Source organism: Lonsdalea quercina subsp. quercina, from assembly GCF_000688655.1.
In the GTDB taxonomy this organism is placed as follows: Bacteria; Pseudomonadota; Gammaproteobacteria; order Enterobacterales; family Enterobacteriaceae; genus Lonsdalea; species Lonsdalea quercina.
Genome location: NZ_JIBO01000007.1, coordinates 57,672 through 115,342 on the forward strand (window position 1 = coordinate 57,672; position 57,671 = coordinate 115,342).

General features: G+C 56.6%; 45 protein-coding genes (2 of these 45 cut by a window edge). 22 read left to right on the forward strand and 23 right to left on the reverse strand.

Features of this window, described 5'->3' with window-relative positions:
- Window positions 1–110: the 3' end of an ABC transporter substrate-binding protein gene (locus tag RZ35_RS07840; RefSeq protein WP_026742803.1), read on the forward strand. Its footprint begins 1,009 nt before the window's first position; the window shows 110 of its 1,119 coding nt (coding positions 1,010–1,119); its start codon lies beyond the left edge, outside the window; it ends in the stop codon at window positions 108–110.
- Complete coding sequence (locus RZ35_RS07845) at window positions 103–2,232, forward strand: TonB-dependent siderophore receptor (RefSeq protein WP_026742804.1); 2,130 nt, start codon at window positions 103–105, stop codon at window positions 2,230–2,232. The genes RZ35_RS07840 and RZ35_RS07845 overlap by 8 nt, the downstream gene beginning before the upstream one ends.
- 228 nt (window positions 2,233–2,460) lie before the next feature.
- Here RZ35_RS07845 and RZ35_RS07850 read toward each other — a convergent pair whose 3' ends face one another.
- Window positions 2,461–2,889 (reverse strand): hypothetical protein, encoded by a 429-nt coding sequence (locus RZ35_RS07850; protein WP_026742805.1) that lies wholly within the window; start codon window positions 2,887–2,889, stop codon window positions 2,461–2,463.
- A gap of 599 nt (window positions 2,890–3,488) precedes the next feature.
- On the opposite strand from RZ35_RS07850, the gene speG reads away from it, so the two are divergent.
- Window positions 3,489–4,058, forward strand: coding sequence for a spermidine N1-acetyltransferase (speG, locus tag RZ35_RS07855; RefSeq protein WP_026742806.1), 570 nt, complete (start codon window positions 3,489–3,491; stop codon window positions 4,056–4,058).
- 840 nt (window positions 4,059–4,898) lie between these two features.
- Here speG and ybbP read toward each other — a convergent pair.
- Both ybbP and ybbA read right to left on the reverse strand, forming a co-directional pair.
- A complete protein-coding gene (ybbP, locus tag RZ35_RS07860) occupies window positions 4,899–7,331 on the reverse strand; it encodes a putative ABC transporter permease subunit YbbP (protein WP_026742807.1) in 2,433 nt (810 codons plus the stop codon).
- Window positions 7,328–8,014 (reverse strand): putative ABC transporter ATP-binding protein YbbA, encoded by a 687-nt coding sequence (gene ybbA, locus RZ35_RS07865; RefSeq protein WP_026742991.1) that lies wholly within the window; start codon window positions 8,012–8,014, stop codon window positions 7,328–7,330. The genes ybbP and ybbA overlap by 4 nt, the downstream gene beginning before the upstream one ends.
- Between ybbA and tesA the strand changes: the two genes are divergently transcribed.
- The 3 genes from tesA (at window position 7,982) to RZ35_RS07880 (ending at window position 10,349) form a co-directional block, all read left to right on the forward strand.
- Entirely contained in the window at window positions 7,982–8,620 is a 639-nt protein-coding gene (tesA, locus tag RZ35_RS07870) for a multifunctional acyl-CoA thioesterase I/protease I/lysophospholipase L1 (protein ID WP_139171458.1), read from the forward strand. The genes ybbA and tesA overlap by 33 nt on opposite strands.
- Before the next feature lie 29 nt (window positions 8,621–8,649).
- Window positions 8,650–9,426, forward strand: coding sequence for an SDR family oxidoreductase (locus tag RZ35_RS07875; protein ID WP_026742809.1), 777 nt, complete (start codon window positions 8,650–8,652; stop codon window positions 9,424–9,426).
- Window positions 9,427–9,446: 20 nt separating this feature from the next.
- A complete protein-coding gene (locus tag RZ35_RS07880; RefSeq protein WP_327062228.1) occupies window positions 9,447–10,349 on the forward strand; it encodes a co-chaperone YbbN in 903 nt (300 codons plus the stop codon).
- A 49-nt stretch (window positions 10,350–10,398) separates the two neighbouring features.
- Here the strand turns inward: RZ35_RS07880 and RZ35_RS07885 are convergent, their stop codons facing one another.
- Window positions 10,399–11,589 (reverse strand): nicotinamide mononucleotide deamidase-related protein YfaY, encoded by a 1,191-nt coding sequence (locus tag RZ35_RS07885; RefSeq protein WP_026742811.1) that lies wholly within the window; start codon window positions 11,587–11,589, stop codon window positions 10,399–10,401.
- 235 nt (window positions 11,590–11,824) lie between these two features.
- Window positions 11,825–12,364, reverse strand: a complete 540-nt coding sequence (locus RZ35_RS07890; RefSeq protein ID WP_026742812.1) for a YfaZ family outer membrane protein — start codon at window positions 12,362–12,364, stop codon at window positions 11,825–11,827.
- 276 nt (window positions 12,365–12,640) lie between these two features.
- On the opposite strand from RZ35_RS07890, the gene katA reads away from it, so the two are divergent.
- Complete coding sequence (katA, locus tag RZ35_RS07895) at window positions 12,641–14,080, forward strand: catalase KatA (RefSeq protein ID WP_026742813.1); 1,440 nt, start codon at window positions 12,641–12,643, stop codon at window positions 14,078–14,080.
- Between the two features lie 54 nt (window positions 14,081–14,134).
- Here the strand turns inward: katA and menE are convergent, their stop codons facing one another.
- The 6 genes from menE to menF form a co-directional block, all read right to left on the reverse strand.
- Complete coding sequence (gene menE, locus RZ35_RS07900) at window positions 14,135–15,514, reverse strand: o-succinylbenzoate--CoA ligase (RefSeq protein ID WP_026742814.1); 1,380 nt, start codon at window positions 15,512–15,514, stop codon at window positions 14,135–14,137.
- Complete coding sequence (gene menC, locus RZ35_RS07905; protein WP_026742815.1) at window positions 15,502–16,470, reverse strand: o-succinylbenzoate synthase; 969 nt, start codon at window positions 16,468–16,470, stop codon at window positions 15,502–15,504. Before menC ends, menE begins: the two co-directional genes overlap by 13 nt.
- Window positions 16,470–17,327: a 1,4-dihydroxy-2-naphthoyl-CoA synthase gene (menB, locus tag RZ35_RS07910; RefSeq protein WP_026738883.1), complete on the reverse strand. Its 858-nt coding sequence runs from the start codon at window positions 17,325–17,327 to the stop codon at window positions 16,470–16,472. Before menB ends, menC begins: the two co-directional genes overlap by 1 nt.
- A 5-nt stretch (window positions 17,328–17,332) precedes the next feature.
- A complete protein-coding gene (gene menH, locus RZ35_RS07915; protein ID WP_026742816.1) occupies window positions 17,333–18,103 on the reverse strand; it encodes a 2-succinyl-6-hydroxy-2,4-cyclohexadiene-1-carboxylate synthase in 771 nt (256 codons plus the stop codon).
- Window positions 18,103–19,785: a 2-succinyl-5-enolpyruvyl-6-hydroxy-3-cyclohexene-1-carboxylic-acid synthase gene (gene menD, locus RZ35_RS07920; RefSeq protein ID WP_026742817.1), complete on the reverse strand. Its 1,683-nt coding sequence runs from the start codon at window positions 19,783–19,785 to the stop codon at window positions 18,103–18,105. Before menD ends, menH begins: the two co-directional genes overlap by 1 nt.
- 107 nt (window positions 19,786–19,892) lie before the next feature.
- The gene (gene menF / locus RZ35_RS07925) at window positions 19,893–21,218 is read right to left on the reverse strand and encodes an isochorismate synthase MenF (RefSeq protein WP_026742818.1); all 1,326 of its coding nucleotides are present in this window, start codon (window positions 21,216–21,218) and stop codon (window positions 19,893–19,895) included.
- 280 nt (window positions 21,219–21,498) lie between these two features.
- Here menF and RZ35_RS07930 point away from each other — a divergent pair, with 280 nt between their 5' ends.
- From RZ35_RS07930 to rcsB, 3 genes are all read left to right on the forward strand, one after another.
- Window positions 21,499–22,680 carry an MFS transporter gene (locus RZ35_RS07930; protein WP_036152967.1) on the forward strand — a complete coding sequence of 394 codons (1,182 nt, stop codon included), beginning with the start codon at window positions 21,499–21,501 and terminating at the stop codon, window positions 22,678–22,680.
- Between the two features lie 5 nt (window positions 22,681–22,685).
- Window positions 22,686–25,355: a phosphotransferase RcsD gene (gene rcsD, locus RZ35_RS07935; protein WP_026742820.1), complete on the forward strand. Its 2,670-nt coding sequence runs from the start codon at window positions 22,686–22,688 to the stop codon at window positions 25,353–25,355.
- A 6-nt stretch (window positions 25,356–25,361) separates the two neighbouring features.
- Window positions 25,362–26,012 (forward strand): response regulator transcription factor RcsB, encoded by a 651-nt coding sequence (gene rcsB, locus RZ35_RS07940; protein WP_026738877.1) that lies wholly within the window; start codon window positions 25,362–25,364, stop codon window positions 26,010–26,012.
- A gap of 120 nt (window positions 26,013–26,132) precedes the next feature.
- On the opposite strand, the gene rcsC is transcribed toward rcsB, so the two are convergent.
- Window positions 26,133–28,994: a two-component system sensor histidine kinase RcsC gene (gene rcsC, locus RZ35_RS07945; protein WP_026742821.1), complete on the reverse strand. Its 2,862-nt coding sequence runs from the start codon at window positions 28,992–28,994 to the stop codon at window positions 26,133–26,135.
- 131 nt (window positions 28,995–29,125) lie between these two features.
- Window positions 29,126–31,771: a DNA topoisomerase (ATP-hydrolyzing) subunit A gene (gene gyrA / locus RZ35_RS07950; RefSeq protein ID WP_026742822.1), complete on the reverse strand. Its 2,646-nt coding sequence runs from the start codon at window positions 31,769–31,771 to the stop codon at window positions 29,126–29,128.
- A 244-nt stretch (window positions 31,772–32,015) separates the two neighbouring features.
- Between gyrA and ubiG the strand changes: the two genes are divergently transcribed.
- From ubiG to ybaK, 8 genes are all read left to right on the forward strand, one after another.
- A complete protein-coding gene (gene ubiG / locus RZ35_RS07955) occupies window positions 32,016–32,741 on the forward strand; it encodes a bifunctional 2-polyprenyl-6-hydroxyphenol methylase/3-demethylubiquinol 3-O-methyltransferase UbiG (protein ID WP_026742823.1) in 726 nt (241 codons plus the stop codon).
- A 1,790-nt stretch (window positions 32,742–34,531) separates the two neighbouring features.
- Entirely contained in the window at window positions 34,532–36,820 is a 2,289-nt protein-coding gene (nrdA, locus tag RZ35_RS07960; RefSeq protein ID WP_026742824.1) for a class 1a ribonucleoside-diphosphate reductase subunit alpha, read from the forward strand.
- A gap of 186 nt (window positions 36,821–37,006) precedes the next feature.
- Window positions 37,007–38,137 (forward strand): class Ia ribonucleoside-diphosphate reductase subunit beta, encoded by a 1,131-nt coding sequence (nrdB, locus tag RZ35_RS07965; protein WP_026742825.1) that lies wholly within the window; start codon window positions 37,007–37,009, stop codon window positions 38,135–38,137.
- A 2-nt stretch (window positions 38,138–38,139) separates the two neighbouring features.
- Window positions 38,140–38,403 (forward strand): class I ribonucleotide reductase maintenance protein YfaE, encoded by a 264-nt coding sequence (gene yfaE / locus RZ35_RS07970; RefSeq protein ID WP_026742826.1) that lies wholly within the window; start codon window positions 38,140–38,142, stop codon window positions 38,401–38,403.
- A 252-nt stretch (window positions 38,404–38,655) separates the two neighbouring features.
- Window positions 38,656–39,570, forward strand: coding sequence for an SPFH domain-containing protein (locus tag RZ35_RS07975; protein WP_026742827.1), 915 nt, complete (start codon window positions 38,656–38,658; stop codon window positions 39,568–39,570).
- Window positions 39,570–40,025, forward strand: coding sequence for an NfeD family protein (locus tag RZ35_RS07980; RefSeq protein ID WP_026742828.1), 456 nt, complete (start codon window positions 39,570–39,572; stop codon window positions 40,023–40,025). The genes RZ35_RS07975 and RZ35_RS07980 overlap by 1 nt, the downstream gene beginning before the upstream one ends.
- Before the next feature lie 317 nt (window positions 40,026–40,342).
- Window positions 40,343–41,146: a TraB/GumN family protein gene (locus RZ35_RS07985; RefSeq protein ID WP_026742829.1), complete on the forward strand. Its 804-nt coding sequence runs from the start codon at window positions 40,343–40,345 to the stop codon at window positions 41,144–41,146.
- A 21-nt stretch (window positions 41,147–41,167) separates the two neighbouring features.
- Window positions 41,168–41,647, forward strand: coding sequence for a Cys-tRNA(Pro)/Cys-tRNA(Cys) deacylase YbaK (ybaK, locus tag RZ35_RS07990; protein ID WP_026742830.1), 480 nt, complete (start codon window positions 41,168–41,170; stop codon window positions 41,645–41,647).
- Window positions 41,648–41,722: 75 nt separating this feature from the next.
- Here the strand turns inward: ybaK and ushA are convergent, their stop codons facing one another.
- Entirely contained in the window at window positions 41,723–43,375 is a 1,653-nt protein-coding gene (gene ushA / locus RZ35_RS07995; protein ID WP_026742831.1) for a bifunctional UDP-sugar hydrolase/5'-nucleotidase UshA, read from the reverse strand.
- Between the two features lie 647 nt (window positions 43,376–44,022).
- Here ushA and ybaL point away from each other — a divergent pair.
- The gene (gene ybaL / locus RZ35_RS08000) at window positions 44,023–45,705 is read left to right on the forward strand and encodes a YbaL family putative K(+) efflux transporter (RefSeq protein WP_026742832.1); all 1,683 of its coding nucleotides are present in this window, start codon (window positions 44,023–44,025) and stop codon (window positions 45,703–45,705) included.
- 99 nt (window positions 45,706–45,804) lie between these two features.
- Here the strand turns inward: ybaL and hemH are convergent, their stop codons facing one another.
- From hemH to RZ35_RS08045, 8 genes are all read right to left on the reverse strand, one after another.
- Window positions 45,805–46,776 carry a ferrochelatase gene (gene hemH, locus RZ35_RS08005; RefSeq protein WP_026742833.1) on the reverse strand — a complete coding sequence of 324 codons (972 nt, stop codon included), beginning with the start codon at window positions 46,774–46,776 and terminating at the stop codon, window positions 45,805–45,807.
- Window positions 46,777–47,029: 253 nt separating this feature from the next.
- Entirely contained in the window at window positions 47,030–47,674 is a 645-nt protein-coding gene (gene adk / locus RZ35_RS08015; RefSeq protein ID WP_026742835.1) for an adenylate kinase, read from the reverse strand.
- 172 nt (window positions 47,675–47,846) lie between these two features.
- Window positions 47,847–49,730 (reverse strand): molecular chaperone HtpG, encoded by a 1,884-nt coding sequence (gene htpG, locus RZ35_RS08020; protein WP_026742836.1) that lies wholly within the window; start codon window positions 49,728–49,730, stop codon window positions 47,847–47,849.
- Between the two features lie 163 nt (window positions 49,731–49,893).
- On the reverse strand, window positions 49,894–50,499 hold the full coding sequence (recR, locus tag RZ35_RS08025) for a recombination mediator RecR (RefSeq protein ID WP_026742837.1): 606 nt from the start codon (window positions 50,497–50,499) through the stop codon (window positions 49,894–49,896).
- Window positions 50,499–50,828 (reverse strand): YbaB/EbfC family nucleoid-associated protein, encoded by a 330-nt coding sequence (locus RZ35_RS08030; protein WP_026742838.1) that lies wholly within the window; start codon window positions 50,826–50,828, stop codon window positions 50,499–50,501. Before RZ35_RS08030 ends, recR begins: the two co-directional genes overlap by 1 nt.
- A 37-nt stretch (window positions 50,829–50,865) precedes the next feature.
- The gene (gene dnaX / locus RZ35_RS08035; RefSeq protein WP_026742839.1) at window positions 50,866–52,857 is read right to left on the reverse strand and encodes a DNA polymerase III subunit gamma/tau; all 1,992 of its coding nucleotides are present in this window, start codon (window positions 52,855–52,857) and stop codon (window positions 50,866–50,868) included.
- 74 nt (window positions 52,858–52,931) lie between these two features.
- Window positions 52,932–53,477, reverse strand: a complete 546-nt coding sequence (gene apt / locus RZ35_RS08040) for an adenine phosphoribosyltransferase (RefSeq protein WP_026742840.1) — start codon at window positions 53,475–53,477, stop codon at window positions 52,932–52,934.
- A gap of 175 nt (window positions 53,478–53,652) precedes the next feature.
- Entirely contained in the window at window positions 53,653–54,021 is a 369-nt protein-coding gene (locus RZ35_RS08045; protein WP_026742841.1) for a DUF454 family protein, read from the reverse strand.
- Between the two features lie 155 nt (window positions 54,022–54,176).
- On the opposite strand from RZ35_RS08045, the gene miaE reads away from it, so the two are divergent.
- The 3 genes from miaE to rsmS all read left to right on the forward strand — a co-directional run bounded on the left by miaE (window position 54,177) and on the right by rsmS (window position 55,754).
- On the forward strand, window positions 54,177–54,956 hold the full coding sequence (gene miaE / locus RZ35_RS08050) for a tRNA isopentenyl-2-thiomethyl-A-37 hydroxylase MiaE (RefSeq protein ID WP_026742842.1): 780 nt from the start codon (window positions 54,177–54,179) through the stop codon (window positions 54,954–54,956).
- 28 nt (window positions 54,957–54,984) lie between these two features.
- Window positions 54,985–55,518, forward strand: a complete 534-nt coding sequence (priC, locus tag RZ35_RS08055; RefSeq protein WP_026742843.1) for a primosomal replication protein PriC — start codon at window positions 54,985–54,987, stop codon at window positions 55,516–55,518.
- Between the two features lie 71 nt (window positions 55,519–55,589).
- On the forward strand, window positions 55,590–55,754 hold the full coding sequence (gene rsmS / locus RZ35_RS17315; RefSeq protein WP_071999776.1) for a pleiotropic regulatory protein RsmS: 165 nt from the start codon (window positions 55,590–55,592) through the stop codon (window positions 55,752–55,754).
- A gap of 61 nt (window positions 55,755–55,815) precedes the next feature.
- On the opposite strand, the gene mscK is transcribed toward rsmS, so the two are convergent.
- Window positions 55,816–57,671, reverse strand: partial view of a mechanosensitive channel MscK gene (mscK, locus tag RZ35_RS08060; protein WP_036152997.1) — the 3' portion only. Its footprint extends 1,423 nt past the window's final position; 1,856 of the gene's 3,279 nt are visible here — the last part of the coding sequence; the start codon falls outside the window, past its right edge — the gene reads right to left on this strand; the stop codon is at window positions 55,816–55,818.

A 57,671-nucleotide genomic window follows, 5' to 3' on the forward strand; every position in this document is an offset into this window, starting at 1 on the left:
CGTCGCTATTTAGCGATATCGACCCACAACAAACCTTAAAACAACTCTATCAGCAGTTTTTACCGATCGATTTTTCAGGGACCTATTGGAGTCAGTTATCACATGAATAATCATTTATGGCGCAAAGGCTGGCCTTTATTGGCCGTCATGCCTTTCACCTCATACGCGGCAACTCAACAAGCACAGCAGGATGAAACGCTGGTCGTTAATCGCGACACGACGCCCGCCGCCTCCAGCGCCAAGGAGACCGGCTATCAGCCTCATAAGACGGTAACGGGTACGCGTACTGAAAGCCGCCTGCTGGACGTGCCTCAGGCCGTTAACGTCGTCCCTCAGCAAGTGCTGCAGGACTGGTCGGCGACCAATATCGACGAAGCGCTCTACAATGTCAGCGGCATCACCCAGTCCAACACGCTGGGCGGGACGCAAGATGCGTTGATTAAGCGCGGCTTCGGGGACAACCGCGACGGCTCGATTTTCCACGATGGCGTGCGTTCTATTCAGGCGCGTAACTTTACGCCGACCAGCGAACGTGTCGAAGTGCTGAAAGGGCCGGCCTCCATGCTGTTCGGCATGGGCGAACCCGGCGGCGTGATTAACGTCATCACCAAAAAACCCGAGCTGGTGCAGAAAACGCATATCGAAGGCTGGAACAGCAGCTTTAACGGCGGCGGCGGTCAGTTGGACGTCACCGGACCGATCAGCGATTCCGGACTCGCCTATCGCATGATCGTCGATCACGACGAAACCGACTACTGGCGCAACTTCGGCCGCAACCGCCAAACGACCATCGCGCCATCGCTGATGTGGTATGGCGAGGACACAACATTGCGCGTCGCCTACGAGCACCAGGAGTATCTGACGCCGTTTGATCGGGGCACGGTGATTGACAGCCGTACGGGCAAACCGGTTGATGTGCCACGCGACCGTCGCTTCGATGAAACTTACAACGCCACCCGCGGCGATCAGGACACCCTGACCTTCCAGGCGGACCACAACCTGTCCGACCGCTGGAAAACCAGTCTGACTTATGCCTATAGCCGCAACCGCTACAATGACAATCAGGCTCGCGCCACCAAATATAACGCAACGACCGGCGATCTGACCCGTCAGGCCGACTCGACCGGCTACGCGCACAGTCAGTCGCAGGCCGTACAGCTAACGCTGAATGGCGATATCGACTGGGGACAGACCAACCATCAGCTGCTGTTCGGCGTCGATCATGAAGCCGACCGGACTTACCGCGGAGATATGATCCGCGGCACCGCCGTCACCAACTTCAACGTCTATAATCCGGTTTACGGCCTGCTTCCCGCTTCGACTTCCGTCAGCGCCGCGGACAGCGACCAGCGTGAAAACGTCGACAGCACCGGCGTGTTTATGCAGGACGCCATCCGTCTTGACGCCAACTGGATGCTGCTCGGCGGACTGCGCTACGACCACTTCGACGTGATGTCCGGCAAGGGGCGTCCCTTCGTCACAAATACCGACGGCTCTTACGGTCGTCTCGTGCCGCGTGCCGGCGTGGTTTACAACCTGACGTCCTACTCGTCGCTGTACGCCAGCTATAGCGAATCTTTCAAGCCCAACACGTCAATTGCGACTCAGATTGGCGCGCTGCCGCCTGAACTAGGCAAATCGTATGAAATCGGCGCCAAACTGGATTTGCCGAATCGCATCACCGCCAACATCGCACTATTTGATATACACAAACGCAACGTGATGGTCAGCGAGGACGTGGGCGGCGAAACCGTCACACGCACCGCCGGCAAAGTCCGTTCGCAAGGGGTTGAGCTGGATATGGCCGGCAAGCTGACGGACTCACTCAGCCTGATTGGCTCTTATGCCTTTACCGACGCGCGCGTCACTTCGGACCCGGACAATAATGGCAATCGCATGCCCAACGCGGCGCGTCACACCGCATCGCTGTTCCTGACGCAAGACTTCGGCAACCTTGGACTGCATGCGGGCGACAACCTGCGCGTCGGCGCAGGAGCGCGCTACGTCGGCCGCAGGGCTGGCGATGCCGCTAACAGCTTCACGCTGGACGACTACACCGTCGCCGATGCCTTTGTCTCCTACAGTCTGCCCATCAACGGCTATGCGGTGAAATGGCAGGTCAACGTGAAAAACCTGTTTGATAAGACGTACTACCCTTCCAGCGGCAGCAATCTACGTGTAGCCGTGGGCGAACGCCGGGAAGTGATGCTGCGCGCCAGCGTAGACTTCTAATTTTTGCTCTGACATCACTGCTCCGGAAACGGGGCAGTGCTTTTCCCCTTCAATGTATGCCTGCCGCGTTTCAGCATCATCTGCCCGTAAACGGTTTAGGCCGGCATGGGTATTGGGAGAAGGTTCGGGTGTTGGGAGAAGGTTGGGATAGTAATGGAAGGAAAAGGTCACGCTGCGTTTTGAGGGGAAATTGCCCGGCGCAAAGCGCCGAGCAAGCAGGTAACGTTATTATTTAACGCTGGCGATGGTGCCTTTATAACCTGTAACAACCACGTGCAGCTGTTTGAACACGCCGTAGTCTTTAGTGGTCACTTCATAACGCGGAGCCACGATCAGGTCTGCGCCAGACGCTTTAACGGCGTTGTAAGCTGCAGCAGATTTCACGGAAGCAGAGACGTCGATGAAAGACAGCGCGCCGCCAGTACCGTAGCTTACGCCATCGATGTATTTGTCGCCTTCACCCCATTTGATCACACCGAACAGGACGTTTGCAGACGCTTCGCCATTGATTTTTTCGCCAACGGTGATGTCCGCTTTAACGGAAGATTCAACACGCGCTTCCAGACCGGCGGTCGGCTGGCTGGTATTATAAGAGGAACAGCCCGCCAACAGAGATACCGCAAACGCCGCTGCGGCTAATTTGAATTTTTTATTCATGGTGTGTAATCCCTTTACTTAAAATGAAAAAAACTTCGCAGTTCGAAGCCAGTGAATATTATTTACTTTTAGTTTTAATTACCAGAACACCTATCTAACGCATAAATAAAACATCCATAAACCTTACTTTTTAGCCATAATAACATTTATCACAGAGGCCCAGACGCCGCCCTATCTGAGTTCACTCTTCTTTCCAGAAAATATTACCCAGGCATTAATGCTTAAATAAGCAACAATACCGCCGACATTTCAATACCAAATAAAAAACAGATTAATAAAAAGAACAAGGGATATATCTATCTCTTATTTTTCGTATAGGTAAAGGTTATTTGAACAAAAAACAAACCACGACAACAACGATGAAACCAAAAAGAATAAATATTCTTTGCGCGAGCAAATAATATAAAACAGGGTTTCATCTTTTATTAAAATAAAAATACCTTGTTTTCAGTATAAAATATTATTTTAAATAGTGCATTACACTGATTAGACTTCAATACGACGCGAAAATCGTTCGCCAAATAGTAAATATCAGGCACTATAAAGAACGACAAGAAAGCAAAATATCACGATAAGATACTGATAATAGAGGATTTACTATGTCTGGCTCGAACCACATCGTTCGTCTGAGACCACTGGAACGAGATGATTTGCCCTTCGTTCATCAATTGGATAACAACGCCAGCGTGATGCGCTACTGGTTCGAAGAACCCTATGAAGCCTTCGTAGAGTTGAGCGATCTGTATGACAAACACATTCATGACCAAAGTGAGCGCCGCTTCATCATCGAACACGAGCGGGTCAAAGTCGGACTGGTAGAACTGGTAGACATCAACCACATCCATCGCCGGGCCGAGTTTCAGATCATCATCGACCCCGCGCATCAGGGCTGCGGCTATGCGAGCGCCGCCGCACAGCTGGCGATGGACTACGGCTTCGCCATTCTCAACCTCAACAAACTGTATCTGATTGTGGACAAGGAGAACCAGAAGGCGATCCACATCTACAGCAAGCTAGGGTTCGATGTGGAAGGTGAGTTGATTCACGAATTCTTTATCAACGGAGAGTACCGCAACGCCATTCGGATGTGCATTTTTCAGCATAAGTATCTGTCCAGGCACAAAAAGCCCAGCGGCGCCCCGTCTCCCGAGGCTGACATTACCCGATAACCGATGCGCATTGCCGCCCCAGGCGATGCGCATGTTGCCGAACCCGCGCCCTCTGTCTTCCAGGCGCTCCCTTTCCCACCAGTGGGGGTTCACTGATGAGTGCTGAACAAGACGTCTCCAAAACCACTATTCACATCGCGCTCAATCCTGTTGTCCGACGATAAATTGGCTTTCATTGATGCCTTTCGTACGAAAATCAGCGTCACCCAAAAAATTAAGTTCCTCGCACAACGTCCATTGCCGAAAATATCACGACACTTCAGGGATCATGCCACATGATAGTTATGCCTTCTCCACCAAAGTCATGTCTGAAATAAAGAGCTTGATGTCGCATCGGTATTTCGTGGTGGCAGGGTTTATTCCTGATATTTTAATTAGAGGTTATTTTGAATCATCAAAAATTAAATATGACTTAAAAACCACATTAATCCCAGCCTAAGGGAAATTGACAAAATAATATAAGGACACTGTAGTCGATATTCTGGACTAAACACTCTTCTTTACCGCCATGAATGTCTTGACCTCATCAACATATTATCGAGAATGCTATTTTTGAAGGACGGGCATCGTTATTTGGGACGGCCAGCACACGTTGAGGCAAATAAGATCGTCCTCATGACGCCATGAGGGGGTTAGCGGCGGGAAGCGGGCTAACGGGAAGCTGGGTCCATTCCCATTATCACAGCCACCTATTTGCCCGCCCGAGTTAGGGGGAGATTGAGCGTCATGCGAGCAAAACCGCGCCCCCTTTTTAGAACGGGACGCGCGCGCTTTGCTTTTTCTGGCTTTTTATACGCTTAATCTGCGGTGGATCTCGTACCGTATGACGCTTCGGCAACGTTAAGCATCGTAACGCCGGAACAGCGCCCTGCCACGCAGCAAACGCAACCCTAACCACCCGCCGCAGAGGGAAAGCAGCAGGGCACTCAGCGGCGGCAGGCCAATCCACAACGGCCAGTTAGGCTCCCACGGGAAGTCGAACACTTTGCGTTGCAGCATCCACAGCGCCGCCTCCGCGCCCAGAGCTGCCGCCAGCCCCGCGGCCAGCCCCATTACGGCGAACTCGCACCAAAGCGTGGTCCGCAGCAGCTTCTTGCTGGCTCCCAGCGTCCGATAAACCATTAATTCCTGACGACGCTGCCCCATCCCGACCTGGATCTGTGCCAGCAGCAGCAATACGCCGCAGAAGATGACCAGAACCACCATCACTTCCAGCGCGCGACTGACCTGTTGCAGCACCTGTCCGACCTGTTTGAGAATTGTGCCGATATCCAGCACGCTCAGCGTGGGAAACTGCCGGTTAAGCTGGGTAATCACGTTGTCCTGCCCGGTGTGTCGGAAGCTGGTCAGCCACGACTGCGGCTGATGCTCGAGCGCGCCGGGCGGGAAGATAAAGAAGAAGTTCGGCCGCAAACTTTCCCAGTCCACCTGACGGAAGCTGGTGACTTTGGCGCTGAACGGCTGCGTGTCGCCGGTGAATGTCAGCGTGTCGCCCAGCGAAACCCCGAGACGCTCCGCCACGCCCTGCTCTATCGACACCTCGCCCTGCTTCGGCGGCCACGGCCCGGACACCAGCACATTGTGTGACGGCAGTTCCGCCAGCCAGGTCAGATTCAGCTCGCGGTTTACCGTGCCGCCCCCCGGCGCATCCTCGGGGATCAGCTCCGTGGCGACGCGCCCATTGATCTCCGTCAGTCGCGCGCGGACGATCGGATAAAAGCGATCCGGCTGCACCTGGTGCTGGATCAGGAAATCTTTCACCGCAGGGACCTGATCGCCGGTGATATTCAGTACAAAGTAATTCGGGCTATCCGGCGGCAACTGCTGCTGCCAGCGGTCCAGCAGGTCGCCGCGTAAGAGCAGCAACAGCGCCAGCAGCATAAACGACAGCGCAAACGCCGCCAGCTGGCCGATGGTTGACCACGGCTGACGCAGGAGCCGGTTGATCGCCAGACGCAGGGATAACCGTTTCAGCGTGAGGCGTCGCAGCACCAGCAGGCTGCCCCAGCCTATCGTTCCCAGCAGCAGCGCCAAGACGACCATTCCTCCCAGCAACGACCACAACAGCGAGCCGCCGCCGGACAGCACGAACAACAACCCGATTACGACCACCGCGACGGCTGGCAGGTAGTAGCGCAGCGGCCAGACGTTGGCCGTCACGTCCCGCCGTAGCACGCGCAACGGCTGGGTCGCCAGCAGAAGGCGATACGGCCGCAGACCGACCAATAGCGAAATCAGCACCAGCGTGCCGAGCGCCCAAGCCCAGGGCCAGAACCCAGCGGGCGGCAGCGTGGCGGGCAGTACCGGCGCCAGCGCGCGCATCAATACCGCCTCGAAGCCCAAACCCAGTAAGCTCCCCGCCACAGCCGCCAGCGCCAACACCGATAGCCATTGACCGACAATCAGTCGACGCAGGGCGCCACGACCGGCGCCCAAGGTTTTCAGTACGGCGACCAGGTCATAGCGCGTGCGGCAGTAATGACTCATCGCAACAGTCACCGCCGCAATGGCCAGCAGCAGCGTCAGCAGCGCGGAGAGCAGGAGGAACTGCTGCGAACGTTGAAGCGATTTGCTCAACGCGCCCGGAGAATCTTCCATGCCGTACCAGCGCTGATCCGCCTTCAATTGGGGTTTGATCCAGTCGCCATACTGCGCGATGTCTTGAGATTCTCCCGCGAACATGTAGCGCCAGGTGATGCGGCCGCCGGGCTGAATCGCGCCGGTACGGGCGACATCGGCCATATTCATCAACACGCGCGGCGCGGTTTCAAAGGGATTGAAGCCGTTATCCGGTTCCTGAATCAGCTCACCCGCGATGCGCAGCGTGGTATCGCCGATATCGAGTTGATCTCCGACTCGCGCGCCCAACAATGCCAGCAGGCGCGGGGCGACCAGGATCGTGCCGGGTGCGGCACGGAGCTGCGCAGGCCGGGTCTGTAAATTCCCATACAACGGATAGCGATCGTCAGCGGCTTTAACCTGCGCCAGCTGCGCATTTTCCCCGGCGTAGGTCATCGTCATAAACGACACCTGTCGACTGACGGTCAACCTGTCTTGTTCCGCCCGTTGCAACCATGCTTCATCCACCGGCCTTGAGGCGCGCAGCACCCGGTCGCCAGCTAAAAAGTCGCGGCTTTGTTGACTCAGACCCTGTTCCATACGATCGCTGATGGTGCCGAGCGCCAGCACGCAGGCCACGGCCAGCGTCAGCGCCAGCCAGACGATCAGCAGCGAAGGGGAGAGCCATTCGCGCCAAAACCAGCGCCAAATCATGACTCCTCCCACAGTTTACCGTCACGCAGACGTAAACGCCGCTCGCAGCGCGCCGCCAGCTGTTCGTCATGGGTGACCAGAATCAACGTCGTGGCATAGTCGCGATTCATCGCAAACAGCAGGTCCACGATGCGTTCGCCGGTCTGCCGATCGAGATTGCCGGTCGGCTCATCGGCAAACAAAACTTTTGGACGACCGCTGAACGCACGCGCCAGCGCCACGCGCTGCTGTTCGCCGCCGGACAGTTGAGCCGGCAGATGCTGTAACCGCGCGCCAAGCCCGAGCTGTTGTAGCAGTTGTTCGGCCTGTTGGCGGCTCTCGCGGTCGCTTTCACCCCGCAGCAGCGCAGGTAACTGGACGTTTTCCAACGCATTTAACGTTGGCACCAGCATAAAAGACTGAAACACAAAGCCGACGTCGCGCGCCCGCAACGCCGCGCGCCCCTCCTCATCCAACCCGTTAAGCGGCTCCCCCAACAGCGCGACGNCGCCGCTGCTGCCGTCGTCCAGTCCGGCCAGAATGCCCAGCAACGTCGACTTGCCCGACCCGGACTCGCCGATTAACGCCAAAGTCTGGGCCGGTTTGACAACCAGCTCAACTCCGGTAAGGATGGACAGTTCATGTTCCCCTTGACCAACGTGTTTACTAAGATGATGAACTTCAAGAATGTTTTCCGCTGGCATTTTCTGGTCCTTTTACTGCTGGGAATAGTAAGTTTACGTGCTATCGCGGCGGATACGCTGCTGGTGCTGGGCGACAGTCTGAGCGCGGGCTATCGTATGTCGGCGACGCAGGCCTGGCCTGCCTTGCTGAATAGCCGCTGGCAGTCAGCCCCCGGCGGCGTTAACGTCGTCAATGGCAGCATCAGCGGCGACACCGCCGCCCAGGGGCTGGCCCGCGTTCCGGCTTTACTGCGACAGCACAGGCCGCGCTGGGTGCTGATCGAACTGGGCGGCAACGATGGGCTGCGCGGTTTTCCACCGTCCAGTCTGGAACAGGATCTGACAAAAATCATCTCTCAGGTCAAAGATGCCGGCGCACAGCCGCTGCTAATGCAGATCCGGCTGCCGACCAACTACGGCCGGCGCTATACTGAAACCTTCGCGGCCGTGTATCCGAAGCTGGCCTCGCAGTTCGCTATTCCGCTACTGCCGTTTTTCATGGAGCAGGTCTATCTCAAACCCGAGTGGATGCAGGATGACGGCATCCATCCGAACCGCGACGCCCAGCCGTTTATCGCCGACTGGATGGCGCAAAAACTCGGCCCTCTAGTTAACCACGACTCTTGATATTCAGGGCTTTATAGTTAGGTAAAGTTATGCAAAAAGCGATTTTAATCACCGGCTGTTCCAGCGGTATCGGCCTGATCGCCGCGCAGGATCTTAAACAGCGCGGCTNCCGGGTTTTGGCGGCCTGCCGACGTGCGGAAGATGTGGAAAGAATGAACGCTTTGGGGCTGGAAGGCATCGAGCTGGATCTGGACGACCGCGACAGTGTGGAGCGCGCCGCCGACCGCGTCATTTCGCTCACCGGCAACCGGTTGTACGGGCTTTTCAACAACGCCGGCTACGGCGTGTACGGCCCGCTGAATACGATCTCTCGCCAGCAGTTGGAGCAACAGTTTTCCAGTAATCTGTTCGGCACCCACCAACTGACGCAGCGACTGCTGCCCGCCATGCTTGCGCACGGCGAAGGGCGTATCATCCAGACCAGCTCCGTCATGGGACTGGTCGTCACGCCGGGACGCGGCGCCTATGCAGCCAGCAAGTATGCCCTTGAAGCGTGGTCAGACGCGCTGCGTATGGAGCTGCACGGCAGCGGGATACACGTTTCGTTGATAGAACCTGGACCGATCAGCACGCAGTTTTCCGCCAACGTTAACCAAACGCAGCACGATCGTCCCGTCACGAATCCCGGCATCGCCAAGCGATTCACGCTGACGCCAGAGGCGATATTGCCGAAATTGCGCCACGCTCTGGAGAGTCCGCGCCCCAAATTACGCTATCCGGTCACGCTGATGACTCATGCGCTGTCGATACTTCGCCGTCTGCTCCCCGGACGCGCACTCGACGGCTTATTACGCACTCGCTCCTGACAGGGGTTGAAGCAGAGGGAATGTGCCCCCATAACTCGCTGAAACGGATAAGAGAGAATCCCATGCTAGAACAACACGCCAACGCGATTGATATTAACGAAACGAATTTGCAGCAAGTGCTGGAACAGTCGATGACCGTCCCGGTGCTGATTTATTTCTGGTCCGAGCGCAGCCCGCACTGTCAGGAACTCGGCCCGGTACTGGACCGACTGGCCGCCGAATATACGGGTCAGTTCTTGCTGGCGAAAGTGGACTGCGACGCCGAACAACGCGTCGCCGCGCAATTCGGCCTGCGCGCGATCCCCACCGTCTATCTGTTCAAAGACGGTCAGCCGTTAGACGGCTTCCAGGGACCTCAGCCGGAAGACGCGATCCGCGAACTGTTGCAGCGCGTTCTGCCTAAAGCAGAAGATCTGAAAACGGCGGAAGCCGAGCGTTTGATTCAGGACGGCAAGCTGCAGGATGCCCTGCCGCTGTTGAAAGAAGCCTGGCAATTGGATAGCAAACGAAGCGACATTGCCCTGTTGCTGGCCGAAGTGCAGATCGAGCTTAATCGCGCGGAAGACGCCGAAGCCGTGCTGAGCGCCATTCCGATTCAGGATCAGGATAGCCGCTATCACGGGCTGGTGGCGCAGATCGAATTGCTGAAACAAGCCGCCGATACCCCGGAAATCAAGCAGCTGCAACAGGAGCTGGTCGCGGATCCGGACAATGCGGATCTGGCGGTGAAGCTGAGCCTAAAGCTGCATCAGGTCGGCCGTAACGAAGAGGCGCTGGAATTGCTGATCGGCATGCTGAAGAAGGATCTGGCGGCCGCCAACGGCAGCGCGCGCAAAACGATGCTGGACATCATGTCCGCGCTGGGCACCGGCGACGCGCTGGCCGCGCGCTATCGTCGCCAGCTCTACGCCCTGCTTTACTGATCGCCGCGCTTTTCGACGGGCCGCCGCGGCCCGTCGTCGTTCTGTCCCGCTAACAGGTTTCGACCGTTTCAATCCAGCCGTTTCCGCCGTAAGGCGAGATCCCGCTCAACCAACGCCGCAGCATATTCAACGCCGCCATAGCGACAATTTCCTGCTGCGTCGACAACGCGTAGCGCGCCGCATTGAACTGGAGGGTCTGAGCCAGCGTTTGCGAAGGCGTATGCAACGCCAGAGACAACCTGCCCTCGCTCAATCCGCCAACCACCAGAGCCACCTGCGCCGAGCATCGCTGCGCCAGTTCGCGCGCCTGTTGCGCCACCGCCGTCAAGGCACTGGAGGAAGCGGTCAACAGATCGCCGCCGGCCAACGGCGCATTGGCGCCACGCAGCTGCCAGTGAACCAGCCCGGCGGTGAACGCTTCGGCGATTGCCAATCGCAAATGGCGTTTAGACAGCGCCTGCGCCAGCTGTGCAGGCAGACCCGCGGTCCCTTCGAACACCGTACTGTCGGCGACGGTCCCCTTCACCTGTCGCCATAACGCATGCATAGCGTCGTGCTGCGATGCGGGGCCGGTCAGTTTGATCTCGACGATGGGCACGGCGCAGCGGTATCCCAGCACCACGCCCGGCGGCAGGACGAGCGGCGCCAGCGCGCTCGCCAGATCGCTTTCTCCACGACCGAAGGTCGTCAGACGCAGACAGAGCGGCGCTTCGCCAAGCGTAAAACGCTGACGTAAACGCGGCATAATCTGCTGCTCGACCATCACCTTGAATTCAGACGGCACGCCGGGGGTGAAAAACAGCATGCAACGGTTCAGCTTCAGCGCGAAGCCACAGGCAGTGCCGACCGGGTTGTCGAGGATCTCCGCGCCGTCCGGGATCAGCGCCTGCTTCCGGTTCAGCGCCGACATGGGACGCCCGCGATCGGCGAAATAGGCCGTCATCTTCGCCAGCCACTCCGTATGCTCCACCAGCGGTACGCCCGCCGCCGTCGCCGCGGCGAGTGAACTTAAATCGTCGCTGGTCGGCCCCAGTCCGCCGTTAACGATCAGGATGTCCGCGACGTGACTGCGTTCGGTCAGTGCCGTTACCAGCGCGTCGAGTTCGTCGCCAACCGTCATGCGGCTGGCCATCGGCGCGCCCTGCTGAAACAGATAATCCGCCAGCCAGGCCGCATTGGTGTCAACGATCTGGCCGTGCAGCACCTCATCACCGGTGCAAAGCATCTCAACCCTAAGCATGTTTACTTTCTCCATTCGTGAATCGTCGGGCCATCGTCTGATTGCTCTTGGCACGCCTTGTCAGCCGCTCGGTCGATAAGGCGGCTTCACCCGTGGGCAACGAGCGATACAGCGCCCATCGGCACGAAGTCATCACAATTTATGATACTGAGATAATAAAGGAATGACGCTGCGGGTAAACGTGGGATTGAAGATCCAGAGGCGAAGGCGCGGAAACCGCGCCCTGTGGCAGGCGTTAGAAGCTGAGTCCTGCGCCCAGATAGAAACCGTCGGCGATTCTGCGGTCGTCGTTGGATGAACCCATCGTGATGTAGCGGTAGCCTACGTCCACGGAGAGCGGACGCAGCGGCTGCCAACGCACGCCGCCTTTCGCTTCAACGTAACGATCCAGATGGCTGGTGAACGCATCTGGTGAATAGTAGCCTTCCCCGAACAACGAGAAAGATGACGTCAGCGGGAACTGTACGCCACCGCCCACGGCCAGACCATAGCCGTCGTCACCATGATCGGGCTGCAAATAAACGCCTTTGACGCCCGCATTGACGGCGGCGCGACCGAGGCTAAAGCCGTAATCGACCCCCAAACTGTAGGCGTCGTTATTGTTGTCATTATCGTGACCCCACCCCGCGTTGGCGGATAGGCCGGGGAATGGCAAGCCGATGCTGGCGGCGGCGCCGACATAATCATTTCCCGCTTCCGCCGAAATGCCGATAGCTTGAGCGCCCGCCGAGGCCAGCAAAAGGCTGCCCAGGCACGCAGTCATCAATTTTTTCATCGTAATCGTCCTTAAATCGGAGTGTAAATTTATCAATTCGTGCCCATTGTCGGGCGCGCAGTCAATTTGGACATCATCAAATCGAACTGATTCTACGTCATGTTCGCGGCGGTGGAAGCCAGAATAGGGCTAAATATGCGGGTTTCATCTGACGAAATGCGACGAATTCGCATTTTTCAGTGCTGGCGATACCAATGATAAGCGCCGCCGATTTGCCTATTTACCGGCTCTGACTGATAGTTCTCACCAGTCGAGTCAAACCGTAAGGAAGTAAACATGAGCAATGAAAAACAAAAGCTGACCACCGCCTCCGGCGCGCCGGTCGTCAGCAATAACAACGTAATGACCGCAGGCCCTCGTGGCCCAATGCTGCTGCAGGACGTTTGGTTCCTGGAAAAGCTGGCTCATTTTGACCGTGAAGTGATCCCTGAGCGACGTATGCACGCTAAAGGCTCCGGCGCTTACGGTACATTCACCGTTACCCACGATATTACCCGCTACACCCGCGCTAAAATCTTTTCTGAAGTCGGTAAGCAGACCGATATGTTCCTGCGCTTCTCCACCGTAGCCGGTGAACGCGGCGGTGCCGACGCCGAGCGCGATATTCGTGGTTTCGCCATGAAATTCTACACCGAAGAAGGGAACTGGGATCTGGTCGGCAACAACACGCCGGTGTTCTACCTGCGCGACCCGCTGAAATTCCCGGACCTGAACCACGTAGTGAAACGCGATCCGCGCACCAACCTGCGGAACCCGGTCTACAAATGGGACTTATTCTCCCAATTGCCGGAAGCACTGCACCAGTTAACCATCGACTTCAGCGACCGCGGCCTGCCGAAATCCTATCGCCACATCCACGGTTTCGGTAGCCACACCTACAGCTTTATCAACGCCGACAACGAACGTTTCTGGGTGAAGTTCCACTTCCGTTGCCAGCAGGGCATCGAAAACCTGATGGACGACGAAGCGGAACAGCTGATCGGTAAAGACCGTGAAAGCTCTCAGCGCGATCTGTTCGACGCCATCGAGCGCGGCGACTTCCCGCGCTGGAACCTGCAGGTGCAGATTATGCCGGAAGCGGAAGCCTCTCAAGTGCCGTACAACCCGTTCGACCTGACCAAAGTCTGGCCGCACGGCGACTATCCGCTGATCGACGTCGGTTATTTTGAACTTAACCGCAACCCGGAAAACTACTTTGCCGAAGTAGAACAGTCCGCCTTCAGCCCGGCGAACGTCGTCCCCGGCGTCAGCTTCTCACCGGATAGAATGCTGCAGGGCCGTCTGTTCTCTTATGGCGATGCCGAGCGTTACCGTCTGGGCGTTAACCACCATCAGATCCCGGTCAACAAACCGCGCTGCCCGTTCCATAGCTATCACCGTGACGGCGCGATGCGCGTGGACGGCAACAGCGGCAACGGCGCGACGTATGAACCGAACAGCTTCAACGTATTCCAGGAACAGCCTGATTTCAGCGAGCCGCCACTGTCGCTGGAAGGCGCCGCCGACCACTGGAACCACCGCGAAGACGACGATTACTTCAGCCAGCCGCGCGCGCTGTTCCAGCTGCTGAGCGAAGAAGAGCACCAGCGGATGTTCCAGCGAATCGCCGGCGAGCTGTCTCAGGTGCCTGAGTTTATTCAGGACCGTCAGATCGCGCTGTTCAACCTGGTCGATCCTGCCTACGGCGAAGGTGTCGCCAAAGCGCTGGGCCGTTAACTTCCCGCCTGCGGACGGCGAGTCTCTTGTACGGACTCACCGCCCGCAGAGGAGTCAGCCGCGCTGCTGCCGCACCCAGGCAGCGACCTGCTGACGGGAAATTTTTATCCCGCCGTTTTTCAGCGTCCCGGGCAGATGATAGAACGCCACGGGACGCTGATATCCCGCCAGCTGCGGAGCGAGCCAATCACGCAGCGTCGTCAGATCGCACTCCCCCGCCGTTTCCACCACCACAACCGGGCGCTGCCCGAACTCCACGTCATCCACCGGCACGACACAGGCAAACTCGACCGCCGGATGCTGCAGTAAAACCGCTTCCACATCCTCCGGCTGCACGCCTTCGCCACCGCTGAAAAACTGATTATCCAACCGCCCCATAATGCGCCACTCGCTGCCGTCCCAGCAGCCGCGATCGCGGGTATGAAACCAGCCCTGATCGTCGGTCAACGGGAGCAGCGCGCCGTCGCGCCAGTAACCGGCCGCCAGGCTATTGCCGCGCAGCCAGATTTCCTCTCCCACGGCTTTGATATGCCGTCCGGCGAGCGGCATACCGACGCCGGGGCGTCCGTCGGCGCGCTTGGCGCACACGGTAGAGGCTAACTCGGTCAGCCCATAGCCGCACCAGCAACGAATGCCGATGGCTTCGGCCTGTTGCGTCAACGTCAGCGGGATCATCGCGCCGCCCAACAGCACCGCGGTCAGCGAGGTCGGCACGTCGCCCTGCGATAGCAGCCGCCACAGCTGCGTTGGCACCAGCGAGGCATGTGTACAGCCCCGTAGCGCGACATCCAGCGTACGCCCTGGCCGCACCACCAAACAGGCTCCCGCCGCCAGCCAGCGCCAAACGATGCCCTGCCCGGAGACGTGAAACAGCGGTAAGGAGAGCAACCAGCTGTCGCCCAGTACATAGGGCATGAGTCCGCGTACGCCCTCCGCGCTCGCCAGATGCGCGGCGAAAGTATGCACCGCCGCTTTTGGCAGGCCGCTAGAGCCGGAAGTCAGCGTCATCGTCGCCAGTCGCTCCCGATCCCACGGGGTGCGCGGTACGGTATCTGCGACATCGTCGTCCCCGGCGGTGAGCGTGACGATTTCGTCGGGCCAACGGGCATCGCTGAAGCACAGCCCAAAGCGAATATCCAGCGATGGCAGCAGCACATCCGTCTGTGTCTCGGGCAGTTGCGGATTAAGCGGCAGCAAACGCGCGCCGCACTGTAGCAATGCAAGATAGCTCAGCAGCATCTCGCCGCTATTGCGTCCGCGCAGCGCCACGCCGCTCCCCTCCGTGACGCCCTGACGAATAAACGCGCTGGCGCGCGTGTCGACGTCGTCGGCCAGTTTGCGCCAGCTCCAGCCTTCATCGTCGAGGATTAACGCGGTTGCGTCAGGCTGCTGTCGCGCCCAGTGTCGCCACGGCCAGTCGGTCACGACCGCCATAGTTCGTCCAACTGTTCAGCGTTAAGCTGCGGCAACGGGCTGTCCGGCCAGGGCCGCAACACCTGTGCCTGCATCAGATCCAGCGTATCCAAGCCGGGGATCGCGTCTGGCGTTAGCCAATGCGCCAGTCGCGCCAGCTGCGTCAGGCCAAGACTAGATTCGATGCTGGAGCTGATGACGGCCGTCAAACCCGCCCGATGCGTCTCTGCGACTAGTTGTCGACAGCGATTCAGGCTGCCCACCAGCGTAGGTTTGATGATGATGGCGCTCACTCCCGGCTCGGCTTCCACGCGGAAGTCCGGCTCACGCACGCTCTCATCCCACGCGATAGCGATGCCGGTATCGCGCGCGAACGCCCGCGACTCCTCGCGGGTTTTGCACGGTTCTTCCAAAAAGGCGATGCGGGATCGCACGGCCGGATCGACGTAGCGCGCAAAACCGTCGGCTTTGGCCCGCGTCCAGCTGCGGTTCGCGTCCAGACGCAGGGAGAGCTGCGGCAGCGCATCCAGCAGTAGGTTGACGATCATGCCGTCCCGCACGGCTTCGTACAGCCCGACCTTCACTTTCGCCACCGGGTTCGGCAACCCCTGCAACATCGCGAACAACTCATCCGGATCGCCGCTGCACAGCGGCGCTTTACGATAGTCGGCGTCCTGTGGCAGCGCCCCGGAAAGCTCCGCGTCGGCGAAGCTCAGGCCGAAGTCGACCGACGGCACGCCGGTTTCTTCCAGCGCGTCTCCGTTCACCCAGCGCCGCAGCGACTTGCGGACGGCGGTCTCGGCATCACTCAGCGTTTCAACGCTGAACTGCGGCAGCGGGGCAACCTCGCCCCAACCCACCCGTTCGCCGTCGCACAGCTGTACGATCAGACCATCGCGGGTTTTGAGCCGCTGATTGCGCAGCACCACCCCGGCATCCATTGGAACGCTGTAACGGTAGAGCGTCGCCCGTCGCATTACGGATTCCGCCGGAATTTGCTGAAGTCAGGCTGACGTTTTTCATTGAAGGCATTGCGTCCTTCCTGCCCTTCGTCGGTCATGTAGAACAGCATGGTGGCGTTGCCCGCCAGCTCCTGCAACCCCGCCTGCCCGTCGCAGTCGGCATTAAGCGCCGCTTTCAGGCAACGCAGCGCCATCGGGCTGTTCTGCAACATTTCGCGGCACCAGCGCACCGTCTCTTTTTCCAGATCCGCCAGCGGGACGACGGTATTCACCAGCCCCATGTCCAGCGCCTGCTGCGCATCGTATTGGCGGCACAGGAACCAGATTTCGCGCGCCTTTTTCTGACCGACGATGCGCGCCATATAGGAGGCGCCCCAGCCGCCGTCGAAGGAGCCGACGCGCGGACCGGTCTGACCGAAGATGGCGTTTTCCGCCGCCACGGTCAGGTCGCACATCATATGCAGCACGTGACCGCCGCCGATGGAGTAACCCGCCACCATCGCGACCACCGGTTTCGGACAGGTCCGGATCTGGCGCTGGAAGTCGAGTACATTCAGGTGATGAACGCCGCTGTCGTCCTGATAGCCGCCGTAGTCGCCACGGACCTTTTGGTCGCCGCCGGAGCAGAAAGCCTTGTCGCCTGCGCCCGTCAGGATGATCACGCCGATGCCGTCGTCATGGCGCGCATTGTCCAGCGCCTGAAGCATCTCCTTGACCGTGAGCGGGCGGAAGGCGTTACGTACCTGGGGACGGTTGATGGTGATTTTGGCAATGCCGTCAGCCGATTTGTGGTAGAGGATATCGACAAAATCACCGCTGCAGTCGTGCCATTCTGTAGGGGCGTACAGCAGTTCTTCACTCGGATACAGCATAGGGTTTATTCCTTTACGGGGTGGGAAATTAATGAACGGATCCGCGCCGCATAGTCGGCCGGATTCGCCTGATGGGCATTATGGCCGCAGTCGGCCACGCTCAGCAGCGGCAGAGCTGCCTGCCGCGCCAACGTCTGAAATTTCGTGTCGCGCTCGCCGCACAGATAGCCGAACGGCACCGACAGCCGTCGCAGCGACGCGGTCAGGTTCGGCTGACGCGCCAGCGAAGTCGCGGTCAGCATTCTGGCCACCGCCGCGCCGTCGTTATGGCTGCGCCGCTGTATCAACGCCTGCCGCTGCGCGGTGGTCAGGTCTGCGAAGACCGGCTGCCGATACCAGTCCGTCAAGACCTGAGCCAGCGGTTCATGCGCAAAGCGATGCGCCCAGCGGGCATCGTGCCGCCGTCGCGCCCCCCGCTCGTCCGCCGTCGCCAGCCCCGGATGGCCGCCTTCCACTAGCAAACCGCGCAGCCCCGGCGTCTCGCCGTGACAAGCATGGAACATGGCGAGACGACCGCCGAGCGAATAGCCCAGCAGCCAGTAGTCGCTCACGCCCTTCTCCGCCAGCAGCGCGGTGAGCTGACGGCTGACATCCTCAAAACCCTCGGCGGGCTGATGACGGGCGTCGCCGTGGCCCGGCAGATCCACCAGCAACACAGGGCGATCGCTCAGAAAAGGAAGGAGGGGCCGCCAGTCTTCGCCGCTGCCCAACAGACCGTGGAGTAACACCAGCCACGGCTGTCCCGACTTGCCCTGATGAATACAGCGCGCATGCATCACCATGTCACCCCCTCGGCCAGAAGCTGTTGCAGACACTCAGCGCCCGCTTTCGGCGACACCGCCACTTCCAGCAGCGTCGCCGCCGGCTGTTTAAACCCGTCGGATGCGGCATCGACCACTTCGCGCCAATTCGTCGCTCGGGCGTAGCGCAGGCCGAACAGCCCGGCGGCATGACTGAATTCCACCTGCTGCGGCATACAGTAGAACGTTTCCCGCGCCTGCTCGGACGTCGGCAATAAAGAGAATATCTGGCCGCCGTTGTTATTGACGACGATCAACACCAGAGGCGCGGGAGGGTGGCGCAGGAGCGCCAGCGCGTTGACGTCATAGAGCGCGGACAGATCGCCGATGACCGCCAGCATGGGACGGCCGTTAGCGCGTTGCACGCCCGCCAGCGTGGACACCAGACCGTCGATGCCGCTAGCGCCACGATTGGCGTAAACCGGGNAGCCCGCAGGCAGCTGGGCCAACGCATCCACCAGACGGATAGTCAGACTGTTGCCCAGAAAAAGCTGTCCCCCTTCCGGCAACAGCGCAGGCAGGCGATGCGCCAGCTGCGCTTCGCCAAACCCTTCCTCCAGTCGTGCGGCGACCTGCGCGCCGATACGTTCAACACACCCAGGCAAGGTGTCCGCCCACGGTTGGGGCGGCTCGGCCTCCGGAGGATGCGCAGCCAGCCAGTCGGCGATAGGCGCGGTCAGCCGACGCCCGCGATGATAGGCCGGGTCCAGACGGCCGGGCAGAGCGTCCACTAGCCAGTACTCCTGCGGCTGAATGGCCGCCTGCCACTGCAAGAGCCGCTTACCGGTCAAGCCGGCGCCGAACTGGATGACAATCTCGGCCTGCAGCAGACAATCAGCCTCGGGATGCGCCAGCCACAGATCCGCATGGGGCAACGGCTGACCAGTTTGGGAGAGTACATCGCCAAGCAATGGCCAGCCCAGTTGTTCAGCCCAGCGGGCGATGGCCTCCCCGCTCTCGGGCGGTACGCGACCGGCGATGACCACGCCACGTTTTCGACGCCAGGCCGACCAGTCGGGCTGCGCGGCGCAGTGCGACGCAGATTCATCCGCTCGTAGCCAAGGCGACGATTCATGCCACCACGCGCCCAGCGCCTGTAACCAGACTTGATAGGCCTCGGGGTCGTCCGCGCCGTATAACGGCTCGGCGAAAGGACAATTGATATGCAACGCGCCGTGCGTCAACCGCCCTACGACATCGTCAACGGCGGACACCAGCCAGCTCGCCGGGATATCCGGGGTCGGTCGGGGAAGCGCCAGCGTATGCGTGGGATGAGAGGCGAACATGCCGGGTTGGCGGATAGACTGATTCGCGCCGCAATCGATCAGCTCCGGCGGCCGGTCGGCCGTCAGCACCACCAGCTTTTCACCGGTCAGACCGGCTTCGATGATTGCCGGATACAGGTTCGCCGCCGCCGTTCCCGACGTCACGATCACCGCAACCGCCTGTCCGCTGGCCTTTGCCAGCCCCAACGCCAGATGCCCCAGCCCGCGTTCATCGAAGTGGGTATGGCAGGNGAACGCCGGGTGCTCTGCCGCCGCGAGCGTGAGCGGCGTCGAGCGAGAACCGGGCGCGATGCAGACATGGCCTACGCCATGCCGGGTTAGCGTTTCCAGCAGAACTGCCGCCCAGCGGCGATTAAATACATTCGTGGACATGGTCGACTCAACAACTCTGGTTGCGGGCTGTAGCAATAATTATATTTTGTTTTATTTCGCCAACTTTGATGTAAACCCTTAGCAGGCACAACAAACATAAAACAAAACTATGACTTGTCGCCGTCCAGCAGCGATTTGAGGCCCGCCGCCTTGGTTTCCAGCTCCTGCCACTCTTGCTGTGGATCCGAGCCGGCGACAATTCCCGCGCCGGCATATAGCGTCAGGCAATCCCCTTCGACATCCGCTGAACGCAGAGAAACGCAAAACTCCGACACTTGACGCGACAGGTAACCGGCGGACCCGGCGTACCAGCCGCGATCGAACGGTTCATAGCAGGCCAGATAGTCTCGGGCGGCGGCGCGAGGCAGCCCCGCCACCGCCGCCGTAGGCTGTAACAGCTGCAAACAAGCACGGTCTTTAGCCTCGAACAGTTCCGCGCGGATCGCCCGACGCAGATGCTGCACCTTGCGCAAACGGATAATTTCCAGCGGCAAAACTTCCAACGCCGTCGCGGCCTGAGACAGACGCTGGCGGATATCGTCCACCACCAGCTGGTTCTCATTTTGATTCTTGACGTCCCGCATGAGCCACTGCGCCAGCTCGTCGGCACGCCGATCGTCGAGATCGTTGACGACGGTACCGGCCAAGGCTTCGGTCTCCAGACGGTTTCCCTCCCGGCGGTAGAGTCGCTCGGGGCTGGAACCCAGAAAGGCGCGCTCCGGCGTGAAAGCCAGCATGAAATGGTAGCAGTCATGATTGGCCGCACGGCTGGCCGCCATCAGGGGGACCGCCGCCAGCGGACGATCGAGCGTCAAACGGGTCGTCCTCGCCAACACCACCTTTTTTAAAGCGCCGGCTTCAATCTCCGTCAACGTCTGCGCGATAAGGTCGGTCCATTGCTTTTTTTCGGGATGGTGCGCCGTGAGCCTGACGGTCGCCGCTAACGGCGGCAACGGATGCGCCGTTGCCAGCTGACGCAGTGCCTTCAACGCGTTTTCAGCATCCTGACGCAGCGAGACGGCGCTGAAAAGATTGACTCGCAGCACGACTCGTTCGCTCTCACGCAACAGCGTGATCCGCGGTAAAAACAGGNAGCCGTCGAGAGGCTCCGCCTGTGCCAGCGTAGGATAACCGAAGGCGTTCAGCCCCCACAGCCGCACGTCATCGTCGAGATCCTCGCGGTGCAGAAAGGCTTCAGCTTCAGAAGCGGAAGCAAAGGTACATACAGCGCCGCATGCGGCGGCCTCTTCCGGATCTCGCCGATGCTGCCAGTAAAACTGCGGATACAACGTCTGAGCGGCCAGCCAAGCCGTCAACGCTGTATCTCCCCCTCTTTCCGCCGACAGCGTGAAAGTGCGAAAGCCCGCGTCATCTGGCAGCGATGCACCGAGCGCCTGTTCCATACGTTGCAACAGGCCTGAAAGTTGCTTCACGTCGCCCCCGGTATCCTAAATGAAAGTGTGGGATTATACGGGCGCGCCTCTGGAAAAAAAACGCCAGGGGACTTTTGGGTTAAGATTGTTCCCTGAATGGCCGTATTCTCCGTCCGTGTATCCCCTGGAGGCGGGCGGCCATTGGCTCCCTTTAGGCGAATGAGCGCCGCCTAAAAAAATGTTGTTCCGGCGAGGAAAAGCAGATCCCCTTTCGATAAAAGCCCCGAGTTATGGTAAAAGTACCCCATATTTCTGATTCCAGACGTGGTCTCTGTCTCTCATGCGTTCAACCGTCGGCACCAACCCCATTTCCCTCGACTCTCCCCTGACGGATAAAGCCGTACAGGCCGCCACACGCGTCGGTTTTTTGATCTCCGGCACGGCCATATCCTGTTGGGCGCCGCTGGTGCCTTACACCAAACATCGGTTGCATATCAACGACGCCACGCTCGGCGTGCTGCTGCTGTGCATTGGCATCGGCTCGCTAATCTCCATGCCGATGGCCGGATTTTTGACGGCTCGTTTTAGCTGCCGACGGGTCATTTTTGCCTCCGGCTCCCTGCTGTGCATGCTGCTGCCGTTGTTGACGATGCCTGAAACGTTTCCGTTGATGGCGTTGATTCTGGGTTTGCTGGGCGCGATGCTGGGATTGATGGATGTCGCCATTAATGTCCAGGCCGTCGAAGTGGAGCGCGCCAGTCAACGGGCCTTGATGTCCAGCTTTCACGGCTTTTACAGCATTGGTGGGATCATCGGCGCAGGCTGCGTCAGCCTGCTGCTATGGCTGGGACTGTCACCCCTGCTGGCGACGTTGGCGATGGCATTGTTGATCTGGCTCCTGCTGTTTTGGTCGCAGCGTCATATGGTGCGCGCCACGTCGCGCGCCAACGGGGGGCCTTTGCTGGCGATACCGCGAGGATGGGTGCTGTTCATCGGTATTTTGTGCTTCATCATGTTTTTGGCTGAGGGCGCAGTCCTGGACTGGGGAGCGCTGTACCTGACTGTATTTCGCGGCGTCGATGCGCGTCAGGCCGGCATCGGCTTCGCCGCCTTTTCCATTACGATGACGCTGGGGCGGCTCTACGGCGATCGGGTGGTCAACCGTCTTGGCCGCTTTGCCGTCATCGCTGGCGGAAGCCTGTGCGCCGCCGCGGGACTGCTGCTCACGATTACCATCGATAATCCTATCACCGCCATCGTCGGCTTTGCGTTAGTCGGTCTCGGCGCGGCCAACGTGGTGCCTATCCTGTTCACCACCGCCGGTAATCAAACGATTATGCCGCCGCATCTGGCTCTGGCGTCCATCACGACGATGGGCTATGCCGGTTCTCTGCTTGGTCCGACGCTGTTAGGATTTGTTGCTCAGATCAGCAGCCTGTCGCTGGCGCTGGGCGTTATCGTTATGCTGTTGCTGGCGGTCTGCGCCAGCTCTCGCGCCATCATCCGTTCGTCTGGAGATTGATTGACATGCCCGCCATCATCATGCGTTATTTTTCTCTGTTTGTTTTACTGTTACTGCTGGTGTTCGGGGCGTTCAGCTACAACTATATCAATGGCTGGATGACGGAGAAGAAGTATGCTCTGACCGACATCGCTGAAAGCATGCAGAAGCGAATCGACACTTATCGTTTCTTCACAGACCAGATTTATAAAAATCTGCTCGTGGACGCCCCGCTCCCGTCCGAAGGCGCGGTAAACGTCATTACGCTGGTGCCCAACGTGTTTTACGTCGAGCAGCGCGGTCAGAAAACCGATACGCTGATTTTCGGCCAGCACGAGAAGAGTACGCTCTACTCCATGCACAAAATTTCGCAGTATCTGGACATTCTATGGGGCGCGAAGACCGACGTGTTTTCGATGTACTATCTCAACGGCAACGATAACAGCCTGACGATGGTCTCCACCCAACCGCTGAAGGACGTCTCTTCCCAGTTTCGCGGCAGCTATATCTCTGCGCTGATTGAAGCCCGCAAGGCGGAAATGCTGCAACAGGCGAACGCGCTGGACGAACGTGAAAGCTTCTCGCCCTTGCGCAAGCTGCGTTTTTATAACAACTACTATTTCACCCTGCGCACGACTTTCAACCAGCCGGGGCATCTCGCGACGGTGATTGCCTTCGACCTGTCAATCAATGATTTAATCCCGCGCAACATGGAGCGGGAAAATCTCATGCTGCGTCAGCAAACGCTGCCGATGAGTATGGAAACCGGCACCGAAAACGAAACGCCGACCGACATCCGCCTGGAAGGTACCATGGTGGAAGTGTCCGCTCAATTGACCAACGCGCCGCTGAAAATGGTGTACAGCATCCCGCTGGACCGTCTGATCACCGACATGCTGCGCACCAATATCTGGATGATATTGCTCAATCTGACGCTGCTGCTCATCGCGCTAATGGGCTTTTACGCTTTTCGACGCCACTTTTCCCGTCCCCGTGAAGACCTGTCGTATCGTTTGAAGAAACAGCAGAACATGTACACCGAAATTATCGGCCACCTGCCGGTGGGCGTGCTGGTCTATGACTTCAGCGCCAATAAAGTGGTGGTGGCGAACGCACTGGCGGAACGACTGTATCCGCACCTCAGCCTGAAAAAAATTGCGACGCTGGCGGAAGAACATCAGGGCGTGATTCAGGCCACCGTCGATAATGAGATGTATGAAGTTAGGCTGTTCTACAGCCTGTTCGCGCCGGACTACTGCCTGTTCTTACTACGCGAACAAGAGCAGGAAATCGTCATCAACAAGAAACTCCAGCTGGCGCAGCAGGAGTTTGAAAAGAACATCGCCGTGCGTAAGCAGTTGTTCCACAACCTGAGCCAGGAGTTCAAACAACCGCTCAATGCCGTACATCAGCTGGCGCTGTCGCTGCGCAACGAGCAGACGCAGGACGAACGGCAGGAGTCGCTGCACCTGCTGATTAGCGAGGCCGCTTGCGCCCTGAGACTGATGGAAAATATCGCTCTACAGGCTCAGTTGGAAACAGACGAATGGGAAGTGGCGCACGCGCCTTTTTCNCCGCTTGCGCTCGTCGACGATTTACTGCTGACGTTATTGCCGCGCATACAGCAAAAAGGAATCAGCCTGTTTAATCATTATCAGCTGGATATTCGACAAACCTATCTCGGCGACGGTGAATTATTAAAGAAAACGCTTTCATTATTAATGGATTATACCGTTACGAATACGGACTACGGCAAAATTACGCTGACGCTGCAACAGCCTGAAAAGTCTTCGGGACAATTAGTCATACAAATTAACGATACGGGTACGGATGTTTCCGTCGAAGAACTCGATAATGTACGGCATCCGTTCGCCGCTCCGGCGCTTTCTGATCGATTCAGCCAAAATTCCGGATTAACCTTATTTTTATGTCAGCAGCTTTGCCACAAACTGGGTGGTCAATTGCAAATCAATCGACTGCCGGATTTAGGTACGCAATATACGCTGACGCTGAAAATGGACCCCGTCGAGCTTCCGGAGGAGGAAGAGGAAAAGCTGCTGGATGGTATTACAGTGTTACTGGATATCACCACGGATGAAGTACGGCAGATGGTTAGCCGCATGGTCAGCCAGTGGGGGGCGGAATTCGTCATTTATGACGAACGTCTGATTAATCAGGAAGCGGACCTCACGATTACGGATAACGCAGGAAAAGTCGCAGACGACACGCTGTTGGTGACCGGAGAAGACACTCAATGCGTTTCTCTGGGCAAACGGCGGCTGCGGACCAGCTACAACATCAGCCAACTGATGCTGGATGCTCTGCTAAAGCTGATCGAACAGCAGTTGGAAACGTCCACCGACGACAGCCGTCCGGCAACGGATGACGACATCGGTTTTTACGCTCGCCAATTGCGCAGCAGCGATTACTTTTCACTGTTCGTAGAGACAGTACCGGAGGATATGAACAGGCTGTATACTGAAATCCAAGGTGGCGATTTTGTGTCACTGGCTCAGACAGCCCACCGGCTCAAAGGCGTGTTTGCCATGCTGAATCTGCATCCGGGCAAACAATTGTGTGAAGTCCTGGAACAACTAATAACCTCGCAGGATAGTGTGCAGATAAAGAATAACCTTCAACAGATTGAACGTTTTGTCAGTGCATTACTACAGCAAGGTGGCCAACAATATGAGTAAACAACAATGAACAACATTAATGTAATTATTGCAGACGACCATCCGATTGTTCTTTTCGGCATCAGAAAATCGCTAGAGCAAATCGAGTGGGTGAACGTCGTTGGGGAATTTGAAGACTCAACAGCATTAATCAATAATTTACCAAAGCTCAACGCCAACGTTCTTATTACTGATTTATCCATGCCAGGGGATAAATACGGCGACGGAATAACGCTGATCAAATATATCAAGCGTCACTTTCCGCAGCTGTCAATTATTGTTCTGACCATGAACAACAACCCAGCGATTCTTAGCGCCGTGCTGGAGCTGGACATCGAAGGGATCGTACTCAAACAAGGCGCGCCGACAGATCTGCCCAAGGCTCTGGCCGCGCTGCAGAAAGGCAAGAAATTCACGCCGGAAAGCGTGAGCAAGGTGTTGGAAAAAATCAGCGCCAGCGGCTACGGCGACAAACGCCTGTCGCCGAAGGAAAGCGAAGTGCTGCGTTTGTTCGCGGAAGGTTTCCTGGTGACAGAGATTGCCAGAAAGCTTAACCGCAGCATCAAGACCATCAGCAGCCAGAAAAAATCGGCCATGACCAAACTTGGCGTCGATAACGATATCGCGTTGCTGAACTACCTCTCCTCCGTCGGCGTGGCGTCGACAGAAAAAGAGTAAAGCCTTCTCCCGCCGATGACCTCGGCGGGCACTCAACGCTCAGGCTCTCCTCAGAGCCTTTTTTCGTTTCCCTTCCCTTTTCTCATCGCGAGCCAGACTTGCACGCGGCGAGGACGTCTGTCAGCTCTCCTTGGACTGTTCGGCGTTACTCTGGCGCACCAGATTGGCGTAATACGCCAGAGACTGTTGCAGCGTATCCAGCGTGACCGGTTTCGACAGGCAATTATCCATACCGGCTTCTAAACAGCGCTGCCGTTCTTCCGCCAACGCGNTGGCGGTCACGCCGATCACCGGCAGCGTCAATCCCATCTGCCGCATCCGTCGAGTGAAACCATACCCATCCAGATTCGGCATGTTGACGTCGGTCAGCACGATATCGACCTTATGTTTACTCAGCAGGTCGAGAGCATCCAACCCATCGTTGGCCGTAACCACCTCATACCCCAGCGATCCCAACTGGTCCGCCAGCAGACGTCGGTTAATCGGGTGATCATCCACGACCAAAATGTGGATATCGTCATTGTCGCAGCTATAGCTTGCCGACGCCGGAGCGGCGGACGTCGGCACCGGCAGCGCGTCTTTGCCACGATAAATGCGTTGCAGCAGCAGCGGCAGATCCTGCGGCGCTGAGGTACTGTGCTCCCAGCATCCCGGCGACACTTCCTGCGCCGAGCCCGTATGCGAACCGCTGATCAAAATGTGCGCCCGCGCCCCCAGGTTCTGTCTCAACGGATAGTCGCTGATGACAATCTCATCGGCCGCCACGGCCTGCCCGCTATAGTCCTGCACATTCAGGCCATGTTCCTGCAGGAACGCACGCAGGTAATTTCCCATATAGGCGTTGCGAATGCGCAGCCAGGCGTTTTTCCCCTGTAATAGCGGATTAATCACCGTCAGCGGATACTGGGCCTGATACAGTGGAATGCGAATGCCGAACTGGCTGCCCAGCCCCGGCGCCGACTCGATCGTAATGTCTCCGTCCATCAGATTGACCAGCTTTTCACAAATCGCCAGCCCCAGACCGGTGCCCTGAAAATGCCGCTGCACGCCGGTTCCCGCCTGGAAGAAGGGATCGAATAGTTTCATCACTTCGCGCGTATTGATCCCCACACCGGTATCCCGCACCAGAAACTCGATATACCCGTCGCGACAGCGCACCTGAAAGACGATGCAGCCGGTGTCGGTAAACTTGATCGCATTGCTCAGCAAGTTGGACAGCACCTGCTGCAAGCGTACGGGATCGCCCGAAAGGCTTAAAGGCACTTTGGGTTCGATAAAGCAATAGAGCGTCAAGTGCTTCTTGACCACCAGCGGCAGGTAGTTGCTCACTACGTGGCTGATTACTTCACGCGGGATAAACTGACAGTTTTCAATTTTCAGCTGCTCGGACTCGATTTTGGAGAAGTCGAGGATATCGCTGATGATTTTCAACAGCAGCTCAGACGAATTGTGCATGGCCGTCACCAGCCGGTTAGCGTCTTTCGGCAGCGTCTTCGTCTGCAGCAAATCCAGGTTGCCGATAATGCCGTACAAAGGCGTGCGCAGTTCATGGCTGACCGTCGCCAGGAACATGGATTTGGACTGGCTGGCCTGTTCAGCCGCGTTCGCCATTTCCTGTAGAGACTCTTCCATTCTGACGCGCGCGCTGACGTCCAGCAGAACGCAGATCGCTACGTTCTCGTTGCGATAGCGTGAATGCACAAAGCTGATTTGCAGGTGATGGTTACGACTGGTCAGAACATCCACGGATTTGGACTGCTGTTCGCAGATAATCTTGGTCACGCGAATACGGTCTTCGTAGGTCAGCAGGCTGAGATAGTTGTGGGCCAGCTCGTTACTCAGAATATTGGCGCCGTCGCTGATACGCAGGATACAGATCCCGACTGGCGCGGAGGCCACGATCTTGCGGTTGAACTGTTCGTTCTCCTCCAACTGAAACGCGTTTCGTTCCGCGGGCAAAAACATGCGCCGCTCCAGCACGCGGGTAATCACAAACAGCGTGATGGCGGACAGCAGATTCAGCAACGCCATGTTCATGATGAGAGAGTTGAGCGCCGCCAGAATGACTTCCAGCGGCAACGCGTACACGACGCTCAGCGTGGTCGGCTGTAACGCCTTTTTTAAAATCAGGGCGTTGTAGTTATTGATGTACCCGAAATAGGCGCTGACGTCCGGGTATGGTCCATTGATGTTATTGCGCGCCGCATCGCTGAACTGCATCAGCGTGCGATTGTTTTGGTCGAGCAGTTTAACGCTGAACGGCAGATCGCTGCTCAGCATAAAATCATCGAGACGTATGGGCTGTTCAATACCCATTACCGCCACCAGCTGGTTCTCCACATAGATCGGCATCAGCGCATAGAAATAGCCGGATTCGGACGTCAGGCCAGAGCTAACCCAGAACAGGCTGTCGTCGCGACGGGTCGACAGTGTGCTGTTACGCTGCCCCTGCAGGCGCTCCTGCACGTTTCTCACCAGACTCTCGCTATCCAGCGACTGGTTACGAATGCCGAAATCCACCAGACACTGCTGGCGTCGATCGACAAAGAAAATACGGTTCAGGTCGTAGACGGAAGAAAAATCGCGGTGCCACTGCTCAAAGAAACGGATGAGGGGCGTCAGCTGGGCGGGATTCTTCTCATACTCCGCAGTGCAATTGACTGACGACGACATACCGTAAATCGAATAGGCTTTCTCCTGCACCTCGGTAAGATGCTCCCGGCCGGAATTGGTTACGCTCAGCCGGTTGGTCGCCATGTATTTCAACTCGCGCGCCACATCGGTAGCGCGACGCATATATCCCAAAGACTGGTCGGCATTCAGGGTTAACAGGTGCCTCAGTTGCGACTCGCGTTCGTTCAGCGCCTTACTCAGATAAAACAGGGAGATCAATGCCCCCAGGAGCCATAGCGCCAAAGCCAGCGCCCGGAACAGATACCGGGAGAATTTCAGTGTGGTCTGAAATGAAGCTACAAATTTCAAGGGAATACCGTCAGGTTATGGGATAGAGAACTGCCGCCGAACCGGCGGCTACCACAGTACCGATCCCGCATAAAAAAAGCCAGCGCATCACACGCTGGCTTAGTTATCGCATCCGGAGGAACGCCTGCGGATTACTCGTCGTCTACGGCTTCATCGTCGTCGTTGTCGGATTCGTGCTCATCGCCTTCCTCTTCCAAACTCTCACCGTCGGCGATACCGCCAACAACGCCGTCCAGCTCTTCGTCTTCCACCGGTTCAGCGACGCGCTGCAAGCCGACGACGTTTTCGTCTTCGGCGGTGCGGATCAGCGTGACGCCCTGGGTGTTACGACCCACGATGCTCACCTCGGATACACGGGTACGCACCAGCGTTCCGGCGTCGGTAATCATCATGATCTGATCGGCCGTATCGACCTGTACCGCGCCAACGACCCGTCCGTTACGCTCGCTCNCCTTGATAGAGATAACCCCTTTGGTGGCGCGAGATTTCACCGGATATTCGCCCACCGCAGTACGCTTACCGAAGCCGTTCTGCGTGACGGTCAGGATGTCGCCGTCGCCGCGAGGAACAATCAACGAAACCACACGGTCGTCATCCTGCAGGTTGATGCCGCGCACGCCGGTCGCGGTACGACCCATGGCACGTACCGCCTGCTCGGAGAAGCGCACGACTTTCCCTGAGGCGGAGAACAGCATGACTTCGTTGCTGCCATCCGTCAGGTCGACGCCAATCAATTCATCGCCTTCATTCAGGTTAACGGCGATGATGCCGGCGCTACGCGGACGACTGAACTCGGTCAACGCGGTCTTCTTGACCGTACCGCTGGCCGTCGCCATGAAGATGTTCAGCCCTTCTTCGTATTCACGCACCGGCAGAATAGCGGTGATGCGTTCATTCGGCTCCAGCGGCAGCAGGTTGACGATAGGACGTCCACGGGCGCCTCGGCTGGCTTCCGGCAGCTGATAGACTTTCATCCAGTACAGACGGCCACGGCTGGAGAAGCACAAGATCGTGTCGTGGGTGTTCGCCACCAGCAGACGATCGATGAAGTCCTCTTCCTTAATTCGGGCGGCGGACTTGCCACGGCCGCCACGACGCTGGGCCTCGTAGTCAGTCAGTGGTTGATACTTCACGTACCCCTGATGAGACAGCGTCACGACGACATCTTCCTGGTTGATCAGGTCTTCGATGTTGATATCGGCGCTGTTCGCGGTGATTTCGGTGCGACGCGGATCGTTGTACTGTTCCTTGATCGCTTCAAGCTCTTCGCGAATGACTTCCATCAGGCGATCCGGACTGTTCAGAATGAACAGCAGTTCGGCGATTTGCTCCAGCAACGCCTTGTATTCGTCCAGCAGCTTTTCATGTTCCAGGCCGGTCAGTTTCTGCAAACGCAGATCCAGAATGGCCTGAGCCTGCTGTTCGGTCAGATAATAGTGACCGTCGCGGATACCGAATTCCGGCTCCAGCCACTCCGGACGCGCGGCATCGTCGCCGGCACGTTCCAGCATGGCCGCTACGGAACCCAGCTCCCAGGCATGTGAAACCAGAGCCGCCTTCGCTTCCGCAGGCGTCGGCGCCTGACGAATCATCTCGATGATGGGATCGATATTCGCCAGCGCGATGGCCAGACCTTCCAAAATGTGAGCGCGTTCGCGTGCTTTACGCAGCTCATAAATGGTGCGGCGCGTCACCACTTCGCGGCGGTGGCGCACAAATGCGGAGAGGATCTCTTTCAGCGTCATCAAACGAGGCTGGCCCTGATGCAGCGCCACCATGTTGATACCGAACGACACCTGCATCTGCGTTTGGGAATAAAGGTGGTTCAGGACCACTTCCCCGACCGCATCGCGTTTGATCTCGATGACGATGCGCATCCCGTCCTTATCGGACTCATCGCGCAGTGCGCTGATGCCTTCGATACGCTTGTCTTTCACCAACTCGGCCATTTTTTCTATCAGGCGGGCTTTGTTCACCTGATAAGGAATTTCGTGCACGATGATGGTTTCACGGCCGGTTTTCGCGTCCGCTTCGACCTCGGCGCGAGCGCGGATATACACCTTGCCGCGGCCTGTACGATACGCTTCTTCGATGCCGCGCTTGCCGTTGATGATGGCGGCGGTAGGGAAATCGGGTCCCTTGATGTGCTCCATCAGCCCTTCAAGACTGATGTTTTCGTCGTTGATGTAGGCCAGGCAGCCGTCAATCACTTCAGACAGGTTGTGAGGAGGAATGTTGGTCGCCATCCCCACCGCGATACCTGAAGATCCGTTGACCAGCAGGTTCGGAATGCGCGTAGGCATGACGTCTGGAATCTGTTCCGTGCCATCGTAGTTCGGCACGAAATCAACCGTTTCTTTGTCCAGGTCGGACAGCAATTCATGGGCGATTTTCGACATGCGAACTTCGGTGTAACGCATGGCGGCAGCGGAATCTCCGTCGATTGAGCCAAAGTTACCCTGTCCATCCACCAGCATGTAACGCAGCGAGAATGGCTGAGCCATACGCACGATGGTGTCGTAAACCGCACTGTCACCGTGGGGGTGGTATTTACCGATGACGTCCCCGACCACACGGGCCGATTTTTTATAAGGTTTGTTCCAGTCATTCCCGAGTACGTTCATCGCGAACAGTACGCGACGGTGTACCGGCTTCAGGCCATCGCGAACATCTGGCAACGCACGTCCGACAATAACAGACATGGCATAGTCCAGATACGAGCTTTTCAGCTCCTCTTCGATGTTAACCGGTGTAATTTCTCTGGCAAGGTCGCTCATGGAGCCGCTATCCCTCTATTAATGCATCTACCCGAGTTCAAAAGGTGAAAAAGTATATCACAAAGCGGCGTTTCGGGGGAAACTCCGCACCCCGCGCCGGGTTTTTACCGCCCGGCCAGGAGACCGATTTTTATGGCCTGCGCCGACGTACGTCTGTCCCCAATCGTCGGCTTCACTACAACAACCGCGGCAGGCCGGATATACTCACTAACAGCGAAAAATGACGATAAGGTTAGACATGCACATGAAGGCTGATTCCCATACCCAAANCGTCGACCACGACGAGATCGCCAAATTCGAAGCCGTCGCCTCCCGCTGGTGGGACCTGGAAGGCGAATTCAAGCCCCTACACCGGATTAATCCGCTGCGTCTGGGCTATATTTCCCGCCACGCCGAAGGCCTGTACGGCAAGAAGATCCTGGATGTCGGCTGCGGGGGCGGTATTTTGTCCGAAAGTATGGCGCGCGAAGGCGCCAAGGTCACGGGACTGGATATGGGGGGCGAACCTCTGCAGGTTGCGCGCCTTCATGCTCTGGAAAGCGGGGTCGACGTGCGTTACGTGCAAGAAACCGTAGAAGCTCATGCCGAGGTTCACGCTGGCGAATACGACGTGGTGACCTGCATGGAAATGCTCGAACATGTGCCCGACCCGCGTTCCATAATCGAAGCCTGCGCCCGTTTGGTCAGGCCCGGAGGTCAGGTGTTTTTCTCCACGATCAACCGTAACGCTAAGGCATGGCTGATGATGATCGTCGGCGCCGAATATGTCGCGAAAATGGTGCCGAGAGGAACGCATGATATCAAAAAGTTTATACGCCCCGCCGAACTGCTGGGATGGATTGATTCGACGCCACTGCGGGAAAAACACATCACCGGGTTGCACTATAATCCGCTGTTCGACACATTCAGCCTGGGCGGGAGTGTAGACGTTAACTATATGCTGCATACACAGCGTGAAAGCGCCGAATAAGCTGACGAGCCATGCCAGACGTTTGAGTTCTCCTTGTTCCCTCCGCATCTCATACGCTCTCATCATCGATTCGGGAGGACGGCATGACAGGAACCACGTCGTCCTTCCCGTTCCTGCCTAATGACTGCTGCTTTACAACTTGCCGCTGACACCGCCGTTCCTCCTCTTTGACTGATGGTGACGTCATCATTCGGTCGAGGACAAGGCAAAATTCGCGCTAACTTGATGTCTGTCCACGGCAGATGAATAAGATGCCGTCTTCAATATTCAGCGTTTTTAATAGATAAACGCAGTAGAAGTATTTTCGATATCCTTGTTATTTCCTCCAGATTATTCCTAAAAGGCTTTTTTTATTTAATGCTGCCCCAAGCTTCTCTTAGATCACAGGGGCGCCCCCCCTAAATATCATCACTCCATGACAAATGGATTTCCTTTAAGTCACCATTCGTAATAATCGATGCACATAAAAATTTCCGCAATAACGCGGATGTGACGAAGGATTTTATCGTAGTGGATTATTTATCATGATGAGCGGGGCTGGTGAGGTAATTATTCCCCACCAAAAAACGACGTCCTCCTTTTAGAATCGACCATTTCTATTGTCGTTACTTCCTTTGCTGGTAGAGCCTGACGATTTTCCGCTGGTGCTGCCATGCGATGGGCTGCCGCTACGGCTGGTCGCAGAGCTAGACGCCAACATAACCCAATGAGGCTGGTGGCCGGCCGCTGAGACATGGCTTTCGTTATTCACAGGAGCAGAATCGATAACGTCGGTGCCGGAATAGGCGTTCAAGGATGCCATTGATATTACCAAACCAGTAATGGAGCTCAGTAAAATAGAGGCTTTTCTATATTGCATATCGAATTTTCCTTATTCATAAATTTAATAAAACCATTTAAACATTAACCCAATACGAAAATATTAAAAATAAGTATAATGTAATAAATGTAACTCAATATGATTAAAACAAATAATTTGAATTTATTTTTAGCGCGATAGTTATAAATAATCATTATTACTTTATTTTCTTTTCCTGGCGAAAAAAAACGCTATGTGAAATATATTTACTCCTTTATTTATCAATCATAACCAAACCAGAAAATTAACATAAAAATAAGATGACTCTTCTAACACTCCAAAATAGATAATTATTTCTAATACATTTCATTAATAACGACAGGATGAACGAATACCCATCCTGGACAGTGATCAGATAAAGCCGTCCTACGCGCATCGATTCATTTCCCAGCGATGTCATTCTCGTTCGCGCCAGCGACGGCGGCCCCCTTCCTCCCAAGCCTTGCCGCGTAGGACTCGACTCGCGTTTCCGGCCCACGCCAAAACGACGAAAGTTTTAGAAATACGTTTGCCTGTAATTCAAAAAAAAGACCGTAGAGCGCGCAACCTCAGGGAAGAAAAGCTTTTTGCGCAACCGCGTCTTCTGGTGGCCAAATAACCAAACGCAGGACCAGATCAAAAAGTTGTTTTTTCCGTTCGAATAAGAATCCAGCATTCGATCAATTTTTTTTATTTTTTGTGGAAGAGGTTGACATAAAACAAAGCCGCATCGCGTCTGGGATCGGCTGGTTTTGCTCCATTCCATCTCAATGTCTAGGTCAAAATCTGCACGATGCACTCACTTGCATTAACATGTATTTCTCACTATCTTGTTATCAAAACCAACTCAGCACCCTATATGTAGTGTTTATCTTATGAATCAGACACTATTTTTCGCATGCAAAAATGCAGGCGAATGGGCTGCCAAGAACTCAAACAGGTATTCTCCCACATGAACCAGAGTCTGCTCGTAACCAAACGCGATGGCAGTAAAGAACGTATCAATCTGGACAAGATTCACCGGGTTATCACTTGGGCCGCCGAAGGGTTGCACAACGTGTCGGTTTCACAGGTTGAGCTGCGCTCCCATATCCAGTTTTACGACGGCATAAAAACCGCCGACATTCATGAGACCATCATCAAGGCCGCTGCAGACCTGATTTCCAAAGAAAGCCCGGATTATCAATATTTGGCCGCCCGCCTGGCTATCTTCCATCTGCGCAAAAAAGCGTATGGCCAGTTCGAGCCGCCCAAGCTGTACGATCACGTTGTAAAAATGGTCGACATGGGTAAATACGACCGCCATCTGCTGGAAGACTACACGCCGGAAGAGTTCGCCCAGATGAACGAGTTCATCGATCACTGGCGCGATATGAACTTCTCTTATGCCGCAGTGAAACAGCTGGAAGGCAAATATCTGGTACAGAACCGTGTGACCGGCGAGATCTATGAGAGCGCCCAGTTTCTGTACATGCTGGTAGCGGCCTGCCTGTTCTCCGGCTACCCGCGTGAGACGCGACTGAATTACGTCAGACGTTTCTACGATGCGGTGTCCTCCTTCAAGATCTCTCTGCCGACCCCGATTATGTCCGGCGTCCGCACCCCGACCCGCCAGTTCAGCTCCTGCGTGTTGATTGAATGCGGCGACAGTCTGGACTCCATCAATGCCACCTCCAGCGCTATCGTGAAATACGTCTCTCAGCGCGCAGGCATCGGCATCAACGCCGGGCGCATCCGTGCGCTGGGCAGCCCGATCCGCGGCGGCGAAGCATTCCACACCGGCTGCGTTCCGTTCTACAAACACTTCCAGACCGCGGTGAAGTCCTGCTCTCAGGGCGGCGTTCGCGGTGGCGCCGCGACATTGTTCTACCCGCTATGGCATTTGGAAGTCGAAAGCCTGCTAGTGCTGAAAAACAACCGCGGCGTTGAAGGCAACCGCGTACGCCATCTGGACTACGGCGTGCAGCTCAATAAGCTGATGTATCAGCGCCTGCTCAAGGGTGAAGACATTNCTCTGTTTAGCCCGTCCGACGTTCCCGGTCTGTACGACGCCTTCTTCGTCAACCAGGAAGAGTTCGAACGTCTGTACGTTAAGTACGAGCAGGACGACAGCATTCGGAAACAGCGTATCAAAGCAGTCGAACTGTTCTCGCTGATGATGCAAGAGCGCGCATCCACCGGCCGTATCTACATTCAGAACGTCGATCACTGCAACACCCATAGTCCGTTCGATCCGCAGATCGCGCCGGTACGTCAATCCAACCTGTGCCTGGAAATCGCGCTACCGACCAAACCGCTGAACGACGTTAATGACGAAAACGGCGAAATCGCGCTGTGTACGCTGTCCGCGTTCAACCTCGGCGCCATCGACAGCTTGGACGACCTGGAAGAGCTGGCGACGCTGGCCGTACGCGCCCTGGATGCGCTGCTGGACTATCAGGATTACCCTATCCCCGCCGCCGAACGTGGCGCAATGGGCCGCCGTACGCTGGGCATCGGCGTAATTAACTTCGCCTACTATCTGGCGAAAAACGGCGTCCGTTACTCCGACGGCAGCGCCAACAATCTGACGCACCGCACCTTTGAAGCTATTCAGTACTACCTGCTGAAGGCCTCCAACGTGCTGGCGCGCGAGCAGGGAGCCTGCCCGTGGTTCAACGAAACCACCTACGCGCAGGGCGTGTTGCCGATCGACACCTACAAACGCGATCTGGACACTATCAGCAATGAACCACTGCACTACGACTGGGAAGCGCTGCGCCAGGATATTAAAGCCCACGGTCTGCGCAACTCAACGCTGTCCGCGCTGATGCCTTCCGAAACGTCGTCGCAGATTTCCAACGCCACCAACGGTATCGAGCCGCCGCGCGGCTACATCAGCGTGAAGGCGTCGAAGGATGGGATTCTCCGTCAGGTCGTGCCGGATTACGAGCGTCTGAAAGGCCAGTACGAACTGCTGTGGGAAATGCCGAACAACGACGGCTATCTGCAATTGGTGGGACTGATGCAGAAATTCGTCGATCAGGCGATTTCGTCCAACACCAACTACGATCCGTCGCGTTTCCCATCAGGCAAAGTGCCGATGAAACAGCTGCTGAAAGATTTGCTGACGGCCTATAAGCTCGGCGTTAAAACGCTCTATTACCAAAATACCCGTGACGGCGCCGAGGATTCACAGGATGACCTGCTGGACGTCGCCGCGCAGGATGATGGCTGTGAAGGCGGCGCCTGCAAAATCTAAACCGCGCGCGAAAGTGTTTTCATTCTGTCGAATGATCGTTTCGTCATCGCCGGGTTATCAGTAAACTCAATAGAAACTGCCGTCTGCCCGACGGCAGTTTTCTGAATTTCTACAACGGACGCACAGTCCGTCCGAGGTCGCCGCAAACGGCGTTGAAAAATGCTTTGGCATTTTTTTGGAGATACCATGGCCTATACCACTTTTTCACAGAACAAAAACAATCAGCTGCTTGAACCGATGTTCTTCGGCCAGCCGGTTAACGTGGCGCGTTACGATCAGCAGAAGTACGAGATTTTCGAAAAACTGATTGAAAAACAGCTCTCTTTCTTCTGGCGTCCGGAAGAGGTCGATGTCTCCCGCGATCGCATCGATTATCAGGCGCTGCCGGATCACGAGAAGCACATTTTCATCAGCAACCTGAAGTATCAGACGTTGTTGGACTCCATTCAGGGCCGCAGCCCGAATGTGGCTCTGCTGCCGCTCATTTCAATTCCTGAGCTGGAGACCTGGGTGGAAACCTGGGCATTCTCTGAAACCATTCACTCCCGCTCTTACACGCATATCATTCGAAACATCGTCAACGATCCGTCGCTGGTTTTCGACGATATTGTCACCAACGACGAGATCCTCAAGCGCGCCAAAGACATCTCCGGGTTCTATGACGATCTGATCGAACTGACCAGTTACTACCATCTGCTGGGTGAAGGCACGCATCAGGTGAACGGTAAAACCATCGAGATCAACCTCTACCAGTTAAAGAAACAGCTGTACCTGTGCCTGATGAGCGTCAACGCCTTGGAAGCGATTCGCTTCTACGTCAGCTTTGCCTGCTCCTTCGCGTTCGCAGAACGCGAACTGATGGAAGGCAACGCCAAAATCATCAAGCTGATCGCCCGCGACGAGGCGCTGCACCTGACCGGAACGCAACATATGCTGAACTTGCTGCGCTCCGGCCATGACGACCCGGAAATGGCGAAAGTGGCGGAAGAGTGCCAGCAACAGTGCTACGACCTGTTCGTACTGGCTGCGCAGCAGGAAAAAGAGTGGGCGGAATACCTGTTCCGCGACGGCTCCATGATCGGTCTCAACAAAGATATTCTGTGCCAGTATATTGAGTACATTACCAACATCCGCATGCAGGCCGTCGGACTGCCGCTGCCGTTTGAAACCCGCACCAACCCGATTCCGTGGATTAATGCCTGGTTGGTTTCAGACAACGTGCAGGTCGCCCCGCAGGAAGTGGAAGTCAGCTCCTATCTGGTCGGACAAATCGACTCGGAAATTAATGCCGACGACCTGAGCGACTTCCAGCTGTAATCATGAGTACGCCCACCATCACCCTGCGCACGTCCGGTGCGCAGTTTGAGTACAGCGAAGAGGAAGACGGTACGTTGTTGGAGGCGTTAGAAACGCAGCGAGTCAACGTGGAGTTTCACTGCCGTTCCGGCTACTGCGGCGCCTGTCGCATGCGCCTTCTCAAAGGCGAGGTCATCTATGCGCAGACGCCGCTGGCATTCTTTCTGCCTGGCGAGATCCTGCCCTGCTGCTGCAAGCCGCTCAGCGACGNGGAGTTGGATATCTAGCCAGCCGCTTCGCGCCGCTGGCNCTCTTTATCCGCCCCCAGCGGCTTACCCNCCTGGGTTATTCCACCCGTTCTCGTCCTGATGACGCCAGGCCGATAAATGAGGTTCAATGACGGATACATGACGACCCCTCCCGCCGCTCTCCCCTCAGCGCAACCTCAACACAGCGATAACGCAACTCGAACCACCGCCCATTTCGCCACACATTATGAGTTACACTGAGTGGATAAAACATCAGGGAGAGTGGACTCAATGCTAACTTTTATTTCTGTCATTATCCTCGTTGCGCTGATTATCGTCTGGTCAGGCATCAAAATCGTACCCCAGGGCTACCAATGGACGGTAGAACGCTTCGGACGTTACACACGCACGTTGATGCCCGGCCTCAATTTGATGGTGCCCTTTATGGACCGCGTGGGTCGTAAGATCAACATGATGGAACAAGTGCTGGAAATCCCTTCTCAGGAGATCATCTCCAAAGATAACGCCAACGTCACCATCGACGCCGTGTGCTTTATCCAGGTCATCGACGCCGCGCAGGCCGCCTATGAAGTCAGCAATCTGGAACTGGCCATCATTAACCTGACCATGACGAACATTCGTACCGTGCTAGGTTCGATGGAGCTGGATGAAATGCTGTCTCAACGCGACAGCATCAATACTCGCCTGCTGCATATCGTGGATGAAGCCACTAATCCTTGGGGAATTAAAGTCACCCGTATTGAGATCCGCGACGTTCGTCCACCGGCAGAGCTGATTGAAGCCATGAACGCACAGATGAAAGCCGAACGAAACAAACGCGCCGATATTCTGGAAGCCGAAGGCGTGCGTCAGGCGGCCATTCTGAAAGCGGAAGGGGAAAAACAGTCGCAGATCCTGAAGTCTGAAGGTCAGCGTCAGTCCGCCTTTTTGGAAGCGGAAGCCCGCGAACGTTCCGCCGAAGCCGAAGCCCGTGCGACCCAGATGGTGTCTGAAGCTATCGCCGCCGGGAATATTCAGGCTATCAACTACTTCGTCGCGCAGAAATATACCGACGCATTACAGAACATCGGTTCAGCCAGTAACAGTAAAGTCATCATGATGCCGCTGGATGCCAGCAACCTCATGGGCGCCATTGGCGGAATTAGCGAACTGATTAAAGAAAGCCAGTCCGGCCGGAAAGCGTAATGATGACCGATCTACTGATGACCTATGCACGCTGGTTCTGGCTGACGCTCGGCGGACTGCTGCTCGCGGCGGAAATGCTGGGCGCAGGCGGTTATCTGTTGTGGAGCGGCGTGTCTGCGCTGTTGGTCGGCGTGCTGGTCTGGCTGCTGCCGTTGGGATTACCAGCGCAAGGTGTGGCGTTCGCGATCCTCACCGTGCTCACGGCATGTTTGTGGTGGTATTGGTTGCGTCAGCGTACGCTGCGCAGCCCGGCTTCGACGCTTAATCAGCGCGGTCTGCAGCTGGTGGGACGGCGGGCTAACCTGAGCGAGCCTGTGGTGAACGGTCTGGGACGCATCACCCTGGGGGATAGCAGTTGGCGAGTTACGGCTGACCGGGACCTGCCTGCGGGAACACCGGTCGAAATCGTCGCAATAGACGGCATTACGCTGCGCGTTCGCCCGCAGACTCGTTAGTGTCCGGTCCACGAGCCGTCTCCCGTCTGCCGTGCGACAAGAGGCTGTAGGGCGGTCATTAAGACTTCCGCCATCGTCATACGCCGATGGCGCTTATTTCTCGCAACCTACCCAATCTCGCTAGTGCAGGTCGTCTTCGTTCTATCCTCGTCTGCGCGTGTTCATGCGCCTTTTTAGGACTGGCCCTCAGTGAAAGCCAACGACCAGCGTGGCAGACTAAACCAACTCATCACGCCACACCGTCGCTCCCGCAATTACCGATACAACTTTTCCCGCTAAGCGTTTAGCATAACGTATTGATCTCTGGAGATGCCGCCATGAAGCCTTTATTACGCCGTATCGCTACGTTCCTCGGCTTAATCTCCGGGCGCAGCCTCGGCTACCCCGCGGTCGATATTGAACTCGCGGGTCATCGCTATCATCTGGTCGGTAGTATCCACATGGGCACGGTGGACATGTCGCCGCTGCCGGACGCGCTGCTCAAGCAGTTGGACGCGGCGACGGCGCTGGTGGTGGAGGCGGATATTTCAGNCAGCCGCTCGCCCTTCCCGCCAGTGGAAGACGCGCCGCCGCTGTCTGAGCGACTGGACGCCGAAGCGCTAAATCAACTGCAACAATGTTGCCATTCGCTGGCGCTCAGCTATGACAGTCTCGACCGCCTCCCTGCCTGGCAGATCGCGTTGTTGTTGCAGGCCAGCCAGGCGACCTCGCTGGGCTTGCGTCCGCAATACGGCATCGATTTTCAGTTGATCAACATGGCCCGGCTGCGGGGCTTGCCCATCATTGAACTCGAGGGCCAGCAGGCGCAGATTGAACTCCTCCAGCGACTGCCTCGCGGCGGACTGCCGCTGCTGGAAGATACCCTGACCCACTGGCACAGCAACGCCCGCCTGCTGCAAACCATGATTAACGGTTGGCTGGATTATAAAACCCTGCAATTGGATAATTTGCCCGACAGCTTCGGCAACGTTATGTCGGAAATATTGATGCAGCAGCGCAATCGACGCTGGCAGCAACAGCTGACGGCATTACCTGAGGGAAACTATGTGATCTCGGTAGGCGCGCTGCACCTGTTTGGCGAGGGTAATTTGCCCGCCCTATTGCGGGCGCACTCATTTTGACAGTATGTAAGGACAGAAATCATGACACCCGCAGTCAAGCTGCTTGAAAAACACAAAATCACTTTCACCCTGCACAGCTATCATCACGATGCCGATGAAACCAACTTCGGCGAAGAGGCTGCCCGTAAACTTGGGGTCAATAAGCAGCAAATATACAAAACGCTGCTGGTCGCGCTGAACGGCGATGCTAAAAATCTGGCCGTGGCGGNGACGCCAGTAGCGGGTCAGTTGGATCTGAAAAAAGTCGCTAAAGCCTTCGGCGCCAAAAAAGCGGATATGGCCGACCCACAATTGGCCCAACGTGTTACCGGCTATCTGGTCGGCGGCATCAGCCCTCTCGGGCAGAAAAAGCGCCTGCCGACGGCCATCGACATCGCCGCGGAGCCTTTCGACACCATTTTTATCTCCGGCGGCAAACGCGGACTGGACATTGAACTGGCGGCCTCGGATTTGGCTTCACTGCTCAACGCCGACTTTGCCGATATCGCCAAACGCGACTGACATTCTCAGGCCCGCATAACAAAACGGGCGACGCTGGNTTTCACCCACGTCGCCCGTTTTCTCACGCATTACGTCTTAGTGATAAACGATCTCGCCTTTCGGCGCATAGTCCGCCGGATTCAGCGGCGAATGTTGCGCGATGTACTCTTTGAGCACTTCAGCGTCGACAAAGCCGGTATTTACGAAATCAGAGCGCTTACTCACTACCGGGTAACCATCCCCGCCGTCCGCATTAAAGCTCAGCATCGCGATACGATAGACCTTGTCCGCCTGCAGCGGTTCGCCTTTGATCTTGACGTTTTTCACGCCGGTGCCGTCGGTTTCCAGGCTGACGTTGAAGAACTGGGCGTAAGCGCCGGCATCCACCTTGAAGTTAGCCACCGTCGCCAGATACGGCTCGACGTCGCTGCCTTTCATCTCGACATACACGACCGTGTTGCCGAAGGGCTGCACCTGCAGAATCGATTTATAGGTGATATCTCCCGCTTCAATGGAGTCACGGATGCCGCCGCCGCTCATCACGGCGAAATCAGCGTTTGTACGCTCCGCGATGCCGGAAAGCACCACGCGGGCCAAATCGGTCTGTTCAAAGCGGACTTTGCTGCGATCCCCTTCCAGACGCCCCAGCGTACTGCCGACTTTCACTTCCAGTTGGGCTTTGCCTTTCTCTTTAAACGGCGTCAACAGCTGCAGCATTTCAGGATTTTGCTTGATTTCCTGCGTGTAGTACTCGCTTTTGGTCGAACCATCATCTTGAGTCACGGTCTTCTTCAGGTTGATCGGGACCAGTTGATAGTGTCTCAGCGTCAGTTTACCGTTGCGGAACGTAAAATCGGCGCGACCCACATATTTCCCCCACTCATGCGCCTGCACGATCCATACGCCATTCTGACGATCCGGCGTGCAAGATGTGCCCGGCACATAATCCCAGTTTTTCTTGTTTCTGCTCGCCATGCACACGGGGTTTTGTGAATGTCCGCCGACGATCATATCCAGATAACCGGCTGGCAGGCTGCGCGCCATTTCAACGTCGCCGGGCGCGTTGTTGCCGTGATCGCCGTTGTCGTAGTGCCCCATATGCGTTGTGGCGATAATGACATCCGGTTTCTCTTGGCTGCGCAGTTCTTCCACCAACTGCTTGGCTTCTTCGGCCGGTTTGTGGAATTCCATATCGGTGAAGAACGCCGGGTTGCCGATTTTGGCGGTATCGTCAGTCGTCAGGCCGATAACCGCGATTTTCACACCTTGTTTGTTGAACAGACGGTAAGGCGTAAACAAACGCTGCTGGGTGCTTTTCTGATAAATGTTGGCGGAAAGGAGCGGAAAGTTCGCCCATTTTTCCTGCTGACGCAGAACGGAAAGCGGATTGTCGAATTCATGGTTGCCGATAGCCATCGCGTCGTAGCCTACCAGATTCATACCGCGAAAATCTGGCTCGGCATCTTGGAGGTCGGACTCCGGCACACCGGTGTTGATATCGCCGCCGGACAATAACAGCAGGCTCCCGCCTTTCCGCTGTACTTCGCGGCGGATAGCATCCACCGCCGTTTTTTGCGCGGCCAAACCGTATTCCCCGGCATCATTTTGCCAGAAGCGACCATGATGATCGTTGGTATGCAAAATAGTGATGTTATAGGTTTTATCTTTTTCCCATGCCTGTGCAAAAGGCGATGTTAGCGCCAGCGTCAGTGCGACCGCACAGCCCAATGCCTTTTTAGAAAAATCCATGGCAAATCTCCACAATTTAAACATTAAAAATACTTATAACTAAAGTGTACTTGTCGCTATTTAGAGGGTATTCACAGCTAATAACCGATAAATACATTAACATAAGTTAATCTTTAGCTTTTGACCTTCGTCATTTGCCAAGGAAAAACCGGTTATAACAGCCGCTGATGTCAGTGGTGATACGTTGAGGGAATGACACCCGTCGGTTTTGTATTTTGCAAAAAAGACGTTTTAGATGAAATTTTCTCTGCCTCCCCCCATAAGTGACTATTTTGTGGCATAGTAGATACATCAGGCAAATATAAACAGGCTGATCGCCGTACCCATTAGCCTTAAACCCGACATTTATGCTTTTTATCGTGATTTTTATTCTTTTATATCAAATATAAAACCTAACTATCATGAAAAAAGGCACATTCCGCTTTATAAGAGGATGGGGGGCGATATTTCCATAAAAATACTCATTGCCTCACGCTGGCTTTATTTATATAAATTGATTTATCTGTTTGTCATACAAGCGCATAAGTATAGAGGCAGAGCCCGCAATAATAAGGGCCGCCAGGGTTCAAGAGTCGCAGGCTCCCGCCCGGACGAAGCAAGGCTCAGGAACATCCGCTCACTCACTTTACCCTAGCAAAGGAGTCGGAATGCATGATACCACCCCGTTAATCTCCACAATGGCCGCAGGGCTGGTCCTTGCCTTTCTTTTGGGTATTTTGGCGCATCGTCTGCGTATTTCCCCTCTGGTCGGCTACCTGCTGGCGGGCGTTCTGCTGGGTCCTTTCACACCCGGTTTCGTTGCAGACACCAAACTGGCGCCGGAAATCGCCGAGCTAGGCGTGATTCTGTTGATGTTCGGCGTCGGCCTGCACTTCTCCCTGCGCGATTTGATGGCCGTTAAATCGATCGCCATCCCCGGCGCTATCGTCCAGATCGTCGTCGCGACGCTGCTCGGGCTAGGGCTTTCCTCGCTGCTGGGATGGAGCCTGCAAAGCGGGCTCGTGTTCGGGCTGTGCCTGTCCACCGCCAGCACCGTCGTGCTGCTGCGAGCGCTGGAAGAGCGACAGCTTATCGACAGTCAGCGCGGTCAAATTGCCATCGGATGGCTGATAGTGGAAGACCTGGCGATGGTGCTGACGCTGGTACTGCTGCCCGCCTTCAGCGATATGCTAGGTTCGGAAACGGCCAATACCAGCAAGCTACTCAAGGATCTGGCTTTCACGCTGGGTAAAGTCGTTGCCTTCATTACCTTGATGGTGGTCGTTGGCCGTCGACTGGTGCCCTGGGTGCTGGCGAAAAGCGCCAGCACCGGCTCCCGCGAGCTGTTCNCGCTGGCCGTGCTGGCGATGGCGCTGGGTATCGCCTTCGGCGCGGTCAAACTGTTCGATGTCTCCTTTGCTCTCGGCGCCTTCTTCGCCGGCGTCGTACTGAACGAATCCGAGCTAAGTCAGCGCGCCGCCCACGACACCCTGCCCTTGCGGGACGCCTTTGCCGTGCTGTTCTTCGTCTCCGTCGGCATGCTGTTCGACCCGATGATCCTGATTAACGAACCGCTTGCCGTCCTGTGTACGCTCCTAATCGTCGTCTTCGGCAAATCGCTGGCAGCCTTCGCCATTGTCAGGCTGTTCGGTCACTCCAAACGCACGGCGCTGACCATTTCCGTTAGCCTCGCGCAAATCGGCGAGTTCGCCTTTATTCTCGCGGGGCTGGGGATCTACCTCGGGCTGCTCACCGAAGACGGCCGCCACCTGGTGCTGGCCGGGGCTATTCTGTCCATCATGCTCAACCCGCTCTTGTTCTCGCTGCTGGAGCGCTATCTGGCCAAGAACGAGACCATCGAAGAACAGATTGTGGAAGAGGCCATCGAGGAGGAAAAACAGATCCCGGTGGACCTGTGCGACCACGCCTGCCTGGTGGGTTATGGCCGCGTCGGCAGCCTAATCGGCGCTCAGTTGCATGAGTCAGGCATACCGATGGTGGTGATTGAAACCTCCCGCGCGCGCGTCGACGCCCTGCGCGAACAGGGCATCAAAGCCGTATTGGGCAACGCCACCAAGCCCGAGATTATGGACATCGCCCGTCTCGACTGCGCACGCTGGCTGCTGCTGACCATTCCCAACGGCTATGAGGCCGGAGAAATCGTCGCGACCGCTCGCGCCCGCCGTCCGGATCTCGAGATCATCGCGCGCGCGCACTACGACGACGAAGTCAGCTATATCGCCGAACACGGCGCCGATCATGTGGTGATGGGAGAAAGGGAAATCGCAGACACCATGATTACCATGCTGAACATCACCCCGGATGTGCCCGCGAGGGAATGCCCGATTTAACGGACGGGATTTAGGCGTGGTAGCCCACGCCGACGCGGGCAGAGAGTAAAAAAAATGCCAGACTCAGTCTGGCATTTTTTATGTCCGTCTCACGAAGCCCTATTCCACGTCATCTGAAGCACTGACCAGCTGAGCTAACAGGTCGATATGCAACGGGTCGTCGTTAAGCGCAGGAATATAGTTAAACCGCTCGCCCCCCGCATGCAGGAAGATCTCCCGGTTTTCTCCCTGAATTTCCTCCAGCGTCTCCAGACAGTCGGAGGCGAATCCGGGACACATGATTTGAATATCCTTCACGCCCTGAGCGCCCAATGCCTGCATGGTTTCATCCGTATACGGCGTCAGCCAAGGTTCGCGTCCGAAACGCGACTGGAAGGTCATCATCACCTGGTCCTGAGGTAATCCCAGCGCTGCCGTCAGCGCCGCCGTCGTGGCGGCGCAGCGTAGCGGATAGTCATCGCCCTCATTAGCATAGCGCTGAGGAATACCGTGGAATGACATGACCAACCGTTCGGGCACGCCATGCTCGGCAAACGAGGTTTCTACGCTGTGCTTCAGCGCCGCGATATAAGCGGGATGTTCGGCGTAGTCACGGATAAAGCGGATGCCCGGCATCCGGCGAGTCGACTTCATAAGGTTAGCGAGGCCATCCCACACCGCGGCCGTCGTGGAACAGGAGTATTGCGGGTACAGCGGCAGGACGGTCAGAGACGTCACCCCCTGCGCCATCAGGCTATCCAGCGCCGAACGCAGACTGGGAGTACCGTAACTCATCCCCAGCGCCACCGGCGTGCCGGACAGGCGCTCAGCCAACGCTTTTTCCTGACGGCGGCTGAAGACTAAAAGCGGCGATCCGCCCTCCATCCATACGGACTGATACAGTTTGGCCACACGCGGCGAGCGGAACGGCAGGATAGCACCGCGCAGGATTAGCGCCCACAGCAAGGGATTCACATCGACAACGCGCCTGTCGCTGAGGAATTCGGCCAGATAGCGCTTCACCGCCTGGGGGGTGGGCGCATCAGGCGTGCCCAAATTAACCAACAGCACGCCGCGTTTTTCTTCTTTCATTGATGCTTTCCTCATTCCGACGGCGGCCTAAAGTTCCGCCATTCATTCTGGATCAGGCGCTTATTGTAGCTAAAAAACCAGTCTGTAATGGCACCGGTAGCGAGGTTCGTGCCGATATCAGCAATCGCCGGAAGCAATGCCGACAAAATGGACGCCGCAGCCCAAGGGCCAACAGCTAACGACAGACGTAAAAAATGCCAGAGCAAGTCTGGCATTTTTATCTTTTCATCATCGCCTTTGCGGGCGAGCGCTCTTAACCCAGAATGCGTGCCAGCTCCGCGCTGATTTCGCTCACGCTGCGGGTACCATTCAGTTTGTGGTACTGAGTATGGCCGGCATCGGCTTCTTTCTGGTAGTAGCTGACCAGCGGGGCGGTCTGCTGATGGTACTCGACCAGACGTTTGCGTACGGTCTCTTCCTGATCATCTTTACGGATCGTCAGATCTTCACCGGTGACGTCGTCTTTGCCTTCAACCCGCGGCGGATTGAATTTGACGTGGTAAACACGGCCTGACGCCGCGTGTACACGACGACCGACGATGCGTTCGACGATCAGCTCGTCCGGTACGGCGAACTCCAGCACGTAGTCCACATTGATGCCGGCGTCTTTCATGGCATCGGCCTGAGGGATGGTGCGCGGGAATCCGTCGAGCAGGAAGCCATTGCGGCAATCGTCCTGTGCGATGCGTTCTTTGACCAGGGCAATGACCAACTCATCGGTCACCAGTTTACCCGCATCCATGATCTCTTTGGCCTGTTTACCCAGTTCGCTGCCGGCTTTCACCGCAGCGCGCAGCATGTCACCCGTGGAAATCTGCGGAATGCCATACTTTTCCATGATGAACTGAGCCTGAGTGCCTTTGCCTGCGCCCGGAGCGCCCAGCAGAATAATACGCATCGCGTAGATCCCCTCGAAAATTTGAACAAAATTGAAAAAACGCTAAACCATACCATTCCGTCTCGCCATCCTCAAGGAACTGGCTCGGTTCAGCCATCATCCTGACGGAAATAAACGGCGGTCGCGCCTGCAAAAAAAAGCCCCGGAGAACCGGGGCGGGAAAGAAAAGAGATTATGCCGTCAGCAGCTGATTCATACGACGGATGAACTGGTTAGGATCTTCTAGCGTGCCGCGTTCAGCAAACAGCGCCTGATCCAACAGCAGCTCAACCCACTCGCCGAACTGGGCGTCATCAGTGGTGTCGGAAGCGCGTTTGACCAGCGCATGATCCGGATTCAGTTCGAAGATGTATTTCACTTCCGGGGCCTGTTGGCCGGCGGCGGCAAACAGCTTCGCCATCTGCGTTCCCATTTCGTCAGCCCCGGTAGTGACGATAGCCGGGGTATCGGTCAGACGATGCGTCAGACGCACCTCTTTCACGCGATCGCCCAGCAGCGTTTTCACGCGGTCGACGAACGGCTCCAGCGCTTTTTCCGCTTCTTTCTGGCTTTCGTCGGCATCATCCGCCAGCTTGTCCAACGCTTCATCGGCCTTGCTGACGGACTGGAAGGATTTACCGTCGAACTCGGTCAGGTAGCTCATCATCCATTCGTCGATGCGATCGGACAGCAGCAACACTTCAATGCCTTTCTTGCGGAACAGTTCCAGATGTGGACTGCTCTTGGCGGCGGCGTAGCTGTCGGCGGTGATGTAATAGATCTTGTCCTGACCTTCAACCATACGGCTGACATAGTCTTCCAGCGAGACGGTCTGCGCCGCGCTATCGGTATGGGTAGAGGCAAAGCGCAGCAGTTTAGCGATAGTTTCTCGGTTGCCGCCATCTTCCGCCGGCCCCTCTTTCAGGACCTGACCGAACTGCTGCCAAACCGTCTGATATTTTTCGCTGTCGGTTTTCGCCAGATGTTCCAGCATTTGCAATACGCGTTTGGTCAGCGCGGTACGCAGGCTGTGAGTGACGCGGTTGTCTTGCAGGATCTCACGCGATACGTTCAGCGGCAGATCGTTGGAGTCAATGAGACCGCGTACGAAGCGCAGGTAGTTCGGCATAAACTGTTCCGCATCGTCCATGATGAACACGCGCTGAACGTAGAGTTTCAGACCGTGCTTATGGTCGCGGTTCCACATATCCCATGGCGCCTGAGAAGGGATGTACAGCAGGCTGGTGTACTCCTGCTTCCCTTCCACGCGGTTGTGGCTCCAGGTCAGTGGGTCGGCGAAGTCGTGAGAGATATGTTTATAGAACTCGACATACTCTTCGTCGCTGATGTCGGATTTATTACGCGTCCACAGCGCCTGCGCCTTGTTGATCTTTTCCCAGGAAACGGTTTTTTCCCCGCCCTCTTCTTCGCTTTCCGTTTCGGTCTGAATTTCTACCGGCAGGGCGATGTGGTCGGAGTATTTGCTGATGATGGAGCGTACACGCCACGTATCGAGGAATTCGTCTTCGCCTTCACGCAGGTGCAGCGTAATTTCAGTACCGCGTTCCGGCTTGTCGATGTCGGCAATGGTGTAGTCGCCTTCGCCGGCAGACTCCCAGAAAACGCCCTGATCGGCGCTGGCGCCAGCGGCGCGAGTACGCACGGTGACTTTATCCGCGACGATAAACGCGGAGTAAAAGCCCACGCCGAACTGGCCGATCAGCTGGCTGTCTTTTACCTGATCGGAACCCAGTGATTCCAGAAATGCTTTGGTGCCGGATTTGGCGATAGTACCAAGATTTTCAATCACGTCTTCGCGAGACATCCCGATACCGTTATCGGAGATGGTCAGCGTGCGCTTTTCTTTGTCGGTGGAGACGCGTACACGCAGGTCCCCGTCGCCTTCATATAAATCAGGCGTCGACAGCGCGCGAAAACGCAGTTTATCCGCCGCGTCAGACGCATTGGAGATCAATTCACGCAGGAACACTTCCTTATTGGAATACAGTGAATGGATCATCAGGTGCAGTAATTGCTTCACTTCAGACTGGAAGCCGCGGGTCTCTTGGCCTTTCATACTCATTATGACTTACCTCAAAACGTGTTTTATTCAGGCTGTTTTATTGTCAGATAAGCTACAGGTGGGGTCAGGTGCCGAGATTTCAAGTGGGACTGATAGCGCTCGCGGGCGAAAAACGAGGAATAAAGNGCGACTGCCGATTTTTTCGGCAGCCAGAGAGTCAGAACTTGAACGGGNGACGTCCTGCCAGTGAATGCGACAGCGTCGTACCGTCCACCATCTCCAATTCACCCCCGACCGGCACGCCGTGGGCGATGCGGCTAGCCATCACGCCATGCTCGGCGCACAGCTCGGCGATGTAGTTCGCCGTGGCGTCGCCTTCAACCGTCGGGTTGGTCGCCAGAATCACCTCCTGGATGCTTTCCGTTTCCAGGCGCTCTTCCAGCCGACCCAAGCCAATATCATCCGGACCAATGCCGTCCAGCGGCGAAAGATGTCCCATCAAGACAAAGTAGCGGCCGGCGAACTGACCGGTTTGCTCGATGGCATGAATATCGGCCGGACTTTCCACCACGCAGATAAGGCCGTTTTCCTGACGACGGGCGTTTGCGCAGATGTTGCAGACGCCCTGTTCCGTAAAGGTACGGCAGTCTTCGCAGTGGCCAATTTCAGACATGGCGCGGGTCAGCGACTGCGCCAGTTTCATCCCGCCGCTTCGATCGCGTTGCAGCAGATGAAAGGCCATTCGCTGGGCAGATTTAGGCCCCACGCCGGGTAAACAGCGCAGGGATTCCATCAGTGATTCAAGAAGCGGACTGGTTTGCATCAGAACGGCATCTTGAAGCCTGGCGGCAGTTGCATCCCGCCGGAAACCGCCGCCATCTTCTCTTTCTGCGTTTCCGCAATGCGGCGCGCCGCATCGTTGAACGCAGCCGCGATTAAATCTTCCAGCATGTCTTTATCATCTTCGAGCAGGCTGGGGTCCAGCTCAACACGGCGGCAATTGTGCGCGCCGTTAATGGTGACTTTAACCAGCCCGGCACCAGATTCGCCAGTCACTTCCACATTGGCAATTTCTTCCTGGGCCTGCTGCATTTTTTCCTGCATCTGCTGAGCTTGCTTCATCAGATTGCCTAAACCGCCTTTACCAAACATATCGTTCTCTCTATCACTCGGGCTGCTACAGCAGCAGTTAAACGGGTCGGATACTGTCTTCATCCAATTCCGCGTCGAAGAATCGCCGCAGCGTCTGAATGTTATTATCCGTCAGGATCGACTGACGCGCCTGCGCCAGTTTTTCTTCGTAAATGGCCTGTCGCCACTCCAGCGGCGTCCGAACCGCAGGGTTATCGTCTTCTGCGATCGTCAGCGCGATATCGCGCCCGTGATACGCCGATAGCGCAGACACCAGTGCCTGCTGCGCCGCGCTGGTGTTCAGGTGACGTTGAGAGGATCGCAGATGCAGATGAATCTCGCTATCCGTCGGCCTCTCTCTGAACGCGTTCAGCGCTAGCTGCTGCNCCAGTTTCGGCAGCGTCAGATGGTCGATTTCAGCCGCCCNCTCATCGCGTGTTTTGGCTTCTTCCGCCAACCGGGCGACCAGCTCCGGCGTTTTTTCGTGTTCTAATGCGGAACGCAGCGCCTTGGGCGTCGCCACTTCCGCTTTTTGTTCCTGTGGAACCGTATTCTGCGCCTTCCAGCGGTAGGCTTCCGGCTTCTTCGGTTCACGCTTTTCTTCCGCCTTTGACGCCATCCGCTGCTGACCGCGCTCGCTCACAGAGGCCAGTCGTTCCAGCGCTGACGTTCCCGGCCGCGTTTTTCCTGACGCTGCCGGTTCAGACTTTTTTGGCGGAGACGTTCCCTGTTTCTGCAATAGTTGGCTGCGCGCCTGCAACAACTGCGCGGTCGTGTCCGGTAAATGGCTCGCCGTTTGCGGAGCGGACTCCGGCGGCCGTGGTGGTTCCGCCTGCTGAGGAGGCGCTTGAGGCGCCTCGTCGGACGGCGCAGCCGCGGACTGCCGCACCGGCGTGTTCGTCGGCGCCTGTGGAGCGACTATCGGCGCAGCGACGGTAACGGGCGTAGGCGCATCAATGACCTGGCGAGGATGAAACGCCAGCGCGCGCAGCAACGTCATTTCCACGCCCATTCGCGGATCGGGCGCATAAGCCAGCTCTTTGCGGCCAATCAACAAGGTTTGATAATAGAGCTGCACTTCAGCAGGCGGGACGGCGCGAGCCAGATCCCGCAGGCGTGGCGCTACGCTGCTGTATTCATCGCCCAGCGCCGAAGGCAGCATTTGCACCATGGCGACGCGGTGCAGCAAGGTGAGCGTTTCCACCAACAGCGATTCCCAATCCACGCCGCGCGACGCGGCTTGTTGCAGCAAGGTCATCACCTGCGCGCTGTCGGCTTTCACCAACGCCTCTATCAACGCCAGCGGCTGCTCGTCGTCCAGCGTTCCCAGCATCTGACTGNCCGTTTCAGTCGTGACCTGCCCCTGACCAATGGCGATAGCCTGGTCGGCCAGCGAGAGCGCATCACGCAGGCTGCCTTCCGCCGCACGCGCCAGCAGTTGCAGCGCACGCGCCTCAGCGGGCAACTGCTCTTCCTGCAAGACGTGCTGCAAATGGGCGCGGATCTGCTCCGCATCCAATGCTTTGAGATGGAACTGCAGGCAGCGCGACAGAATAGTCACTGGAAGCTTTTGGGGGTCTGTGGTCGCCAGCAGGAATTTAACGTGCGACGGCGGCTCTTCCAGCGTTTTGAGTAGTGCGTTGAAGCTGTGGCGGGAAAGCATGTGCACTTCATCGATGAGGTACACCTTGAAGCGGCCCCGCGCCGGCGCATATTGCACGTTATCCAGTAAGTCGCGAGTATCTTCGACTTTGGTGCGGGAAGCAGCATCGATCTCGATCAGATCGACGAAGCGGCCTTGCTCAATTTCGAGACAGTTCTCGCATTTACCGCAGGGCGTTGCCGTGATGCCAGCCTCACAGTTCAGTCCTTTCGCCAGCAGACGCGCGATAGTGGTTTTCCCCACCCCACGGGTGCCGGAAAACAGATAGGCATGGTGAATTCGGCCTAGGGAAAGACCATTAGCCAGCGCGGCCAGGACATGTTCCTGACCGACGACATCGGCAAAGGTTTGAGGGCGCCACTTACGGGCAAGAACCTGATAGCTCATCAATACCGCAACAGTTGAGTTATTGAGGNGGTGATGCTAACACAGTCTCGCCGCCGTCGGCGAGACTGATGTGCTTAATGACCGGGGAAGTCGACCAGGCTGAAACACTGTACGCCCATGGCTTCCAGGCGCTGCTGACCACCAAGGTCAAACAGGTTGATGACAAAGGCTGCGTCAGTGACCTCGCCGCCTAAACGACGGATCAATTTCACCGTCGCTTCGACTGTGCCGCCGGTCGCCAGCAGATCGTCGATAACCAGCACTTTATCGCCGGCAGTAATGGAGTCTTCGTGGATTTCCAGCGTGTCGGTGCCGTATTCCAGCTCATAGCTTTCGCATAGCGTTTTACGCGGCAATTTTCCTGGTTTGCGCACCGGTACGAAGCCTACGTTCATTGCCAGCGCCACCGGCGCACCGAACAGAAAGCCACGCGCTTCAGTTCCAACGACTTTGGTGATGCCAGCATGACGATAACGCTCTGCCAGGAGGGAAATGCTGGCCGCGTAGGCCTGCGGATTTTCCAACAGGCTCGTGACGTCACGGAACAGTATGCCCGGCTTTGGGTAGTCGGGAACGCTCTTGATACTGTTTTTAATTAATTCTGGCTGTGTTACGGTCATAATCCTGTGCCTGATAAAACAATCTGTTCAGTGAATAACGGACGCCCGTTGTCGCTCTGGCGGCCATCACGCGCCCTTCGCCGGGAAAGGAGTAGAGGTGGGACGCGCACGAAAACGCTCAAATCTAGTCAAACTGACTGACAAATGCAACAGCCCAGCACCCGGTCGCTCACTTTTATTGCTCCCGATCAACCACCGGCAGCCGCAACATAAAGATGAGCAGGCAGGCCATCACCACCAATAATAATCCCCGCACCCACGGAATATTGACCATCCATATCGATAAGGCGAAGGNGGCGACGATCACCACGAGCGCTTTGACTTTGACGCCCGGCGGCAAAGCCCGATGCTGCTGCCAATGTCGCAGATAGCCGCCGAACCACGAACGATGCAGCAGCCAGTAGTGAAAACGCGGCGACGATCGGGCGAAGCACCAGGCGGCCAACAGCAGAAACGGCGTGGTGGGCAAAAGCGGAAGCACGACGCCCAGCGTAGCCAGCACGACGGCAATCCATCCCAACACGATCAAGACCACACGATACATACACCACACTCCCGCTAGTAGATGTCGCCGAACCCTTGCCCATACATAGTAACGGGTGTAACACTGATTTGACCATCGCGGAACAGGATCGCAAATGCCGTCAAAGCAGGTATCATGGCGTCACGTTTAACCCACCGTCGTTCCGTGCTTAATTCATGTTCGATCGCGCTATTCTTACCCCAATCTATCAATTTTTGACGGCTGAAACGCCTGACGAGTGGGTTATCGAGGCACAAAAAGCCGATAATCTACCGACCCTTTTGCGCGACCACGCGCTGTGCGAACTGAAAGCGGCGCAAAACGCGGCGCATCTCCTGCGGCGCTACGCCGTGGATGAGTCCGGCCAGCGACAGCTGATGGACTGGCTCATGCCATATGAAAACTTCGCTTACCATGACCGCAGTAACTTTGCCGAACTGGAAGCGAAAAACCCAGTATCCAAGCAGATAAGTATTCGAACGGGCTGCCGCTATGGGCAGGATATGATCGACAAGATGGTGTTGTTGATAAAAGAAGAGCTGCACCATTTTCATCAGGTGCTGGAAATAATGGCCTCTCTGGGGATTGTCTATCAGCGCCTGCCTGCCAGCCGATATGCGAAAGGTATGCTTCGACACGTGATGACGCATGAGCCGAATATGCTGGTTGATAAGCTGATTATCGGCGCATTTATTGAGGCCCGATCCTGCGAACGCTTTGCTAAACTGGCCCCATATTTGGACTCGCAATTACAGAAGTTTTATCTCTCCCTGCTGAGGTCTGAGGCCCGTCACTATCAGGACTATCTTGCGCTGGCCAAGCAAATTGCCGACCGAGACATTTTACCGAGGATCGCGTTCTTTGCGGAGATTGAGGCTAACCTGATCGTTTCGCCCGATGACGATTTCAAATTTCATAGCGGCAAGCCCCGTGTCGACGGCCCCCCACCGCTTTGATTCACCGCACAATGACTGAGGCAACCGAATGAGCACCTCGACGCTGTTGCAAGCGCTAGACCATCAGATCGCCAGCCTGGCCGAACAAATAGCGCCGGTTATAGGGATGACGACAGCCCGATCCCGTTTCGACCGCCAGCTGTTTGGCTGTTATGGCACACGCTTCGGCGACTATCTGGCCGAAGTGAAACAAAATCATCAGCACCTGCAGCAATATGTCGCCGAAAATCGCACCGACCGAGTGGCTTTTATGGCAGAAAAACTGCTGGCTCAGATTACGGCGCTACAGCGTGAACTAGGTACCTGGAAAATGCGGCAGCAGAGCCCCTCCGCCCCAACGCCGCCCGATCTCTACCACAAGTTGGCCGAGCATCAAGGCTATGAACGACGTTTGATAGCGATGATTCAGGATCGGGAAAGTTTACTTATCCAGCAAACTGCGTTTGACGAAAAACAGCGGTTGCAACAAGAGTTGGCGGCGCTGGAAGGCCGGCTGGCGCGCTGTCGACAGGCGCTTACGCGTTTGGAACGTCAAATTGAAAGGCGGGAACAAGGTTCCTAAAAACTCGTTGCTCGCGGTGATATCTGCTATATCTACACGCTGATTCCGAGCGAACGGGAAGGTGAACCCCTATGTCACTGGAAAATGCAGCTCCCGAAGTCAAACTGGCGGTGGATCTCATTATGTTGCTTGAGACCAACCAGATTGACCCTGAGGTGGTACTCGCCGCACTCGACATTGTGCGTAAGGACTATCTGCACAAGACCCAAGGACAGGGCGATCTCTCAACCGATTAGCGGTTGTTCAGCCGGAACAGACGTTTTAAACGTTTGTTCCGGCGATTCCCGTTGTCGAAACTTACAGGTGCGATGGATTGTCCGGCAGCTGACGCGACACCTCTTTCNCTTCCTTTCCCTGCTCATTATGCAAATACACTTCCAGCTGATTGAAAGCGATATTGATGTCATTTTCCCGACAGAGTCGGTCGATCGCGCGGTTCAGCTCATCCNCCGTGTAGCTGCGATCGCGTAGCTCGCGCACATACAGTCTCAGCTCATGATTGAGGGTGCTGGCGCCGAACGCGAGGAAAAACACCTGCGGCTCCGGATCGGTCATCACACGGGGGTTCTCACGCGCGGCCTGCAGCAAGACGGATTTCACCTTATCGAGATCGGACCCATAAGCCACGCCGATACTGATGATCACACGCGTAATCGTGTCCGACAGCGACCAGTTGATCAGACGTTCCGTCACAAAAGCCTTGTTGGGAATGATCACCTCTTTACGGTCAAAATCCGTAATCGTCGTCGCTCGAATTCTGATCTTGCTGACCGTTCCCGAAAACGTACCGATGGTGATCGTATCGCCGATACGCACGGGGCGTTCGAATAGGATGATCAGACCGGAGACGAAGTTGGCGAAGATCTCCTGCAAACCGAATCCGAGCCCGACGGACAACGCCGCGACCAGCCACTGTAGTTTGTCCCACGATACGCCGAGCGAGCTGAGGGCAGTCACCGCGCCGACGGACGTAATCAGGTAGGTCAGGATCGTCGTGATGGCATAGGAGGTCCCCTGCCGCAGCTGCAGTCGCGAAAGCACCAAGACTTCCAACAGCCCCGGCAAGTTGCGGGTCATGACGTAGGCAATCACAATCACCGCCAGCGACAGCAGCAGGTTGCCGAGCGTTACCGCTTGCAGGACGTTGCTGCCGCCCACGGATGCGTTGTAATGCCACAGCGTGACGCTATCGAGATAGGAGAACACCGTCACCAAGTCCGCCCATATCCCATAAATCGCCCCGCAGAAGATCATCACCAGGACCATGGTGGTCAATCGCAACGATTGCTGGCTGATTTGTTCCAACGCCAGCGGCGCTTCAGGTACCGGTTCGCTCCCTTCAGCGCCCTCTTTCACCACGTTCTGCCGTCTGGCCAGCGCACGGCGATAGGCCAGACGTCGGGCGGCGACGCTCAGTCCGCGGATCGTCGCCATGTAGACCACGTTCCATACGATCAGCAGATACAAGCTTTCGATCCAACGACCGGACAGGCGCAATGTCGTATAGAAGTAACCACTCAACATCAGCACGATCAAAAAAGGCGGCATCAGCGCGATGGCCGTCACAACGATCAGACGCATCGTATGGCGGTCCTTGTCACGCCAGCTATCCCGGCAAAGCGGAAAGACCAGCACCGACAGCAGCACCAAGTTGAGGACGATCACCAATTGCCCGATAACGTCGTCCACCAGATACAACGGGATCTGTTCGCCGATAACAGACCAAAAAATCAGCGGCAGCAGCGCACATCCCAGTCGCAGCGTTTGCCTGCGATAGTGCGCGCTTAACGAAGGCGCTAAGTTGAAATGCCGTTCGAACATGCCCTCCGGCTTCAAGCCCTGCCAGGCAAGCCCGAAGACGAGCCAGAACAGCGCCAGATCCTGACTCAGCAGCCACGCAAATTCGCCGAGTTGCCCCCCGGCGCGCTCCAGCCACAGCCCCACACATATCAATATAAGCGTGCCGGGCAACACTTTAATCAGCAATAGCAGAATCGTCTGGGGAGTATGGAGCTGGCTGTCGCGTTTGAGCTGTCCGACGTCTTTGGACAATTTGTCGAGATAATGGTCGATAGATTTTCGACGCCAGAAGATCAGCCCCACCAGCAGCATCGCCGGAACAACATAAAGCAAGGACCGTAAAGCCCCCTGAA

What these genes read in the sequence shown, in the direction of transcription:
- RZ35_RS08030 (WP_026742838.1), bottom strand. Translation starts at nt 50,828, where the DNA reads ATGTTTGGTAAAGGCGGTTTAGGCAATCTGATGAAGCAAGCTCAGCAG.
- ushA (WP_026742831.1), bottom strand. Translation starts at nt 43,375, where the DNA reads ATGGATTTTTCTAAAAAGGCATTGGGCTGTGCGGTCGCACTGACGCTG.
- speG (WP_026742806.1), top strand. Translation starts at nt 3,489, where the DNA reads ATGTCTGGCTCGAACCACATCGTTCGTCTGAGACCACTGGAACGAGAT.
- hemH (WP_026742833.1), bottom strand. Translation starts at nt 46,776, where the DNA reads ATGAAAGAAGAAAAACGCGGCGTGCTGTTGGTTAATTTGGGCACGCCT.
- RZ35_RS07890 (WP_026742812.1), bottom strand. Translation starts at nt 12,364, where the DNA reads ATGAAAAAATTGATGACTGCGTGCCTGGGCAGCCTTTTGCTGGCCTCG.
- menE (WP_026742814.1), bottom strand. Translation starts at nt 15,514, where the DNA reads ATGGCGGTCGTGACCGACTGGCCGTGGCGACACTGGGCGCGACAGCAG.
- miaE (WP_026742842.1), top strand. Translation starts at nt 54,177, where the DNA reads ATGTTCGATCGCGCTATTCTTACCCCAATCTATCAATTTTTGACGGCT.
- htpG (WP_026742836.1), bottom strand. Translation starts at nt 49,730, where the DNA reads ATGAAAGGCCAAGAGACCCGCGGCTTCCAGTCTGAAGTGAAGCAATTA.
- priC (WP_026742843.1), top strand. Translation starts at nt 54,985, where the DNA reads ATGAGCACCTCGACGCTGTTGCAAGCGCTAGACCATCAGATCGCCAGC.
- RZ35_RS07880 (WP_327062228.1), top strand. Translation starts at nt 9,447, where the DNA reads ATGTGCCCCCATAACTCGCTGAAACGGATAAGAGAGAATCCCATGCTA.
- menB (WP_026738883.1), bottom strand. Translation starts at nt 17,327, where the DNA reads ATGCTGTATCCGAGTGAAGAACTGCTGTACGCCCCTACAGAATGGCAC.
- ybbP (WP_026742807.1), bottom strand. Translation starts at nt 7,331, where the DNA reads ATGATTTGGCGCTGGTTTTGGCGCGAATGGCTCTCCCCTTCGCTGCTG.
- katA (WP_026742813.1), top strand. Translation starts at nt 12,641, where the DNA reads ATGAGCAATGAAAAACAAAAGCTGACCACCGCCTCCGGCGCGCCGGTC.
- adk (WP_026742835.1), bottom strand. Translation starts at nt 47,674, where the DNA reads ATGCGTATTATTCTGCTGGGCGCTCCGGGCGCAGGCAAAGGCACTCAG.
- menC (WP_026742815.1), bottom strand. Translation starts at nt 16,470, where the DNA reads ATGCGACGGGCGACGCTCTACCGTTACAGCGTTCCAATGGATGCCGGG.
- RZ35_RS07850 (WP_026742805.1), bottom strand. Translation starts at nt 2,889, where the DNA reads ATGAATAAAAAATTCAAATTAGCCGCAGCGGCGTTTGCGGTATCTCTG.
- RZ35_RS07885 (WP_026742811.1), bottom strand. Translation starts at nt 11,589, where the DNA reads ATGCTTAGGGTTGAGATGCTTTGCACCGGTGATGAGGTGCTGCACGGC.
- tesA (WP_139171458.1), top strand. Translation starts at nt 7,982, where the DNA reads ATGATGAACTTCAAGAATGTTTTCCGCTGGCATTTTCTGGTCCTTTTA.
- rsmS (WP_071999776.1), top strand. Translation starts at nt 55,590, where the DNA reads ATGTCACTGGAAAATGCAGCTCCCGAAGTCAAACTGGCGGTGGATCTC.
- RZ35_RS07845 (WP_026742804.1), top strand. Translation starts at nt 103, where the DNA reads ATGAATAATCATTTATGGCGCAAAGGCTGGCCTTTATTGGCCGTCATG.
- apt (WP_026742840.1), bottom strand. Translation starts at nt 53,477, where the DNA reads ATGACCGTAACACAGCCAGAATTAATTAAAAACAGTATCAAGAGCGTT.
- RZ35_RS07975 (WP_026742827.1), top strand. Translation starts at nt 38,656, where the DNA reads ATGCTAACTTTTATTTCTGTCATTATCCTCGTTGCGCTGATTATCGTC.
- RZ35_RS07980 (WP_026742828.1), top strand. Translation starts at nt 39,570, where the DNA reads ATGATGACCGATCTACTGATGACCTATGCACGCTGGTTCTGGCTGACG.
- rcsB (WP_026738877.1), top strand. Translation starts at nt 25,362, where the DNA reads ATGAACAACATTAATGTAATTATTGCAGACGACCATCCGATTGTTCTT.
- menH (WP_026742816.1), bottom strand. Translation starts at nt 18,103, where the DNA reads ATGCATGCGCGCTGTATTCATCAGGGCAAGTCGGGACAGCCGTGGCTG.
- nrdB (WP_026742825.1), top strand. Translation starts at nt 37,007, where the DNA reads ATGGCCTATACCACTTTTTCACAGAACAAAAACAATCAGCTGCTTGAA.
- RZ35_RS07930 (WP_036152967.1), top strand. Translation starts at nt 21,499, where the DNA reads ATGCGTTCAACCGTCGGCACCAACCCCATTTCCCTCGACTCTCCCCTG.